Here is a 57,671-nt window from a genome sequence, read left to right as displayed (position 1 = left end):
TCGAGCACGAGCGGGCTGATCTTAGTACGTAAAAAGTGATCCGGGCAACTCGTTCCCATGGGCGCCAGCCGCCCGAGATCGTTTGAATTGATAAATTCAAGTACCCGGGCCTCATCGGTAAAATGCCCGATCATGGGCTGTGCCGATGAACAGAGGCCGCGCAACACAGGTGCCAGTGCAGCTGCCTGTTTGAGCCGGAGGTCTGATGGGAGGCTGTTGAGCTTTTGCCCCCCGAAAACCGGCCGGCGTTTACCCAGGCTGCCCTCTATATAGGCTGCACACGCCTCAATAACCTCAAGCGTATTCAGATAACTCTCGTATGCCGAGTCGCCCCAGGTGAAAAGGCCGTGCGAACCAAGCATAATGCCCCTGATGCCAGGGTTAGCGGCCAGGCAGGCCCGCAGCTGCAGGCCGAGGTCGAAGCCGGGTCGCTGCCAGGGCACCCAGCCAATGGTTCCCCCAAAAAGCTCTTTGGTCAGGCGTTCGCCATCTTCGGCTGCCGCAATGGCAATGGCCGCATCGGGATGAAGGTGGTCAATGTGCCTGAACGGTAGAAACGCGTGCAAAGGTGTATCGATAGAAGGCGCTTTTGAGTCGAGGTCAAAAATACAGTGGTTAAACAGTCCCACCATTTCGTCCTCCTGTTCAATGCCCCGGTAACGGCTTTCCAGGCTATGCAGCCTGTTCAGGTAGAGTGCTGCAAGTCCGCTTTTTTTCAGGGTACCAAGGTCTCCGCCCGATCCCTTCACCCACATGACCGGTGTCGGCTCGCCGGTCAGGGGATCGGGAGCTGTAACCTTGCATGATGTATTACCCCCGCCGTAATTGGTGAGTCGCAGGTCTGCGCCAAGCAGGTTGGACCGGTAAATCAGCAAACCGACCTCATCCCCCCCAAGCCGGGCAGCTTCCGCATCATCCCATAGATAACTTACATGTTTAAAGCGATTTAAATTTGGAGACATATTTTATCTGTTTATCTTATTTTATTGAATTTCCATAGCCAACCACAAGGACTGACAAAATGATGAGCGTAATGCCCGCGCTAACCGTGAGGTAGGTTTTGCGCGACACGCCGCGCCACTCGCGTAAAACAATGCCCCATAAGTTTGCGATCAGGATAATGAAGGCCATGTGTAAAATCCAGGAGCTGGCGCCATTGCCAAGTTTGCTTTCGCCCATACCGTAAAAGAAAAACTGCAGGAACCAGGTTGTACCGGCCAGTGCAGAGAACATATAGTTGCGCAGCAAGGGTGTTTTACGATTGCTGTAATCGCCAAATGTCTTGTTTCTGAAGTTGAGAATAAGGCACCACACCAGGTTGGTGGTCAGGCCTCCCCATAACACGATGACATAGGTGACATTGTTCTGGAACAGGAATTCGCCCGCACCCGGGTTTAAGCCTTTCCACCAGTTGTTTGCCTCATTGGCCATCTGTTTGCCGGCATCAATACCGAAGGCAAAACATGCACTGAGCAAACCGGAAATGATGGCAACAGTTAAGCCTAGTCCGATCTTAAACTCGGCGTTTTGGCTGCCGCCGGATGTGGCGAGCTCGCGGTCTTTCATGGCGCCCGCTTTGCCGCATACAATGATACCGAGCACACAGATGGCCAGCCCCGCCAGCACAAGCTGACCCCAGCTGCTGCTCAGCATGGCCGAGAAGCTGTCTTTGCCGGCCTGCGGGTAAAAATCGTAATAGATCGACGGAACCAGGGCGCCGAAAACCGAACAAAGACCGAGAATGATGGAACTGCCCAGTGCAACGCCCAGGTAACGAACGCCAAGGCCATAGGTTAGACCGCCTATGCCCCAAAGCAGGCCAAAAATATAGGTAGGCACCAGCACTGCCGCCGGCGTATGGCCTATGATCGCAGTAAAATCAGGAATGGTAAGCCAGGCAGCCAGGGGTGGGACGATGAGCCAGGAAAAAAGACCGCCAACGATCCAGTAACTTTCCCAGGCCCAGCCCTTAACCTTCTTATAGGGAATATAAAAACTCCCCGAGGCGAAACCACCGATAAAGTGAAAAACAACACCTAAAATAGCTTGCATAGGTTATATAAATGGTTAAAACGAATATAACCGCTTTACAACCTGCCGCCATCATGTACCGTCATGGGTTTTGTACGAATGCCTGGCTCAACGTTTTACGGTAGGCCCATCGACCACCAGCTTTCCTTTTTTATCAATACGCATTTTATCAATGAATACCAGGCGTTTATGACCGGTTTCAGGCGTGCGCCCATGGTATACACAATACATGGTGCGGCCGTCCGCCGCCCACGTAACGCTATTGTGACCAGTGCCGCTGACTTGTCCATTTTTTTGCAGTACCGGGTTGTCTGGCGATTTTTTAAATAAACCAAGCGGACTTTTTCCGGTTGCATAGCCCACAGCGTAGTTCTCGCCATCAAAATTGTTGGCCGAATACATCATGTAGTAAAGGTTCTTGTGTTTGAAAATGTAAGAACCCTCTGTCCAGCGGCGGTTTGCTTCGCGCGAAGTCACCGACCTGCTTTCCCAGGCGGTAGCGGGATCATTTTTTACCGGCGGCCTGAGCAGCAGCACGGGTTCGCCAATGGTGCCGCTAAAATCGGGCTTCAGCTCTACACCGTATACCCAGCTCTCTTCCACCTCATTGTACCAGCCTTTGGCTTTTGCCCAGGCTGCGACCTCGCTCTCTACCGGATGTTTGTAACAGCAGCGGGAATAGTACAGGTATACCCGCCCCTTGTCGAACAACACGTTTGCGTCAATTATCGGGTAGCCCGGATCAAACACGGGCCTATCATTCAGATCAGTAAAGGGACCGGTTGGTTTGTCTGAAACCGCCACCCCGATCCTGAAGTTTTCTTTTTCGTTGGTGGGATTATGTTTCCATTGGGCGCTGTAAAAAAGGTAGTATTTGTTCTCAACTTTATAGACCTCCGGCGCCCAGAATGCCCCGTTACCCCAGCCATTTTTATTATCATGAAAATACACCTGGCCTTCAGGTTTCCAATTCTTCAAGTCGCGGGAAGAATAAGCCGAAAAGCCCTGCTTCGCACCGCCCCCGGTTCCGTACATGTAATATGTACCGGAGCCGTCATGCAATACGTACGGGTCGCCAAAAGCAACTGGCAAAGGATTGTTACTGGATTGCGCCTGCACCGCCGGTATTGTCGTAGCAGACAAAGCAAACACGCAGAACGCCGTATAAATTATATGCTTAAAACTCTTCATATCAATTCTTAATGCGATTTATCTATTGAAAACCTGTAACTGGAACGGTGCGCATAGCGTTTACCCGGGTTCAGCACAGTCGTGGGGAAATCCGGGCGGTTTGGCGCGTCTGGAAAGTGCTGCGGCTCCAGTGCCAGTCCGCCGCGGTATACATCTCTCGCGCCCGAACGTAACTCCGTCCTGCCCTGAAAGAAATTACCGCTGTAAAACTGCATACCCGGCTGGTCTGTCCAGATCGACATCACCACCCCGCTTTTATCGCCGGTTAGCCGCAGCGCTGGCTGCGAGCCTGTCATGACTTTTTTGCTGAGTACAAAGTTATGGTCGTAGCCCTGGCCGTACCTGAGCTGTTCATTTTCTGCGTCGATATCAGTGCCTATGGTTTTTTCGGCCGTAAAATCGAAAGGCGTACCGGTCACGGTTGCAATGGGCCCGTCAGGAATTAGGTCCTTGTTAACCGGCGTGTAGGCTGCTGCGTTCATCCAGAGCTTATGTGCCATGGCATCACCTGAGCCATTCAGGTTGAAATAACTGTGGTTGGTCAGGTTCAGCACTGTGGCCTGGTCTGTAGTGGCATAATAAACGACATCAAGCCTGTTGTCATGGCCAACTTTGTAAACGATGGTCACGCGAAGCGTGCCCGGATAACCTTCTTCCCCATCAGGCGAAACATAACTGAGTTCGACCGTGCGGCTGTCGGTTTTTCGCGCTTGCCAATACACATCGCTAAAGCCTTTCCTGCCGCCATGCAACGAGTTGGGGCCATTGTTCCGGCTAAGCGTGTAAGTCCTACCGCCAAGGCTGAAAATGCCCTTGGCGATGCGGTTGCCAAAACGTCCCACCACCGGCCCGTAGTACTTGGCTTTTGGCTGCGTATATTCTTCAGGTGTATTAAACCCAAGTACCACGTCTACAGGCCTGCCATCTTTTCCCGGCACCACCAGGCTTGTGATGCGTGCGCCGAAATTGCAGATCGTGACAGACATGCCGCGCTTATTTCCGATCGTCAGGAAATAGGGTTTTTGAGCCGAAGAGCTGCTGCTACTAGCTTGTGCGCGTACGGCGGTGCCGACTGCCAGCAAGAAAACGAAAATGTAGAGCTGTTTCATGTTGTGTTATTTTTCGCCCGATGGCCTCGCGAGAGGCTGACCTGCGGGTACCGGCTGGCCAAACACCGGTTGGCCCGATTTGTCCCAGGTAAAGGGCTGCAGGCGCAGGTCCCGGTTCCAGTTGTGTCTTTCATCAAGTTTAGCATGGTAAAATATCCACCATTCTTTCCCGTCGGGAGATGTCGTGAAACTCGCATGCCCCGGGCCCGGCACCTGGGCAGTACCCCGGAATACCGGCCCCTTTTTGATCCAGTTGCTTTTATTCAGCGGCGAAAGGTTTTCATTTTTGAGCATCAGCTGGCCCAGTCGGTAATCTTTGGTCCAGGATTCGCGCGTGGAATAAATGATAAAGGTCTTCCCCTTGCGCTGCAGAAACTGAGGCCCTTCGTTGAGGTCAAGCGTCCCGCCTGTTTCCCACTCTTCTTCCGGACGTGATATTTCGACCCGCGGCGAGCTAATGGTCCAGGGATTGGTCATCGAGGCAATGTAAAGCCGCTGGCTCGTCTTATCTGTAGCTGCATTGCGTTCCCACCCAGACCATACTGCATAAAGTTTTCCTTTAATATTTGCAACGGTAAGATCTATAGCCCAGATCGTTTTGACGTAATCACGCTCATCAATTCCTGTACGCAATATACCTTTGTCTGTATAAGCGCCTTGCGGATCGTCGGTAACAGATTCAAGCACACCCGAACGCTGGTTGATGTAAGGAGGTCCCGATTTCCCGGCAGCATAATAGATGTACCAGCGGTTACCGATGCGGTGCAGTTCTGGTGCCCAGATGCAGTCACGGTTCCAGCCGCTTTCAGGAGCCTGCCAGACGGTGACCCTTTTGCCCGGCTCGGTCAGGCTGGCCGATTTGCTTACGGTAATTCCCGGCCGGCGGCCATTGCCCCCGCCGGTGGCCAGGCAAACATAATACTGGTTACCATCGCGAATTACCCAGGGGTCAGCCCCTTTGGCAATGGGATTTTTGAATGTGCTGCTGCCAGCCGCAGCGGCTGGCGGATTGTTCCTGGATGCACAGGATAAAAAGAGTGCTGCAAGCAGGAATAAAGGTAAAATTCTCATGGTCAGGTTAACGGTTGTTTGTGTGCTGCCGTAAATATAACATTTCTGTCATTGACGCAGCCGGTCTTCGGCAGTGACTTTGCGCCAGTCTGCCAGTTTCTTTTTCAGAATGGCCAGACGTCCTGGTTCGCGGGCGGCCAGGTTGTGCTGTTCTGACCGGTCTTTTGCCAGGTTATACAGCTCATCGTGCCGGTCGTCGTAAAACTCGATCAGCTTCCAGTCGCCCAGGCGAACACTGCCCGCAGACCGCCCGCCAAGGAAATGCGGCTTATCAAGCGGATAGTACCAGTAAAAAGGTCGCTCGGGCTGCTTCAGCGAAGGGTTGCGTAGCAGGCCGGCAACCGACATTCCGTCAAACTGCTGGTTATTCGGGCTTGCTGAAACCAGCTCCATCAGGGTCGGGTAAAAGTCAATCGTACTCACGGGCGCTGGGATAATCGAAGCTTTCGGAAACAGCTTAGGGTTCCAGATCAGGAAGGGTTCAGTGACGCCGCCTTCATACAACATGCTTTTGCCGCCGCGCAGCGGGCGGTTGCTGGTAATGGTGGTCTCGCCTCCGTTATCGCTGGTAAAAATAACGATGGTGTTTTTATCAATACCCAGCTTCTTCAGTTTCTCCATGATCATTCCGACGCCCTGATCGACCACATACAGCTGCGCGGCCAGGTGCGGATTGTTATGTTTTGCACGGGAGTCGGCAGGCCAGCGCCTGTAAACATCGCCTGTCGGGTTCTCTTTTGTAGCGGGAGCTGTGCCGGCACCTTTTTTATTTTTAAAATGCCTGACCAGCTCAGGTTTGCCATGAACCGTTGTATGAACCGCATAATGACTCAGATAAAGAAAGAAAGGCTGTTTCTGGTGGCGGTCAATGAAATCTAGCGCCTCCTGGTTCTGCCGGTCAGTAATGTATTCATGATCTCCGGGCAGGCGTTTCTGAATGTCCTTATTGAACAGGTACGGATGAAAATACCAGCCTTCTGCAATGCCTTCATTCTCGCTGACCAGTACTTCGTCAAAACCATGCTGGTCGGGGAGCGTCTCTTCGGGTGCTCCTGCCCGTACGTATCCTGAAAGATGCCATTTGCCCACAATGCCTGTTCGGTAACCATTTGCCCGGAACATTTCAGCGAGCGTGGTTTCGGCGGTATCAAGGTGTTTGCCCGCATTGGGCCGGAGGTAATCGGTTATATCAAGCCTGGCCGGGTGTTTCCCGGTCATCAAAGCAGCCCGATAGGGCGAACATACCGGAGCGGCGGCATAACAGTTGGTCAGGCGCAGGCCGGTCGCCGCCATCCTGTCCAGGTTAGGCGTTTCATTAAAGGTATTGCCGTAGCAGCCCAGTTCGGCGTAGCCAAGGTCATCGGCAAGTATATAGATCACGTTATACCGGGGTACAGCCAGGTGTCGCACCTGCTGCTGCCTGAATGCCTGCATGCTCAGCACTAATGCCGCACAAGAGACGAGGCCTGCAAAAAAAATAAAGCGTTTCGTTTTCATCGTTTCCAGGGTTTAATTGCTTTGCGGCTTGTCATTACTAAGGCTAAAACTGTACAGGCCATAGTCGAACGCAGAATCTGCCGTTACGTCTGTCAGGACTACCGCCAGCCGGTTTTTACCGGCACGGAGCAGGTGGCTGTAATCGCCCAGGTTCAGCTCGTCATAGTGCCGCTTGGTGAGTATGGTCTTGTCGCAAACTAACATTCCGTTCAGGAAAATCTTCAGGTGGCCCTGGGCATAGATCTTCATGGCGGGTCGCTGCCCGGGGCGGCTGTCAAAATCGGCAACCGACCAGATGCGCTGGCCCTTAAGCAGTTTTACCGGTGCCTGTTCTGCCCTGAAGAGGGATGCTTCAGTTCCGGCAGTCAGCCAGCCGGCGGCTGGTTGTTCGCGGCTCAAGCGCATCTGCGCGGGCGCTTCCTCCCCATCGCGAACCAGCCAGACCGGAGCGGCGTAAGATTTAAAAAGATCCGCATGCAGCGATGCGGCCAGGCCTGTATCTAATTTAAGCACCTTCCGGTCATAAGTAAGCAGGCCATTGACTTCAGCTTCCACATCGCTGGTCTGGGTATAGATTGCAGCCGAAAGACCCCTGGCTATCAACGGATAGACGTTTTTAATGACAGATGCATACGCTTTCGTGAAGTCTGCCTGACTGGCAAAATTGCGGTATCCCCAGTTTTTTTTCCGGGCGTCCCAGAGGTGCCCGGATAAAGGCCAGCCCAGCCCGCCGAACTCGCCGAGCACCAGCGCGCGTCCAGGATTCTGGCTCCCCGGTTCCATCGAGGGACCCGGATACTGGTGCGCATCGTACATATCACCAATGTTGCGGTCTGTCCAGCCGCTGGCCGCATTTACCAGCCTGGTGGAATCATAACTTTTTGTCCATCGTGCAATGCGCTCCGTATCGTATTGTCCCCAACCTTCATTGAACGGAACCCAGGCTACAATCGAAGAGAAAAAACGCAGGTTATCGATAATTGCCTTCCACTCAGCCTCGTATAAAGCGGCAGAAAGTGAAGGTCTTTCCCAGTCTTTGGCAGCATCGAATTTCACATGCTGTTCAGGATGATGCAAACCGAGAAAGCCACTGGGCATGTCCTGCCAGACCAATAAACCCATTTGATCTGCATGGTAGTAAAACCGGGAAGGCTCAACCTTGATGTGTTTCCTGATCAGGTTAAAACCGAGCGCTTTGATTACCTGCATATCGTACCGGAGGGCCTCATCACTGGGTGGCGTAAGCAGGCTCTCCGGCCACCAGCCCTGATCCAGCACCCCCCATTGAAAAATGGCCTGGTTGTTCAACAGGATCCGCACCTGCCCGGCCTGGTCGGGGCCAAGGCTGATCTTGCGCATGGCAAAATAAGAACGGAAGGTGTCCAGCACCCGCTCCCTGCGTTTTAACGTAGCCGTAACCTGGTACAGCGCCGGGTCAGCAGGGCGCCATAAATGTGCATTTTTCAGCGAAATGCTCAGCCTGGGTTGGTAAGCCACAGACCGGCTTTGAATCAATTTATCTTTAAAGTAAATCTTAATATCAAAAAATTCATTTCCCTGTAAATTAGCTACATGTGTATGGAATGAAATGACTGACCGGTCTATATCTGCCTCTGGCAGAAAGGCCGTAACATGCGTTTGCGACACGGGCTCGACCCAGACCGTTTGCCAGATCCCGGAAACGGCGGTGTACCAGAAGCCTTCGGGGCGCAGGCTTTGTTTACCACGCGGCTGTATGTCGCTGTCTGTGGGGTCTGAGACTTTCAGTATAATTTCCTGCTCGCCGGCGGTAAGCCATGGACTGATGTCGAAGGTGAATGGATCGGCGCTGCCGGTGTGCACACCCGCCTGGCTGCCGTTTATGTATACCGTACACTGATAGTCGACTGCACCAAAATGCAGCAGCAGCCGTTTACCTGCCCAGTCTTCGGGCAACCGCAGCCGGCGACGGTACCAGAGGTATTGGTTGGGCTGCAGTGCCGTGCCCACACCAGACAGACTTGATTCTATGGCATAAGGAACCAGGATGTTGCCCGACCATTGTTCCGGCTTAGATGCTCCCCTGCCGGTAATCGCGTAATCCCATAGCCCGTTCAGGTTCAGCCAGGAAGACCGTACCAGTTGCGGCCGGGGATATTCCCGCCAGGCGTTTTCCGGGCGCACGCCTGCTGCCCACCTGCTGGCAATCCGTTGGCCGGCCGGCTTCCACTGGGCACTGGCAGTAGCCGAGGCCAGCAGGAAAGACAATATAATGAAGGCTTTAAAAGCTTGCATAGGCGCGATCGGTTGCTTGGTTCCTGCAATACTATCACCCAACGCTGCTTTCAGGTTATCAAATTGGTGTCTATCGCTGGTATTTTTGTGTGGCTCGAATACAAACTTGTAAATCGCTGCCTGTTTTGCCGAGACACATTTCAAAAGTGTTTAAGTGATTTTTTCCCGGTGTTTTTCCAGGAACTCGCTGGGCGGCACCTTAAACTGGCTTACAAAACATTTTGAAAAGTAAGAATGTGAATTGAAGCCCACCAGGTAACTGATCTCCGAGATGTTGTAATCTTCAGACAAGATCAGTTCTGCGGCCTTTTTCAACCTGATCAGGCGTATAAATTCGTTAGGAACATAACCGGAAAGCGACTTCAGCTTCTTATGCAGACTGGAACGACTCATGGCCAGGTCTTTACTTAACTCCTCGACAGACAACTGCGGATCCATCATGCGCTCTTCGATAATCCCTGTAACCTTGTCAATGAACTTTTTATCGCGGCTATTGGTGGTCAGGCTGTTGGCCGGTGCAAAGGGCTGCCGGGCAAATTTCTCCCTTAGTTTGTTGCGCGACTCGACCAGGTTCTTCACTACCGCCAACACGTGTTTCCACTTAAAGGGTTTAATCAGGTAGGCATCAGCGCCTAATGTAATGCCTTCAATTTCAGATTCCGAATTGGCCCGCGCCGTGAGCAGGATGAACGGAATGTGGCTGTGGTCGATGTTCTCCTTTACCGCCTTCAGGAACTCCATCCCGTCGGTTACCGGCATCATAATATCTGAAATGATCAGATCTACCTGGTACTGGGCGAGCAATTCCTGCGCCTCAAAGCCGTTAAATGCTTTGATAACCCGGTAACCCGCTTCTGCAAGACCGTTGCCAATAAAATCATTCAGTGATTCGTCGTCTTCGGCCACCAGAATGGTCAGCAGTCCTTCTCCTTCGGGTTCTTTCACAGCGGCAACCGCTTTGCCGGCCACAGCTGCACCCGCGGGTTCGTATGGAACCAGCAGCTTGAAGACCGTGTTGACCTGCTCTTGGCTCCTGACCTCGAGCACGCCCTCGTGTTTTTCGACCAGCGACCTGGCCAGCGACAGCCCGATACCGGTCCCGCCAAGATTGCTGTACTGGTGCGCACCCGACGAGACCTTGAAAAACTTGCTGAAGATGTTATTGATCTGCGAGGGCGGGATACCGATACCGTCATCTTCGACACTGACACTGAAATAAGCACGCCCGTCCCTAGTTTCCGGTTCGTCGATGCTGATTTTCACCTTGCTGCGCGTAAACTTGAAAGCATTGATGAGCAGGTTGTTCATGATCTTGGTAAACGCTTCGGGATCAATCTGCACCTGCAGGCTGCTGATCTTCGTGCTCATGGTAAAACGAATGCCTTTCTGATAAGGGATGGATGAAAACCGAGAATAAATTGTGTGAATGAAAGATACGAGTTCAATTTCTTCCTGGTGAATGGCATAAACATCGCTTTCAATGCGCCTGAAGTCGAGCAGTTGGTTTACAAGGTTCAGCAAGCGGTTGGAATTTTCTTCCATGATGGCCAGCTGCGCCTGCTCATCTGTATTTTTGTTCCGGCTTTGCAGCAACTTTTCGAGGGGAGCAATGATGAGCGAAAGCGGTGTCCGGATTTCATGCGCCATTGCCGTAAAAAATTCGAGTTTCTGCGTATAAAACTCTTTTTCTTTCCGGCTTTTCAGCCGTTCAAGCCGAATTTGGTTTTTTCGGCGGGTTTCTTTGATGGTATAGTGTCTGAACAGCCAGAACGCACCAGCTAAGGCCAGTGCATAGAAGATATAAGCCCATACCGAGAGGTAAAACGGCGGGTTAACACGGATTTGCAGAGTCGTGACGTGGCTGTTCCAATTGCCGTCGTTGCCCATGGCCTTAACCTGAAAAACATAATTTCCTGCGGGCAGGTTGGTATAGGTCGCCTTGCGCTCGCTGCCAACGTAGTTCCAGCCTTTATCGAATCCCTGCATGCGGTAGGCGTATTGGACCTTGTTGGGCGCCAGGTAACTCAATGCGGCATACTCAAAACTAATGACCGATTGACTGTGCGAAAGTGTCAGTTTCTGGGTATAATCAATGGGCTTTTGGAGCGGGCTTCCTGCCACACCCGCACTTACCGGCCGGTTAAACAGCTGAAAATTCGTGATCACCACTTCTTGTCTGCCACTCAATTGCCGGACGCTGTCGGGAAAAAAGGCATTGAATCCTTTGATTCCGCCAAAATACAGCTTGCCTGAAGAAGATTTATAACTGGCGCCGTAATTAAACTGCAGGCTCTGCAGGTGATCCCAGTTGGTATAATGCCTGAAAACCTTTTTGCCGGGTAGGTAGGTGTACAAACCGTTGTTGGTAGACAACCAAAGGTTTCGCGAATCGTCCTGCAGCATACCATAGATCACATTCGCATCGAGACCCTGGCTTTCGTCAAAAACCTGGACTGTTTTATCCTGCATATTCAGCCGGTTCAGTCCGCCGCCATCAGTTCCGATCCAGAGGTTACCCGCATGGTCATCGAGTAGGGAGATGATCTTATCTGAACTGAGGGCATTCTTGCGCCCCGCGCGGTAGGCGCTCCATGTCTGGCTGCGTTTATTGAAAGCAACAAGTCCGGCATCGTAAGTAGCAAACCACACCGTTTTGGTGTTGTCTTCATAAATGTCGTAAATGACGTTCTTATCCATGTCCATTCCCCCCACCCTGAAAAAGCTGTCACTCGCAGGATCATAACGGTTCAGCCCTTTGGTCGTGCCGATCCATACCTGCTTGTCGCGGTCTTCATAGATGACGTAAATATTGTCATTACTCAGCGAGCGCGGATCTGATGCTTCATGCCGGTAGTTCCTGACGCTGCCGCTGGCCGGATCGTAGATATTGAGGCCGCCGGCAAAAGTCCCGATCCATATCCGCCCCCTGGCGTCCTTATACAGGCAATGAATGTTGTGATAAGAAAGTGCCTGCTGCCCGCTATGCCAGGGGTATTTTTTAAAGGACCGGGTCCGCTCGTCGAACAGGTTGAGTCCGCCGTCTTCAGTACCGATCCAGAATTTTCCTGGTGTATCTTCAAGGAAGGAACTTACTGCATTCCCGCTGAGGGAAGGCATGCCGTCGCGCTGGTAATAAAGTTCAAAGCCCAAGCCTTTTTCAGTAAAGTAGCTGATGCCCCCAAAATAGGTACCCACCCAGATCCCTCCTTCGCGGTCAGGATAAATCGCATAAATGGCGTTGTCACTGATGCTGTAAGGATCATTCGTTCTTTTGGTATAGGAGCGCGACTGCCCGGTGCTGAGATCCAGTATATTCAGACCTTTTTCGGTCCCTACGTACAGCTTACCGGGTGCGGGCTGGTAAATACTGCGCACAATATCATCGTTAATGCCACCCCGGGTACCGGCCCGAAATACACTGAAATTGCGGGTCGATTGCCTGTAGACGTTCAGGCCGCCGGCGAAAGTACCGACCCAGACATCGCCACTTAGGTCGGTATAAAGAGACAGCACCTGGTCGCTGCTCAGGGCGCTGTTTCTGCGGTTCAGGTTCTGCACCTGCCTGGTCGCAGGATCATATACGTCAATTCCTTTGCCGAAGGTACCTATCCAGATCCGCCCCGAGTGGTCGAAGGTAAGTTTTCTCACATGGTTTGAAGAAAGCCTTCCAGCTTTGCTGTTCTCATGAAAATGTAAAGGTTTTTTTCCGAACCGGTACACGCCGTTCGAGCGGGTCGCCACCCACATACTTCCCGATTTATCACGGACAATATCATACACCGATTGGTTTTTCAGCAAGGCAAGGGGGCTGAACCGCTCTTTTTCAAGGTCGAGCACATAAACGCCCATTTGCGTTCCGATCCAGAGGTGCCGCTCATCTGCCGCCGCAATGGCTGTGATGAAGTTATTGCCGAGCGACTGCGGGTTATTTTTATCGAAGCGGTACGATTTAAACTGATAGCCGTCAAAGCGGCTGAGGCCGTTTTTGGTGCCGAACCACATGTATCCCTTGTTGTCCTGGCCAACGCACCATACTGTATTAGAGACCAGTCCGTCGGTAACCGCATAACTCCTGAACAACGGCTGCTGGGCCTGAGCTGGCATGAACGACAAAAAAAACAGAAAAATCAGGATATTGCGCAGCGACATGCTTAAAGTTAAGGTTTCTTTTTTTCTTTCCGGGCCAGGTGCGGCGCCTCGGCATTGACCTCTTTCTTCCAGTCTTCAAGCAGTTTTTTCAGCCTGGCTGTTTCGGCCGGCCGGTCAGTTGCCAAGTTATGGCTTTCTGAGGGGTCATTTTGGAGGTCGTAGAGTTCCAGCCGCGGATTGTTGTAGAACTCAAGCAGTTTGTAGTTCCCTTCCCGTACGGCAGACGACATGCGGTTTACCCACTTGCCCGTTTCAGAGGGGTAGTGCCAGAAAAGGGGCCGCCCTGACGCACGGCCGCCGCGCAGCAGGGGCATAAGGTTGTGCCCGTCCAATCTCCCGCCGGTTGGTTTCCCTCCCGCCGCAGCCAGAAAGGTAGGGTAAAAATCAAGGCTCGTAACAGGATTGTCGTTCACTGTATTGCCTTTGATCTTACCGGGCCAGCTCACGATTAGCGGTTCCCGGATGCCTCCTTCATATAGCCAGGTCTTTCCTGCCCGAAGGTGTGCGTTGTTGCCCGCTTTTCCGGCACCGCCGTTATCTGAGAAAAATACAATGATCGTGTTTTCAGCCAGCCCGGTTTCACGGAGTGTTTTCATGATGCCGCCCACCCCGGTATCGATACTTTCAAGCATGGCAGCCAGCCAGGGATTGTCCCGCTGTGCAGACTCATGCCGAACGTTGTTTGCTCCAAAGAATTGCTCGGCTTTACCGGTCCCGTATTTCTGATCAAACTTCTGCTTGTATTTTTCTACGAGCTGAACAGGTGCTTCCAGCCTGGTGTGTACGCTGTACAGGCTCAAGTACAGGAAGAACGGTTTTTCACGGTTCCGGGTAATGAATGCGTTCGCCTCTGCGCATTGCCTGTCGGTCAGGTATTCGTTCGCTGTACCTTTATCGAATGATGCGATCTTGCTGTAGGGAAAAAAGTAGTCACCATCGGCAATATATTCAGATTCTGTACCGATCACTTCGTTGAACCCATGCGCTTTGGGCCCTCCTTTGTTAAGTTTGAAATCTGTATCCAGGTGCCACTTGCCCACAATGCCGGTGTGGTAACCGCTGGCAGACAAGGCTTCGTTCAGCGTTACGTACTTGGTTGGGTCCAGCCAGCGATCGGTTTTTTCGTCCTCGGGCAGGAAATCGGTAATGCCAACCCGTGCAGGGTATTGACCGGTCATGATGCTGGCGCGGGTGGGAGAACAGACCGGTGCAGCTGCATAAGCTTGCGTAAACCGCATGCCCTGAGCCGATAAACGGTCCAGATTGGGGGTTTCGTTAAACGTGTTTCCATAACTGCCAAGTTCGCCCCAGCCCAGGTCGTCGGCCATGATAAAAATAATATTCGGCTTGCGGCTGCCCTGCGCATGCAGGCCGGGTGCGCAAAACACAAAGACCAATGCGGCAAGGACAGTTCTAATGTGATTCTTTTTCATAAACGATATCAAGAGCGGCGCCTTTATCCTGCTGCTGGTCCATCCAGCCCTGCAGCGCTTTTTTGTACTTGGAAATAACTTGTTGTCTGGCAGGATCTGCTGCCAGGTTGTTGAGTTCATAGGGATCCTTTTTCAGGTCGTAGAATTCATATTCCGGCCGGTCGGTGACCCTGGTTACGAGCCGTTTTGCGGCGTCGTCGGTTGCTGCGATCTCCTTCCAGTGGTTCCAATAGCTGTCTTTATTGTTTGGATTCATCATGTACTTGATGTGGTTCTTTTTGCCCGGGCTCAGGTTCCAGATCAGCTTATAATTCGCCGTACGAACACTGCGCATGGGATAGGGCGGCCCTTCGGGGATGTTGTTATGAATACCAAAGGCGAACGGACGGGCGGCATCTGCCTGCCCCTTCAATACATTGGCGAAACTTTTCCCGTCCATACCGGCAACAGCTTTTCCGCCGGCCAGTTCAACGAGCGTTGGTGTAATGTCTTCGTATTGTACCAGGGCCTCCGTTTCGGTTTTGGGTTGGATGTTTCCGGGCCAGCGAACAATCATCGAGCTTTTCTGTCCGGCATCCCAGAGGTTCCATTTAGCACCTGGAAACTGTGCACCCTGTTCGCCCAGGAAGATGACGATCGTGTTTTTGTCCTGCCCGGTTTCTTTCAGCGTCTTCATGACCTCACCGACCTGCTGATCCAGGCGCCTTACTTCTGCCAGGTATTTTGCAAAAAGTTCGCGGATGTCTTTGGTATCCACCCAATGCGGAGGCAGCACGAGTTTAACGGGATCAAACTCTGAAGGGTCGCCGACCGTCCAGGGGGCATGCGGGTTGATACTCATCACAAACAGGCAGAAAGGTTTTTTCTGGCTCCTCACATACTGTTTCACGCCGTCAAGCGAATAGTCGTCGGTTTTCGCCACGCAGTTTGGCTCGAATCCGGTTACGAAACGAAACGGAAAAACCTGGGCCGGTTTGGTACTGTGGTCCTTCCCGGTCAGTGCAACATCGTAACCCAGATCGCCCAGGTAATGACAAATGCTTTTCAGATTGTTGTAAACCGGTTTATGGTTCTGGAAGGAACCATGCCTGACGGGGTAAAGCCCGGTAAACAGCGATGCCCGCGTGGGCACACACATGGCCTCTGAAGCGACAATCTGGTTGAATTTCATGCCCTGTGCGGCAAGTGCATCGATGTTCGGCGTACGCATATTCTTTCCGCCGTAGCAACTCAGCTGCCTGCTGTCAAGATCATCTGCCATGATCACCACGACGTTGGGCCTTGGGCGCTGCGCATGGGCCAAAGCGGCAAACATGAGCAAAAATAAAAAGAGCTGTTTTTTCATATCAGTGTTGTTTCAGGATTCCCGGAACGAGTTTACCATCGGGAGCGTTAAAAGGAATGCCCAGCAGTTGGGCAACCAGGGGTGCAATATCAGTGATGGAGAGCGCTTTGCGAAGTTCTGACCGGCCAATTCCACTTCCTGAAGCGATAAAACCGGTCTGGATCTCCTTAAAGTCAGGAAAATGGCCGTGTCCCGCCTTCCCGGCTTTCAGTTTTACCAGGCCGGGCTGGTTTTGTCCGCCAACGGCAATTACACCCTTTTTCATGGCAAGTGCCAGCGAAACTTCAGGATTGACGCCCGCACGGTCCAGTGCAGCGCGGTCCAGTACCCGAAAAGATGCCTGTACTGCCGGCGGCAGCGCGGCCAGAACTTGATGAACCCGCTGCAGGTCTGCCGGGCTTTTAAGATACAGGAAGGCTGCGCCGCCTGCCGGTTGAAAGCGCGCTTTCCAGTCATTTTTATCAAGCAGGCCCGCTTGCGCAAGCCAGGTATTCGGTGCAAGGCTGTATTCACTGTCGACCATTCCGTGGTCGCCGGTAACGATGACCGCTGTATTTTTGGCCATGCCTGCACCCTCAAGTGTGGCCATCAAGGTGCCCACCATGCTGTCTACCCTGGCCAGTGCCTCTTTAGAAGCGACCGCATCACGCCCGTGCGCATGCTGCTGGTGATCTACCGTAACGAAATGAACGGCCATGAGTCCGGGTTTATATTTTCCAATGATGTGTGCGGCCAGCTTTCCCATGGTTGCGTCGAGCGGTCCTGTATTGTCAAAATCGGCGCGCGACAGCTTTCCATGTGCGGCCTCAAAATCGCGGATCAGCGTGGCCGGCTGCAGGTAAGGTTGTGTAACGCTGAGCTGGTCACTTTCATCATCGTTATCGGCCCGCTTTACTGGAAAATTATAGTCTATCGGGGCACCGACCGTAACCGGCCACATCACCGCCCCGGTCCTGATGCCTGCTGAGCGCGCGGCATCCCAGAGCGTAGGCGTCCTGATATAAGAAGATTCCCAATACCAGCGTCCTTTTTCCGCATTGACCGGCGCGTTGTAGTACACGCCGTGCCTGCCGGGGAAAGCCCCGGTAACCAGCGAGGTATGGGCAGGATAGGTAACCGACGGAAAAACGCTGCTGATACCGGCCGACCAAACGCCCGAGGCCGCCAGCTTGCGTAAATTTGGCGCTTTCCAGGCCTGGTCAAGGTAAAAATCCGGCCGCAGGCCATCGATGCTGATCAGCAGCACATGGCGCTTCTGCTGCGCGTAGAGCGATGCCGGGAGCATAGCTGCGGCAAAAAATAGTATGTATATAATCGTTTTCATCCTTTAATTCTGAACGGACTCTAACCTGATGTTGTCTAACCAAAGTTCGGTACCCGCTGCAAGATCGCCAAAACAAACAGACAGGCGATAGGTATCGTCTGAGGGTAATTCGACAGACTGCCAACTGCCGCCAAGCTGCCCGTCACTGATGCGAATAGTCTGGTCAATGACCCTGGCCTGATTGCCGCTGGTGTTTTCAAGGCGGATGACCAGGTTGCCCGAACCCCTTCCGAGCCCCTGCAGGCCTATTTTGAAGCGCTCACCTTTCCGGGCCCTGAAAGGCCAGTTCATGGCAAAGGCGGCTGCCTGGCCTGCCCGGGTCCTGACAAACACATGGGCAGATTTTCCACTGTTCAACCGGTTCCTGTGATCTACGCGAACGTCGCCCAGACGGGCATCCCCGCGCAGGTTCCACCCGCCCAGGTTATCGCCAAAATCCCCGTTCATACGGCGCCGGTACGCCTGTATGCGTTCGTTATATTCACGCGTATCGAGCGGAAAAGCCCCAATGGCGCCCGCCCATTGTTTCCAGGCCGCATACATTGTCCTGGTGCGGTCAGTCTGTTTCGCGGCCAGGTTACGCAGCTCGGTGGGATCTGCCTGCAGGTCATACAAGGCAATCGCCTTTTCATTGAATCTTTTTCCCTCGTCGGTTTTCGCTACCATTTTCCAGCGACCTTCGCGAAGCGCTATATTGGCCTCGTGCTCCCAGAAAATACGGCCGCGGTTATTGTCCTTGCCTTTAAAATGCGGGCTAAGGCTCTTTCCTGCCGGTTCATGCAGTTGCTGGCCGTTGAAAACCAAAGGGTATTTCGTACCGGCCAGGTCGGTGCAGGTGGCCATGATATCGGTCAGGTGTCCGTATCCTGAAACCCAACTATTCTGCAGACTTTTATTGATTCCTGCCGGCCAGTGCACAATCAGCGGAGTCGCGATTCCGCCTTCGTAGGTATAATGCTTGTATTCTTTAAATGGTGTACTGCTTACATTGGCCCATTCCCTGCGGTAGCTTTCGAAGGTATCTTCCTGTCCGTTCACCGCTTTACTTTTACCCGAGCTGATGTATTCTGCACAGGCGCCGTTATCGCTCATAAAAAGAATCAGGGTGTTTTCAAATGCATTTTTTTCTTTCAGGCGGGTTATAATGCGCCCGATGCCCCGATCCATGGCTGCAATTTGCGCGGCGTAGATGGCCATCCGGTTGGCCATTTCTTCTTTTTTTTCAGGACTGAGGCGGTCCCATGCCTGGATTACCGTATCCCTCGGGGCCATCGCCGTGTTTGCGGCAAATAATCCGATCTTTTTCTGCTTGTCGAAACGGGCCTGGCGTACCCTGTCCCAGCCGGCCAGGTATTGTTTCCTATAGCGATCAATGTCTTCCTGGTAGGCATGAAGCGGCCAGTGCGGGGCCGTATAGGCTACATACATAAAGAAGGGATCGGCTGGCCGGTGAATCAGGTGATCGTCAATGAACCGGGTGGTAGAATCGCTGAGGGCGTCTGTCAGGTAAAAATTCCCGGGTGCTTTGTACCGGCGGTTATCGCTGTATACCTGAGGTGTAAAATAGTTTGAGCCTCCGGGAATGATGCCGAAATAACGGTCAAATCCCCTTTGCCTGGGCCAGCTGTCTGTAACCATCCCATCGATCTTGCGTTCGTTGGTCAGGTGCCACTTGCCGGTCATGTAGGTTCCGTAGCCCGCATTGCGAAGCACCTCGGCAATCGTAACGGACTGTTCGTTCAGGGTACCCTGGTACGCCGGCGTGCCCAGGTCTGCTGCAGCCATCCAGCCCATTCCAGCTTGGTGCGGATAAACACCCGTCATCAATGCAGCGCGACTAGGACAGCAGCGGGCACCGTTATAAAACTGCCGGTAGCGAAGACCTCCCCTGGCCAGTGCATCGATGTTCGGGGTACTGATCTCGCCGCCGTAGCAGCCGGCATCAGAAAAGCCCATGTCATCGGCCAGGATGACGATGATGTTGGGGCGTTGCTGCGCCTGCAAAACGGCAACTGACAACAGGAACATAAACGTTAAAAAATATCTTTTCAAAGCCTCAGTTTAATGTGTACAAAATCAGCAATATCATGCAGTCCGGCCGATGGTCACAGACAATTTACATCAGTGTGAGTCCGGTAAATCTACGGGCAACGGCTGCCGCCGGATAAAAATCATGTTTATAATCCTAACAAAATTGTCACCCGGAGGCGCCTGCATGCTTACCAGCCCGGATTCTGCGGACCGAAAGCCGGGTTCTGCAACAGCTCGACCGATGGAACGGGGAACAGCAGGTGCCTGACCGTTACTTTCAGGGCATCGGCGTACACCGCATCAGTGTTGCTCCATTTCCGCTGCGCGGCCATATAGGTGGGCAAAACCTTGGGTTTGGCGGGCAGAACCGTTAGAAACTGGTATTCAAACATGGTTTGTGCAGCATTCACAGGGCTTTGCATGCGTACCAGATCGAACCAGCGCTGTCCTTCACCGGTTAACTCCAGACCGCGTTCATCGAACACCTTCATCCTGAACTGGCTTTTGCTCAGGCCGGCTGCCAGGTTAGCCGGTATGGTGCGCGCGGTTCCGTTTGCTTTCCGCGCGCGGGTTCGCACCTGGTTAAAGGCGGTGTAGGCAGCCGTGGTTGGCCCGTTCAGTTCGTTCTCTGCTTCGGCCTTGATCAGGTAAACTTCGGCCAGGCGAATCACAAAAAAGTCGTTTTCGTTGTTTCGGGCGTCCTTTCCCTGCGGATCCTGGTATTTAGCCAGCACCGGCGTGGCAATGGTTCCGTCGGTTCCCGACGGAATGTTCGGGTAAGTAACAAAATATTTATTCTGCGGCACGTTCAGTCCCCTTGACACGAAGGTGCGTTCAATCCGGTAATCGCCTTTGTATTCGGGCGAATTGTTATAGTAATCAAAAAACCAGTGCATGGGACGCAGTGCGCCTGTATTGTCGCCGCCGCTGGTATTGGTAATCTGCGATACGCCGAACCTGCTGGCAAATTCTGAGCCTTTGGAGTTTTGGCCTGTACGTTGGTTATCGCGGCTAAACCGAACGCCGAAAATCACTTCCCGGTATGCGCCATTTTCCTTACCCACATCGAACAGGTCTGCATAATTGTCAAGGAGGCTATATGCCCCGCTGTTGATGACCGAGTCGGCGTAAAGGGAAGCCTGTTGATAGTGCGCCGTGCCGCTCCCTCCTTTCAGCGCCAGTTTGTTGCCATAAGTCAGGTACGCCTGGGCAAGAATGGCCTGGGCGGCGCCTTTGGTAGCGCGGCCTGTCTCGTCAACAGAAACCGCAGTTTGTAGCGGCAAGCGCTCTGCCGCGGCTTTGAAGTCTTTAAATATCTGCGCATATACTTCATCGACCGTGTTCCGGGGCAGGTAAAACTGGCTGTCGATCTGCAGGCTCTCTGTTCGCAGCGGTACACCGCCGTACAGGCGTACCAGGTAATAATATGCGAAGGCCCGTAAAAAATATGCTTCTCCGTAAACCCGGCGCTCAAACGCCGCATCCAGGTTTAGCCGGTCCATGGCATCGATCAGGTTATTGGCATTACCGATGGTAAAGAACAGCTGGTTCCAGAAAGGTGCGGTATTGTTTCCGTCATAAGTCCGGTTCGCATAAGCAGTAAAATCGCCGGCACCGGGCGAGTAAATGTCGTCGGCACAAAGGACCAGCATTGACATACCCTGAAATTTGAACGCCGGCGATGAGCTCAGGAACGAATACGAACCGGCTATAAGTGTTTTAACGTCACTTTCAGTGCGGATCTGTCCGGGGGTCGGCACATCGACCAGGTCTTCATGCAATGAACAGGAAGTGATTCCGGCAGCCAGGAAAAGGAACAGGTAATATTTGATTTTTTTCATTGTCCAGGTATATTAAAAGGTGAGTTCAAGACCGGCAGACACCGTTCTTGATTGCGGCAGGGTACCATAATCAATGCCGCTCATGAGGCCGAAATGGCCGAATGCATTGATGTTGGGATCGTATCCGCTGTAATTGGTCAGGGTAAGCAGATTGGTTCCCGACAGGTAGACCCGCAGGCCGTTTACTTTCATCGATTTTGGAAGTTTAAACCGGTAGCCGAGCGTAACATTCTGCAGGCGCAGGAAAGAGGCATCTTCAACCATCCAGTCGGGGAAACGCCTGCTTAGCCTTGCGGTTGCCGAAGTGGCCTTTGGATAAACGTTCGAGGTTCCTGGACCGGTCCACCGACCATAGTAGGTCTCCTGCAACTGGTTGTAATTGCCGTTCGAATTGTTTGCGCCAACCAGCCACCTGGTCAGGTTGATGATCTGGTTACCCTCGCTGCCGAGCAGGCTGAAGCTGAACGTGAAACGTCTGTATGACATATCTGCATTGAAACCGAAAGTATAGTCCGGGTTTGGCTTCCCGATCACAGTCTTATCTTCATCAGATATCTTGCCGTCGCCGTTAAAATCTACAAAACGGATGTCTCCGGGTTTTGCAGTGGTCGCTTCAGGGCCGGCGGCAACTTCTTCAGGTGTCTGGTAAATACCCTCAGTTTTGTAACCCCAGAATGAGGAGATCGGGTAGCCAGGCTTGGCAACCTGGAGGGCCTGGTTAAGCAGGATATCGCCGCCGTTGATGTAAACTCCGCCATATACGATATTGCTTTGCCCCATGTCAATCACCTTATTTTCCATGATCGAGAAGTTCGCACCGATATTTAATTTGAAGGGTCCGTTCAGCACATCAAAACTTCCTTCCACATCAAATCCCTTGTTCATCACTTCGCCTACATTTGTATAATAGTTGCCATATGTTGCCGATGTGGGCAGCGGCAGGTTGATCAGCAGGTCGGTTGTGCGCTTATAATAATAGTCTGCACTTAAATTGAGGCGGTTTTTGAACATAGCCAGGTCCACGCCGATATTATACTGCTCGGTTCGCTCCCACTTCAGGTTCGGATTCTCGAAGTCGGCAGTGATGTACCCGGGAATAATGTTCTGGCCAATAACGCCGTACCCGATTCCATATGTAGCCTGGGTGGCACCGACAGCAATATTTTCGTTTCCGGCTACACCGTAACTTCCCCTGATCTTAAGTTCGCTTACAGATTTGACGCGTTCTTTGAAAAAACGCTCATTTGAAATGTTCCAGCCCAGCCCTATTGATGGAAAGAGGTTCCACTTGTTGCCTTCGGCGAGGCGCGTGGCCCCGTCATACCGGCCGGTCAGTGTAAGGAGATAACGGCTTGCGTAGCTGTAATTAACCCGAGCCAGCAAAGATTGCAGCGCCCAGGCCTTGTTCAGCGTATTCATAACTCCGGGCGAGGCAGCACTGCCCAGATTGTTATAGCCCAGTGCGTCTGAAGGAAAATTTGCGCTGTTCTGGCTCGTTGCCCGGCGGCTCCATTGCTGGTAGGAATAACCACCAACGGCATTAATGGAGTGTTTGCCTGTAATTTTTTTATACGTCAGAATGTTGTCGACCAGGAAATTTGAATTGAGGTTGTCGGCCCGTACTGCCGAGCCCTGGTCGCGATTCCCGATAAACGTAGTTCGCGGATAATACACGTTGCGCACCGAATACAGATCATTGACCCCGCCGCTGGCTTTGAATGAGAGGTCTGGCGTAATCCGGTAGTTCAGGGAAACATTGGCAATGAATGTGCGAATGGATGTACGGTCTTTAACTTGCTCGGTGACAACCACGGGGTTGTTCCGCACGGTTTCATCGAGTTCACCATCATCTCCATAGGGGGTATTAAGGGGGTTGTAAGCAATTGCCCCCATCACGGCCGATGAGCCCAGGTTACCCTGGCTGTTGGACTGCGAGCCGTAATCGCGGTTGGCGAGCGATGCGTAACTGCGCACACTCAGCTGAAGTTTCGAGGTCAGGTTCCGGTCCAGATTCACCCGCAGTCCGCCACGGGCATAATCTGCGTTATTGAGTACACTGTTCTGCTGCGTAAAATTGCCGTTGATCAGGTAGTTTCCCTTGTTGTCACGTCCCGAAAGACTGAGCTGATGGTCTTGCGAAAGGGCATTCCGGTATACGAGGTCCTGCCAGTTTGTGTTGACTGAGTTGGCTATAGAATCAAGCTGAAAGTCGGTATAGACCGGCAGTTTACCGTCATTCACGGCAGCTTCATTTTTGAACTGCATGAATTCAAGCGAGCTGAGTACGCCCAATTTTTTAGGCAGGCTGCTTCGGTCAAGACGGGTGGTATACGAAATTTTGTCATTCCCGGTGGCGCCCGAACGTGTAGTAATAAGCACCACGCCGTTTGCCCCGCGCGAGCCATAAATAGCTGTAGAGGAGGCATCTTTCAGGACTTCGATCGAAGCGATGTCTGATGGATTGAGACTGGCCAGCGGGTCAGAAGGCGGTACCTGCGTTCCCCAGTCGTTGTTCATTCCCGCCGTTGCCGAGCCCACCGACGATTCGATCGGCTGCCCGTCTATCACGATCAGCGGCTGGTTGTTTCCCGACACTGATGTCAAGCCCCTGATGTTGAAGGTCATACCCGATCCCGGCTCGCCTGTATTGTTCAGGATGTTGACACCCGCTATCTTTCCCTGCAGGGATTCAGGTACCGAAATTACGCGCTTTTCATTGACATCTTCGAGTTTGACCGAACTGACTGCACCTGTTACATCGCTTTTTCGTACGGTTCCATAACCCATGACCACCACATCGTCTAAAGTGGCATTGGTCGGTTCAAGCTGTACATTGATGCGGCCGCGGTTGTTAACCGGAACCTCGCGGCGTTTGTAGCCTACATAGGTGAACACCAGCACGGCATTTCCGGGAACGTTCAGGGTATAGGCCCCTGTTTCGTTTGTATTGACCGTTTGCTGGCTGCCCTTCACAGCAACGTTGACGCCTGCAAGCACCTCATTTTCCATACCTGTCACCGTGCCCGTAACCGGGATGTTCTGGGCCCGCAGGCTCGCCGGCGCAGTCAGGAACACGAGCAGGAGCATCACGAGCCCCGTCGTACTCCGGGCAAGCCTGGCGCATTTTAGCTGAGTAATGTGTTTAATCATTATATATGGTTTTAGGTTTCTCAATACATTTATCAAAACTGCCGTTCACATGTAATTTGGTTGTTATTTCAGGATGATGTCTCGTCCTTATACCAGGCATAGGCCGGCGGCAGCAGCCTTGGCCGGCAGCCTCGGGGAACACGTTGTTTGTTGGTTAGTGGAAAGCTAAGGCCCGGGAAAGGGACCTGCGGCATCCTGAACAATGTTAGCCTGAAAACAGGCCGCACAGATATCAAATTTGTGCGCAATCATAATAAATATGTGGTACCAAGACCAGGTTCCGGACCAAAAAAAAATATCGTAACGCCCTGATTTTCAGAAAATAATAACACAGAAACAAATTAAATACATAAGAATTTAGATCGGGGTGATATAGCCGCTGGGCAAAATTTATAACTTGCAGCGGCAGGAGTTCCTGCCTACCTGAACCAACACACAACATGAGCGCTTTACGTTTGTCTATTGCGGCACTGGCAGCACTGCTGCTGCCGTTGTCCTCGCCGGCACAGAAAACATCCCGGCCCAACATCATTTTCATCCTAACCGACGACCTGGGCTACGGCGATCTGGGTGTGTTCTGGCAGAACAAGATTCGCGGCAAGCAGCCTGCAATGACTACGCCCGGCCTGGACAAGATGGCGGCAGAAGGCGCGATCCTGACACAATATTGTGCTGCTCCGGTTTGCGCGCCCTCACGCGCCTCGCTGCTTACCGGCCGCAGCCAGGGTCACTCAAATGTGCGCAACAATCAATTTGATAAAGCACTTGAAAATAACCACACGCTGGCAAGCGTATTGAAAGCTGCGGGTTACCATACCGCTGCGATTGGAAAATGGGGCCTGCAGGGTAAAGCGCAGGCGCCGAAATGGCCTGCACACCCTCTCAAACGTGGCTTTGACAGCTATTTCGGGTACATTGCACATGCAGACGGACATGAACATTACCCAAAAGAGGGACTCTATCGCGACCCGAAAAATGTTTGGGACAACTATACCGAAGTAAGCCAGCAGCTGGACAAATGTTATACCGGCGACCTGTTTACCGCCAGGGCTAAACAATACATAGGCGAGCAGGCTAAGCGTAATTCACCGTTCTTCCTGTACCTGGCATACGACACCCCGCATGCCACAATTGAACTGCCTACCGGCCCCTATCCCCAAGGCCGGGGCCTGAAAGGCGGGCTCAAATGGACCGGAAAGCCAGGAGAAATGATCAATACGGCAAATGGCACACCTGATTCATACGTTTACCCGGAATATGCAAACGCCACATACGATCATGACCAGGACGCCTCCACGGCCGAGATAGGCTGGCCTGAAACGTACAAGCGTTACGCCTCTGTAAATAAAAGGCTCGATGAGCAGATCGACGATTTGCTTCAGCTGCTCAAAGACCTTAAAATCGACAAAAACACGCTTGTCGTCTTCACTTCAGATAACGGACCTTCGGCAGAATCATATTTACCAAAAAACTACGACGAGTTTACGCCCCAGTTTTTCCAGAACTATGGTCCTTTCGGAGGCTTAAAAAGGGATATGCTGGAAGGCGGCATGATGACCCCGACAATAGCATGGTGGCCCGGCCATATACCTGCGGGGAAAAGGATCAGCAGTCCGAGCATTTCTTACGACTGGCTGCCCACGTTCTCTGAACTGGCGGGCATGCCTGCACCGGTTACAAGCGATGGTGTCTCGCTACTTCCCTCGTTAACCGGCAGCGGCAAACAACGGCCAGCGCTGATCTACTCAGAGTATTTTGTTGAAGGAAAGACCCCCGCCTACAAAAGTTTTACACCTGAGCACCGGAATAAGATACGAAGGGAAATGCAAATGCTGCGCCTGGGCAATATGGTCGGGCTCCGGTATAATGTCGGTTCAGCAAATGACGACTTCGAAATTTACGACATCATTAAGGATCCGCGCCAAATGCGTAATCTTGCCGCAACAAATGCCGCATTGCAACGCGAATTTAAGCGCATGGCGCTTTCGGCCAGAAGGCCCGACAGCGGTGCAGTCAGGCCGTATGATGATGCTGCCGTGCCGGCGGTAGCACCGCAAGGCCCCCTGGCTACCGGGTTAAAATGGACACGTTACCCCCTGACTACGGACTGGCTTGTACAGACAAATATGGTGAGTCCGGAAATTTCGGGCGTACTGCCACTAGGGAAAGTCGGCCGCCTGCAGCCGGTGCCCGGAAAAATGTATGTACTTACCGGTTACATCAGGATACCTGAAACCGGTACCTATACCCTGCAGATTCAGGGCTCCGGAAAGGTGTTTGCCAGGATTCACCAGGCGGCGCTGATTGATGGGAATTTTGGCGATGTCCAAGCTTACCGGCATGCCGGCAGTATCCGCCTGGAAAAGGGATATCACCCGGTTTCGATCAGTTTCGAGGCCGCAAAGGGTTTGCCCCAAATGGTTTTTCAGGGAGAGAACGGTCAGACACTGGCGGCAGAGAACATGGTACATGTTGGCCGGCAAAACGCATCGAGGTAAACGCTAAAAACAGCTCTTTCCCGCTTAACTACGGGCAAAACGGATCAGTTTGGGCAGGGTTCCTCCATCGGCCAGGCGCAGTGCTGCGATATACGTTTTACGCAGCTCGCCCGGGCTAACCAGCGAAACCCCACCCCAACTGAACACCTGTTGTTTGAACACGTGCTGGCTGATGATATCGGCCATTAACCGTGAGTGCCGCCCGTTTCCGTTCGGAAAACAATGAATGGACACAAGGCGGTGTTTAAAACGGATGGCCAGTTCATCGGGCGGGTAGACGCTGTTGCCGACCCAGAAACCAGCATCATCGATTAGCTCCCTTAGCGCCTGCCTTACCTGCAGGTAATGAATGCCAATGTTCTTATTCGTTTTTCTGAAATTTCCTGCCCAGCCCCATACTTGTCCGTACATGCGAACATGCAGTTGGCAGATAAAGTCTTCTGTAAAGATCCGGCTGGCATTTCCAGCGGCTACGCATTGACCACTCGACCGCCTGCTCAATGTTCCATTGCTCCACCTCGTCGAGTTCCTGCCGGGTCGTTATCGATGAAATGCGCAGACCCACCCGTTCCTCATCGTCAAGGGGGGCTGACCGTCATCATATCTCAGTACTGGTCCCAAATGAACCTGGGCATTTCGTCTATAAGCTGCGCGGTTTTTTCGCGGATGGCTGCTTCCAGTCGTTCCTGACGGTTTTCGTGGTCTTCAAGTTTCATCGATGCAGAGGTACGCATGACGATTTGGGTAGCCGTTTCCCTTGCTTTGCGTTCAATTAACTTTTGCATCGACTCCTCTTTTGGCACCAACGCATAAACCAGTTGCATATCCATTGCCTCTGCTAAATCTATAGACTTAAATTAGTCTTGGGAGTACATTGCCGCCATGCCTGTCGTTAACGCACGTCTGGTTTGATCTCAATCTTAAATTCCTTTGGCGGCCGGGCAGCCATCAGGTGGCTTACAAAATAGTCCCACCGGCGGCGCATCATGTACGTATTGTAAGCGCCAAAGCCATGAGCGCTATTTGGAAAAACGACCAGGTCAAAATCCTTATTGGCTTTCTGAAGCGCTTCGACAACGAGCAAGGTGTTATAAGGCGGGACATTATCGTCCATCATGCCATGCGCCAGCATGAGTTTTCCTTTCAGATTGGCGGCATATGTTTGGTTTGCCTGCCTGGCATATTCTTCGTCACTGATCGGGCCATTGTACCGGTCTCCCCAATCGTCTTCATAATTCCTGTTGTCGTGATTGCCCGACTCGGCGATTCCGACTTTGAAGAAATCAGGATACCTGAACATGGCGGCAGCGGTAGCAAAACCACCTCCTGAATGCCCCCAGATCCCAACCCGGTCCAGATCCATATAAGGATAACGCCTGGCCAGCTCTTTGATTCCGGCAACCTGGTCGGCCAGGGTATTTTCAGCCATGTTGCCATAACTCTGGTCATGAAAACTTTTAGACCGTAAGGGGTTGCTGGATCCCTCAAGCTCTACCACGATGAAGCCCAGCGAAGCAAGTGCCTGGTTATCGCGGCGGGCGGCCGCAAACGACCAATTTCCGCCAATGCTGCCTCCCTGCGGACCGGGGTAGATGTAATCAATAACGGGATATTTTTTCCCTGGCTCAAGATTAGCAGGTGTATACAGCAGCCCGTATAAGTCGGTTTTGCCATCGTTCGCTTTCACTGTAAAGGGCTGGGGTGCTTTCCAGCCGGCCGCAAGCAGTCTTGAAATGTCTGTAGCCGGAAGCCTGACCCGTATTTTACCATCCAGGTCGCGGATGGTGCTGCTCCCGGGCTGATCAGGACTGGACCAGCTGTCTGCAAAGTACTTACCCGACTCGCTGAACTCCACACGGTGATTGCCGGCTTCGGGCGTAAGTACTTTAAAATTTTTACCGTCCAGGCCGATCCGGCAGAGTTGCGCAAAATAAGGATTGGCCTCTTGCAGCCCGCGGGCTATGAAATACGCCTGGCGTTTCTCTTCATCTACCCTGAGGAGCTGAGTAACCACCCAGGACCCTGTTGTGATGCGGTTTTTTAGTTTTCCGCTCCGGCTGTCGTACAGGTACAGGTGACCCCAGTCATCACGTTCCGAAAACCAGATCAATTCGTTCGACTTATCCAGGAAACGCCAGTTGATGGTGCCCCATCCCGATTCATATTGAGTTTTCACTTTTTCCTCAAAAAGCTCAGTCACTTTTCCGGTGGCTGCATCAGCAAGGCGAACCCGCTCTTCATTGTGGTACCGGGAGGTCGACACGAAGGCCAGGCGGCTGGCATCGGCGTTCCACTGCACATCATCAAGGGTACCACTGCTTGAAATATCGTCGCTCAGGGTAGCCCGGTGCGGATCTGCAGGTGCCAGGATCGGGATAACCCGTGCTTGCGCCACATCGATAATTACGCGCTCAATCATCGCGACTTTCTGATCAGAAGGCAGTGCATATTTCCATTGCTTTAACCTGGGTGCGCCAACGTTGGTGCTGACCAGGTACATGTCGTTCAGGTGCCGCTGGTCCTGTTTGAAGGTGGCGACCTTTCTCGAATCGGGCGACCAGGCAACGATAGCCGCATCGCTCGACTTCCAGCCGGCATTGTCGGTGGCATACCCGTAGTCTTTTACGCCGTCTGTTGTCAATAGTGTTTCCTGTCCATTTTTCAGGTCCCGCAGCCAAAGATTATGGGAGCGGATGAAAACCGCCTTGCTGCCATCTGGCGAGCGGTTCGCCGGACCGTCGCCCTGCTTTCCTGTTGCAGACCGGCGCCGCGATGGCGGTTGACCGCCAGGCTGGGCCTGTAGCTGATACGTTTTCAGGTTGCAGGTGTAGAGCCTGCCGCCGAAAAAGAAACGCAGGTTCTGGCCGTCTGGGAGCAATTCCACCCCGCTAATGGGCAGGGCATTGGCACGCACGGGCCCTTGGCTTGCCGACAGCGCGGCTGCCAGTTTTTTATGGTCGAAGGCTGGTTGCAGTTTGCCTGCTTTGGCGTCTGCCAGCAGGTATTGAACCGTTCCGTTGCCTGCATCACGAAGCAGCAGGCGGTCGCCGGGAAGCCAGTCTGGCCGCGACACGGCATGGTCTACAAGCTGCTCGGCATTGGTGGAGAGGAAGCGCTGGGCCCGCTCATAATCGGCTGCTGTGAGCTGTCTGTCTTGCGCCTGAACGCTGCAGGCAAAAAACAAAGCCGCAGCGCCGAAGAAATATCTGTTCATTTTACAAGGTTTACAATCGAAGGCAATTTCATAAACTTTTCCGGCTTTCTCTCAAAAATTTTCTTGCGAGAGGCAGGCGAACTGACGCTGCAGAAATGCTGGCGTTTCCATGCCATGAAAGACAAGCCGGGAATGTAAAAAGCAGGCGAAGTTAAAGGTCACGAACATTTGAAGGAAACCTGTGTTTTTTAAAAAAAAGACATGATGAAAAAACAAAGCGCAAAGGGCAAATTAAAAATGCAAAAACCGGTCAAACTAGAAGAATGGAAGTCTGCTGCAGATGTTGAAGCCCCGCCGGCGCCTTCTCCTCTGTCTCCGGCCGACCGGGTGGGTTATGCCGTTGTTGGCCTGGGGCATTTGACCCTGGAAGAGATCTTGCCCGCTTTGGCCTCATCTGAGCAGTCGAAATTGGCGGCACTGGTTAGCGGAGATGAAGAAAAGATGCAGCAAGTGGCCGGGCAATATGGCGTGGACCCGCGAAATTGCTATACATACGAACAGTTCGATCGGCTGGCAGACAATCCTGACGTACAGGCTGTTTACATTGTCCTGCCCAATACCATGCACCTGGACTATACGGTCAGGGCTGCCAACGCAGGCAAACACGTGTTATGTGAAAAGCCGATGGCATCGACACCGGCCGAGTGTAAAAAAATGATCCGTACCTGTGAAAAAGCAGGAGTTCAACTCATGATTGCTTACCGGATGCAATTTGAACCGCATGTGCGCTATATGAAGTCGGCTTTAGCTGCATCATCGCTTGGCAAGCCTAAATTTATTGAGGCGGTAAACGGTCAAAGCAGCGCCAATGCTGACCAATGGCGGCTTAAAAAAGATGCAGCCGGCGGCGGTGCGCTACCTGATGTTGGCATTTATTGTTTCAATACCATCCGGTACATTCTGGGTGAGGAACCCGAAGAAATTTTCGCCTACACCTACTCGACCCCGGGAAATCCGCTTTTTAAGGAGGTTGAGGAAATGGTATCCTGGCAAATGCGTTTCCCGAGCGGCGTTATTGCCAATTGTATGACCCACTACAATATTCACGAGGCCCGCACCCTGAACATTCACTTTGAAAAGGGCCGCCTGATGCTCGACAAGGCCTTCAATTACAGCGGGCAGAGGCTGAAAATGGTGCATGCTGAAGAAATGCATCAATTGGAAACAGAGATCGGCATTCCGGATGTGAATCATTTCGCGACAGAAATGGATCATTTTTCAGAATGTATCCTCCGGGGCCGGAAGCCATTTACCCCTGGCGAGGAGGGACTTCAGGATCACCTGATCATCGACGCCATTTATGAGTCGGCAAAAACAGGGAAACCCGTGAAACTCAAATTGAAATCAGTATCGTCGCGTCGGGGCAGGCTTACGGACTAAACCGGCTCTTGACATGGCGGGAACGGCGGCCTGTAAATAACCGTGCTGTAAACCTGCGATTTAGGTTAAAATCTGGAATAATGAGCAATTAGCGCGTTCGCAAAACGTTTTAGGAATAATTTTTGTGCTCATTTACCTGCCCTATGAATAACTTATTGACCTTACAGTTACCCCTCCGGGAGCGGGAATCTGGTATCCATGACTTTGCGCCTATTGCCGACAAGTTTCCGGGAGTGACCACTTTCCTCGACGCTCAACAACAAACAGTTGTCTGGATATCTGAAAACGGCCACCGCAAACTTGTCAGCAACAATGGTATCCTCGGATTTACTTTTGAGCAACTAGAACAGCTCTTTCATCCGCCGGAGGCGAAGAAACTGGCCGGCAAGATCAAAAAACTGGTTGCCAGCAACAATGTAGAAGAAACCGCAAGCCATTTTATCCGGCTGAAAGAACAGGGAAATGATTCCTGGAACTGGTACATGGCCTGTGCCCGTATATTTAAATGGGATGACGCCAGGAATCCGGAACTGGTTTTATGCAACTTTTCCCCAATGGACACCATTCATTTCATTGGCAACAAAGCGATCCGCCTGCAGGAAGAAGTTGAATTCCGTTTCCAGCATGAAGAAGAATTTGAGCGGCTTACACCCCGGGAACTGGAAATCCTGAAATATTTCGCACTGTCAAAAAGCTCTGCAGAAATCGCAGAAACGCTTTTCATTTCTGAAATGACGGTTAAAACGCACCGAAAACACATAAAGAAAAAACTGAATATCGGCAGCTATTTCGACCTCGTGCAGTATGCGCGCGCATTCGATCTAATATAAACAAGTCTGCCAATCAGCTCAATCGAACAGTATACCATGTTCAGGGCCACACCGGAACATGGTTTATTGTTTTTCAACGGCAACAATCTGCAACTGGTTTCCATGCAGACGGTACGACAAAGACTTTCCTGCGAACTGCTGGTCAAGGATTGTTTTGACAGGCGTATCCTTGTATACTGCCGCTTTTGCCGTGAAAGACGACAGTTGCCGGGCACTGTAGCCGATGCGTGTGCCGAGATCAACTTCAACGCGGTTCAATACACTTTCGAGCGTTTCCAGCCTGTGAACTGTAAACGATAATTTACGACTAAGCAGGGATGATTTTTCGTTGTCTTGCGTTTGAAAATGCCAGAAGGCCGGCAGAAGCGTTAACGCGATTTTCCCGTAGAGGTTCATTCAGATTCCGATTAATCAAGTAAGTTTCCTCGGGATGATTTCGAAATTCTTTCAAAAGTATAGAATTAATTTCAGCACAACATTACCTGTAAAATAATTTACGGTTAATTCACAGCCAGGCTACCGACCTAAGCGGTTGCCCCCACAGCACGTGGTTGTTCCACGTAAGTTATAGGAGCTTGCGTCAGCGGCCCTTTCTCAATTAAGCATGTATAATCCATAAAAAAAGCAGCGCTTAGACGCTGCTTTTTCAGGCCCTATGCTGCCGGGACCCTGGGGCTGAAACAGCCGGGTTATTTCCTGCTTTTATCAAAAAGCATTTTCATGAAATAGCCGCCTACCACGCTTCGCGCCTGGAAACCAACCTGTTTACCGTTTGTTGTTTCATGCCAGTCAGACAGGGGAACACGGCTTGTTGTTTCGCGCATGTAACTGTGCACCGGTTTTACAAGGGCCTCGAATTGTTCTGGCGCGGGCGCGAATGTTGCGGTCCACAAGATCCAGTCAGATTTGGTGTAAGTCTTCCTGCTGTCGAGCGGCAATCCGTATTCGCGTTGCTTTTTAAGGTAATAAGCGGTTTCGGTATCAAAAACCTCTTGCGGAAAGATGCCCAGGTTGAGCACTTTGTCCCAAACCAGGTTGTACTTCTGGCTCCATGTTCTTTTATCGCTGAATGTCAGGCTGTAATGATCACCATCTTTTGCCATTTCCTGCCATTTGGCGGCCATATCCAGTGCAGTACGCCGGTAGGTTCGGGCCACATCGGTATAACCAAGTTGCTCTGCCAGCTGGGCGTAACACGCTATGCCCATGATCGCTTTGACCGATAAATTTGCATTCCGGGCTAAGTGTCCGGCAAAATCGTCTGTACACAACTGGTTTTTCGGATCAAAGCCTTCGCGGGTCAGGTATTTTGCCCAGCGGGTTAAAATATTCCAGTGTTTTTTAGCGTAGGCCGCATTGCCTTCCATTTTTGCAATCGCCGCGGTTAGTATGATCATATTGCCTGACTCTTCTACCGGCATGTCTTCGCCGTACGTCTGTCCGTTTGCAAAAGGATAAGTGCCCAGGTCATGCGCAGCGTAATCCTTATCGTATTTTCCGCTTTCGCTGTAATAAAAAATACCATTTAACATACCTTCCATCAGTTTCGGATTGTAGATCAGGAAGAGCGGTGCAGACGGATACGTCACATCAACGGTATTGATAAAACCGCCGCTGAAGTTTTCTTTCGAGAACCAAAGCAATTCACCACGCGGGCTCTCGACCAGTTGGTGGGCAGCAATGCTCTGCCGGTAAGCCAGGGCACAGAGGTCGGCGTATGGTGTACCCCCAGATTTGCGGGCGTCTGCATACAATTTCATGTCGAAATTATTGCAGGCCGTCTTTACTTTGGCATAGTCGCGAATGGCTGCAGCCAGCTCAGACTGCATGGTTTTATCGCCTTTGCGGTTCCACCAGGGCCGGAGGTTTTTTCCAAAATACTGGATCGACTGCACTTCATCATAACCAATAGCCAGGAAACGTGCAACAGGTTTGCTGCCCGTTTTACCGAACGAAAAGACAGTATTGAGTGCCAGCTTGGTTCCGGCAGAGGCCTGGGTTTTGAAGTTTTTATTGGCAAAAGAACTTAGAGCCTTTTTTTCTGTACTAACGTATTGCTGGGTGCCGGCGCCATTAGGAGCGGCAATGTAAAGATAACCCCAGTCAATGCGCATATCATCGCCCTTTTTGCCAAGCACCTTTTGTTCCTGGCTGCCGGCCTTTAAAGCAGAGAATGCGGCAGTTCGAACTGATGTGGCCTGTACAGGCTGCAGGGCTTTGTTGACGGTGATATCTGTAGATACACTGGTCAGTACTTTAACGTTATGCACCTTCCCATCGACCGCGCGTACCGCATAACTCACGTAACTGATTGGCCTGGAAAGCTGTGCAAGGTTATCGAGCAGCAACGGCGAGGTAAAGGTCAGGTCGAGCGCTACGCCGCCAGCCGTAAAGGTATACCGGGTCTGGGTGGCCGATACCTGCACGGACGTCTGTTTGGCTACCCGGTCAAAGGCCGTGTTTGCCGGCTCGCGTTCGGCGATACCAGCATCGGCGCGGGCGCCGCCGCCGGTATTAACCACATGGATGGCCAGGACATTCTCGCCTGTTTTCAGTTTACCCGGGTCAAAGGCGATCAAGCCATAATCGTTCGTCACGCCCTTTTTGCTGTAGATTTTCCTGCCGTTCAGCCAAAACTCCGCGTCGTCGTCGTGCGATATTTTCAGCAACGGGTCTTTAATGGTATTTAAATCCTCGATATGAAATGTTCGCCTGATCCAGATGTCCCGCGTTTTCCAGATGGTTTTATCGGTTCCGGTATTATCGCCAATGGGCGATTTTCCCGTTTTCCAGCCGGCAGCATCAAAGTCATTGTCTGTCCAGTTGTTCCTGGGTTCAGTTTCTGTGTAACTGACGGTATAGGATACCTCATCTGAAGCGGGCAGAATGGTCCGGAAGCGTTCAGGTTCCTTACCCAGAAAGCGGTAATTAGCGCCGTCTACCTGCAGCAGGCCGATCAGTGAATGCGGCGTACCGGTCCAGTGTTTGGTGGGCACCGCACTGAGTGTGTCTGAATTAGACCAGATACTCAGGTAAGGATTGTGTGTAATTAAAGGATAGGCCGGCGCTTTGGTGACCTGCGCAGCTGTACTCAGGCCATACAGCAGCAGCAGACAAACAAGTTGCAGCGTGTTGCGGTATAAGTTGGAAAGATTTGATGGTCCGGGCAACGGGGTAAGGGGTGTGCTCATATCTCTTAGGTTTATTGGTTATGTGTTTCAGTTTTCCCGCTCGGGGAAACTTGAATAAGCAAATTAATAATAATTCGATTTAGCACAACACTAAAATGATCTTTTACCCTAATTTTTATTTACCTGAAATTCCTTGCATTGGGAAAAACATCGTCATCTGGGGTATGCCGCACCTGGGTACGTTTGTTCGTTGCAGGATATGGGGAACGCTCGTCAGCCCTGGAAAGTGTAAGCACGGGCTGGTGGTCGGTTTCTATGGTCGTCATTTTACGCAGCAGCCTGGTCAGGTCAAAACATCGCCTTACAATGACATGGACCACCTCCCCTTCCCGTTGAAGTTTCCCTTCTACCATAAGCAGTTTAGCCTGAAGAATTTCTTTGCGGTATTTGGTGAACAGGCTTTCAAACACCACCAGGTTACTGAAACCGGTCTCATCTTCTATGGTAATGAAACAAACACCTCCTGCAGTGCCAGGCCGTTGCCTGACCAGCACCAGGCCTGCCACTTTAACCATCAGGCCGTCTTTGGTTTCATTGGTTTCGCGGGTAGACCTGATGTGCAGCATTTCCAGCTCCCCGCGCACAAAACTTACGGGGTGCGCCTTCAGGGAAAGTGATGTACTGGCATAATCCTGAACCACATGTTCTGAACTGCGCATCAGCGGTAATTCGATCTGCCCTTCTTGCGCACTCTCCGATTCCTGGCCTTCAAACAAGGCAATTGGACGGTCATGCAAGGCAGAGACTTCCCACAAAGCACGCCTGCGGTCCAGGCCAATGGAACGGAAGGCATCGGCATCAGCCAATTTTTCAAGAGTGGCCTGGCTCACACCCGCATCACGAAGCGCCGTTACCGCAGCGTACCCCCGGCCGCGGTTGTGCACCAGAATATCGGCATCTTCCTGCGGCATACCCTTGATCTGTCTGAATCCCAGCCTGATGGCCCGGCTCTTTCCGGTCAGTTCTTCGAGCGAGTTATCCCAGGCTGAGTGGTTTACATCTGCTGCGCGTACTTCAACACCATGCTTGCGTGCATCTATAACGATCTGTGCAGGTTGGTAAAAACCCATAGGCATGCTGTTCAGCAAAGCTGCAGCGAAAACATCCGGATAAAAACATTTAAGCCAGCAGGATACATACACAAGGAGTGCAAAACTGGCCGCATGGCTTTCCGGGAAACCATAGCTGCCAAAACCTTCCAGTTGCCTGAATATTTTCCTGGCAAAATCTTCTGAATACCCTTTATCCAGCATGCCCTTGACCAGCTTTTCTTCGAACTGGTTCACCAGGCCTTTAAATTTGAAGGTGGCCATACTTCGCCGCAGTTCATCGGCTTCTGCAGGTGTAAAACCAGCGCCCACAATGGCTATTTTCATGGCCTGTTCCTGGAACAGCGGAACGCCAAGCGTGCGGTGCAGGATTTCCTCCAGTTCAGCAGACGGATAAGTGACCTCTTCTTCCTTATTTCGGCGTCGCAGGTAAGGGTGTACCATATCTCCCTGGATAGGGCCTGGCCGTACAATGGCGACTTCAATGACCAGGTCATAAAACACTCTTGGCCGCAGCCGCGGCAGCATGGACTGCTGTGCCCTGCTTTCAATCTGGAATACACCAATGGTATCGGCCTTACAGATCATGTCATAAACCCGGTTATCTTGTTGAATATTGGCCAGGGTCAGATCGCGGCCGTAATGGACTTTGACCAGATCGAATGCCTTCCTGATACAGGTCAGCATGCCTAGTCCCAGCACATCTATCTTCAAAAACCCGAGCGCTTCGATATCATCCTTGTTCCATTCAATATTGGTCCTGTCTTCCATCCTGGCATTAATGATGGGGCAAAGGTCGCTGAGTTTACCTTCAGTAATGATGAATCCGCCTGTATGCTGACCCAGTTGCCTCGGAAAACCGATCATTTGACCAGTTAGTTGCAATACCTTGCGCAGATGCGGATCGGCCGGGTTCAGGCCCTGCTCTACCAGCCTTTCCTCTTCAAACCACTCATCAGTAAATTCCCAGATCGCGCCGCTCAGGCGGTTAACTGTATCGACAGAGAGGCCCATGGCCTTACCCACATCCCGGATAGCGCCTTTCTGGTGCAATTGTGTCACGGTTGCAACGATTGCAGCGCGGCCGCGCCCGTATTTATTGTAGATATACTGAATAACCTCTTCCCGGCGCTCATGCTCAAAATCAACATCAATATCGGGAGGCTCATTTCGTGCTGAGGAAACAAAACGTTCAAATAGAAGATCAAATTCATCAGGGTTTACAGAGGTGATACCCAGGCAGTAACAAACGGTAGAATTGGCGGCAGACCCTCTTCCCTGACAAAGAATTCCTTTTTCCCTTGCGAAACGCACAATATCATACACCGTCAGGAAATAAGATGCATAATTCATTTGTTCCATGAAATTCAGCTCATACCGAATGGCGCGATCAATTTTTTCCGGTATTTTTTTCCCGTATCTTTCTTCCGCACCTTTCCAGGCCAGGTGCACCAGTTCTTCCTGGGGTGTACGCCCTTTGCTGGTAATCTCACGCGGATAAACGTATTTAAGCTCATCAAGAGAGAAAGTACAGGCCGCTCCGAGGCGGACCGCTTTTTCAAGAGCCTTGGGATAGGCGGCAAAAAGGCGTTCCATCTCTGCAGGTAATTTCAGGTAACGTTCTGCATTGCTGTTTAACCTGAATCCTGCGGTATAAATGGTGCATTTTTCACGCACGCATGTCAGGATATCCTGTAACTCCCTCCTTTCGGGAACATGATACAACACATCATTACAGGCTACCAGCGGGATGCCAAGTTCATTGGCCAGTTGGTCCAGCCTGAATAATCGCTTTTGATCGTCGCCGGTATAACTGCGAATGGCCGCCAAAGAAAGCGCAGTGCCAAAGGCAGCCTTGTATTGCTTAAGATGTTCCTTAAAAGAGAGCTCAAAATCAAAAACGGTAGTCAGCGTATCGGGTGGCAAAGCCACCATTTCAATGCCGGCGGCATGGGCAAACACATCCTCCTTATACAAAAAGCAGGATCCTTTTTCGGCCCTGAGGTTTCCCAGCGTGAGTAAGGCAGAAAGCCGCTTATATGCTTCGAGGTTAGTGGGATATGCAAGCAAAGGAGGGCCATCCAGCAATTCGAGCCGGCAGGCCGGAATGATGCGTATATTTTTTCCCCTTGCGGCAACATGTGCCCGCACTACGCCGGCTAAAGTATTGCGGTCTGTTATGGCTATTTTTTCATAACCCAGCTCATCTGCCCTGGCAACCAGTTCTTCAGGATGTGAAGCTCCCCTTAAAAAACTGAAATTGGTCGTTACCTGCAACTCTGTATACCGCATTTGTTTGGTGTTAAGCAAAAAAACCATGAATAAACCATTGATTGCGGGAATCGCCTTTATAATGACCCGATCTGAACAGCCAGTACCTGCGCCCTTCCCGGTCTTCAACCTGGTAATAATCGCGGTGTTCACCATGATCCAGCCACCATTCCCGTTCTATTCTTTCCGGCCCGTCGGCTTTACAAATTTCATGGGTTTTGCCCTGGTAACGGAACAGCATGGGCGGATAGTCAGGTATGGGGGCCGTGACCTCAATTTTTTCAGGTACAGTAAGCAGTTGGGTAGGGCGAGGCCGGTGCAGAGGCCAGCTTAATTCTGGCTTTTCTGTCAAAGAAGCTGCCAACCTCAATGAGCGTTCGGGCCAGAAATGTTCATCTGGTACATAGCGGTGAATGCGGCCGGGCCCAACCCTGCAGGCAATGCGGTCTAAGAGCAATGTGATTTCAGCATCTTCTGCTGCTGTGCCACCCTTCCAGAGCGTTTCCAGGTGTATGGGCATTTTTTCTGTTCGCGTAGCTTCCAGGATGAACAGTTCGATACCCATGCCAGGTGCTATAGCCGGTATTTTCAGTTCAAATAATTTAAAAAGGTGTCCCTGGTGCTGAACGGGCTGGTTCGTACCAATGGTTGTGCGGATTGATTTCCCGTCAACCCGGAACATGGTCAGCAAGCCTTTTCGCAGTCCTGCACCTTCAGCTGCCAGCTGTGTACACAAACTTTCGAGCAAACGTTTTATTGCAATTTCAATTCCTGCGGCAGTGCGAATAGGCTCCAGGCAGGGCAATCTTTCCTGGAATGGTTCGGGTATAACGACCGGATCCAGATATTCTTGCTGTTGCCCCAATGCCTGGGCAAGGCGCTCGAGCAAACCTTCGCCAAACCTTCTGCGCAGCACACTTCGGGGCATATTAATAAAGCTCCCGATTTTTGCAAGGCCCAGTTTCGACAAACGTTCCAGCAGCGGTTTCTCCAACCTCAGGGCGGCAGCAGGCAATTCCACCAAAACCTTTGCCTGTGCCCCATTTTTAACAATATTATGATCTGGCGTACCAAACCGGGCCACAGCCCAGGCCGCACCGGGCGTATCTGCAATGGCACCATAAACGGTATAGCCCGGGGCCCGCAGCCGTTTCAGCAGGTCGTTCAGGTAAGCTGCCTCACCGCCCCATAAATGGCTGCAGCCTGAAATATCCAGGAACAGTCCATCAGCAGGATCGGTAGCCACCAGTGGTGAATAACGAATGCACCACCGGCCAAGGGCTTTCAATAATCTGGCCTCTCTGCCGGGCTGTTCGTCAAACACGCCCAGGTCCGGCACCAATGCCCTGGCATCGGCTACGGTCATCTTGGCAGCAATGCCCCGGTCTGCCGCCGCTGCACTGATCATGGTGACGATCTTCCTGCCGCGTATCAGGTTAGCAAATGCGAAAGCCGTACCGCGTAGATCAGGCCGGCGCATGCAATACCAGTCAGGCATTAAATAAGGGAACCAAAGAGAAAGATATCGTTTTTGCATGATCAGCCTGTTTTTTGCACATCATTTCTTACAGACACCAGTTTCCTGACCGTTTCGTCATGCGTATGGAACCGGCCTTCAGACCAGGTTACCTCCCAGCTTCCCGGTATTCCGTTACGTACTTTAAGCAGCTCCACCTGCCAGTGCGGAAAACCTACACCCGGCAGACCGGGTTCGCTGATGCTTGGTGCCGGGGCGATTTTCCAACGGGCTACAGCAGTGGTATTGGAAAGGTATACAGGATCTTTTCGCCAGATAAAGGCGGTAACATGACTTTTTTCTACGACGAGCTGTAAACGGCGCGACTGTGCAAAGGTTATGTTGTTCAGTTCGGTGACTACTGCAGCCAGCCCTTCGCATTTCAGCGCCTCTTCGGTAGCCCAAAGCACATCTTTTTCCCGCTGCAGGTCGGCAAAGATGATCCGGTGCGGCGAAGCGCCGAACAGTTCAAGTGCCGGTGGAAAGAGGCTACGGGAATTGCTGATCCAAAGGCAGATTCCTGCATCGGCCATCAGTGTTCCCAACAGGCCGCCAAGAAACCCCCCGCAGGCGGCAGCTCCTTCTGGCCCCTCGCTGATCATTTCATGCACGGCACCCAGCGGAAAAACCTGGTTCGGAAACGCTTGCTCTACCGGCATCAGCCCGGTAATACGTTTGTGCATGGCACCGGCAGGTTTAAACCCCTGCATCAGCAGGATCTTTTCCCTGAGCTTTGCAATCGTGTCCGCTTTGCTTTTACTGGTTGTATTCATATGCCGGAAATTGATAGATCTCCGCTTTATACCCGTCTAGGTTATAAAACGCCTGGCCCGGACAGGGATCATTCCGGCAGAATTACAACAAAAGTAATGCTAAAAATATTAGCAAAATAAAAAAAATAAGGTGAGTTTTTAACAATGTGATGAATGATCTACATCAGTTTACATTTTCCCTTGCAACATTGAAAAGATTAAACAGCCATTTCAGGACCACCTTGTTCCATTTTTACAGCAAGCATGCAAAAAAAATGTCCGGACCAGCCGGACATTCTATCAATGCTTACCTTTACCCTGGCCTTTTCCATGGCCCCCACCATGACCTTTGCCTCCCTTCATCTCTTTCACATGGTAAACATTTTTGGATTGCCCCCTCGGGGCGTAGTATTTTACTTTTCCTTTGTTCTTTATAACTGCCTGCCCCCGGTAGCCCTTGTATTTACTGTAGGCCATGCGGTGATCGCTGAAATACCGGTATGGCCTTGGGCTGTTCAGGACCACCTTATAACCGCTGTACAGATCATAGCCCCGGTAAGCAGGTGGTAAACCGGCGCTGAATATCCACCTGCCATTGCTCAGGTATACAAATTGCCTGCGTGGCACATCATAATAACTTTCAATATCTGGCAGGTAATAATATTCTGCATAATCATAACCTGCAGGACCCCAAACCGGCTGCGATCCTATATTGATGTTTACATTGACCTGTGCTTTCGTTCCTGCCACTGCGGCGACCGAAAACAATATGAACACAATAAATTTTTTCATGATCTCAAAAGTGTGTGTGTGTTAAAAAAATGCAGACCGCCGCAAACGGCGGCCTGCTCCCTCCTATTTGCGCAGGGTTACAGTTCCCAGATCTGTGTTTGAACCCAGTGCAACCCTTACGTTATTAATGGTACTTTCCCTGTAACCGTTGGCGGGAATCAACTTTACTGTATAATTACCTGCAGCGAGGCCCCCTATGGTAAATTGCCCCGTAACCGGGTCTGCCACCGTCCCTACCGTATCGGTTCCTGAAATGACGAGAACTTCCGGATCTGTGTCAAGCGGGATCACCGTACCAGACACCAGGCCTGTCGTGGCCTCCTGAACTCCCCGCACCACAGGTTTCAGCAGAAATTTTCCATTTCCTGTGGGCACGATCGACCGCGCCGCATCGAAATCAAGGAGCAGCGTATAGGCAACGCCAGGAACCAGGGTTGGTGCTTCAGTGAGTTTCACTTTCCAGCCTGAACTTTGTGCACTTGGCGTTTTAAGTTCCTGTTCCACCCCATCTACCACGATAGTATTGCCCGCATCATTCAGTACAAGCCTTATTTCTGTAATGTCGCCAGAAGGCATTTCGCCCGAAGCAACCAGGATATCAGGCCTTGTTGTCCCCATCCGGTAATCCAGGATATTAAATATGCCAGATTGCGCCGCGAAAGTATATGGTGTGGAACCCGATACGAGTACGATCTCTTTCACATTCAGGTTAATGGCGTCGAAATTCCCCGGCGCATCGGTCATTTTAATCGCTACCCGGGTGGTCCCGTTTACTTTCTGTTTTTCCTTGCTGCACGATACAAACAGGAAAAGACCTGCAACCAATGTAGTCAGGGTTAATCTGTAATTGATCTTTGTTTTCATAGCACGTAGATTTTGAGTTGAAGCAAATCTGGCCCCTGAAGATGAAAGCAACATGAATTTTTCTTTTTTTTTATTTCATCTCATTTTCACGTTTAATACAGACATTTGAACCGGCCAGCCCCTAGTAGCCGGTCATATACAGGCAAACGAATGAAAAGATCAGTCTCCATTTACGGTATACTTTTTCTATTGTTGCTTTACCAGGCATTACCCTTAGCTGCCATGCAGGCGCCTCAAAAACAAAAGAAAGGTGCACAGGGCACGCCGAAAAACACAACAAAGCCCGACCGGAACCGCCCGGAAATTAAACAAGTGCCCCAATCACGAAAACAGCCAAAACCCACTGTTGTAAAGCCAAAGATTAAAATCAAACCGATTAAAGTAAACAAACCGAAGATCAGAAAACCTTAATCAAACAAATGCGGCCTTATCTATTGTCCTTATTGTTTTTGTTCAGTCTATGTGCTGGCTATGCACAGAAGAAAGCAACAGCGCAACCCACACTTACCCTGGCAGGCCTGTTTAACAGCAACATCAGTTATTATGGGCAGGTAACTACCGAGAAATACCCTTATCTGCTGCTTAATGCAAATTACAAATTGAGTTCAGGCCTGTATTTTTCGGCCGGCGGATATAAACTGCTGCAAGGCGATTCGGGAATTTCAGAGACCGATCTGGGCCTGGGTTATGATCATAACTTTACTGAAAAACTGACTGCTGGGATCGCTTACAGGCATTCTTTCTTTAAAAAAGACAGTCCCCTGCTGCAGGCGGCCAATACAGACAATGTTTCGCTGAGCGTGGAAAATGATTGGGCTGTGTTCAAGACTTCCATTATGGCAGATTATGCTTTTGGCAGGCAGCAGGATTTTTTCCTTAGTCTGAGCAACAGCCGTGAATTCATATTCGGACAGCTTTTTGACAGCAAAGACCAGGTATCGCTGGAACCTGCTATCGAACTTGTGGGCGGCACGTATCGTTTTTTCGATACCTATGTAGAGAAAATCAACAACGGAAAAGGCAAGGGCGCGGGAAACGGAAAAACCCGGATCGTTGAAGTCCCGGATAGCGGCTTCTCACCGCTCTCTTATAATTTGCGCCTTCCTTTGAATTACTACCGCGGAAACTACCTGGCCGAAGCCAGTTACCAGGTATCTGTGCTGGGAAAAAAACCGGAAGAAATAAAACCCGTGCAATCTTTTTTCGGACTTGCTTTTTATTACCAGTTTTAGACGATGAAAGTACTGATCGTTGAAGACGAAAAAGGCCTGGCTACAGAAATTGCCAGCTTTTTAACCAAAGCAAATTATGTCTGTGAGCATGCAAACAGCGTCGCGCTCGCCAAAGACCAGATCGAAGCAAGTACGTTCGATTACATTCTGATCGATATCGGGCTTCCTGACGGAAACGGACTGGACCTTCTTCCCTACGCCCGTAAACACAACCCCGAGGCGGCCTATATTGTCCTTACTGCCCGCGGCAACCCTGAAGATCGTGTAAACGGGCTTGACCAGGGTGCCGATGATTACCTTGCCAAACCTTTTTTTTTACCGGAACTGCAATCCCGCATGCTGGCCATTGCACGGCGTAAATTTAAAATAGCCGAAACGCTGCTGCCCCTTGGCAGCTTCAGTGTTGAATTACAAAAACGCGAGGTCTGGCAGGACGCGAACCGGGTCGAACTGTCAAAAAAGGAATTCGACCTGTTGAGCTATCTTTTTTTACATAAAAACCGGGTGCTGACACGGCTGCAATTGAGCGAGCACATTTGGGGCACCTTTGCAGATGATGATTACGATTCGAATTATATTGATGCACACATCAAAAATATTCGCAAAAAACTGGGGCAATATGGCGATACGTCCTGGCTTGAAACAGTTCGCGGTGTGGGTTATAGAATCAGGCTGTCATGAAATTAAGTGCTAAACTTACCCTTTTCCTTGGCGGATCAAAACTCCTCATTGCGCTGCTTTTTATTTTTTCACTGCCATTTCTCGTAGGAAAAATCGCATCTGCCTACACCAACGCCCAGTTGCGTGCACAGAAAGCGGAAGTACTGAAAAGCATTGGCAAAAACGGAATTGTTTATTATTTACAGGGCGAAACAGCATACGGCAGCTACACCATGCTGAAAGAGGAGTACATTTCGCTCGAAGAGACCAACCGCAGCACCGGACAGGATACGATTAAAGATTCGCAGCGGCTTGTTGAGCAGGATACGCTGAATTACCGGGTGCTTAGTTTTGTTTTTCGCCATGGCGGAAAAAACTACTTGGCCGAAATTGGCAAAACGAACAAAAGTATAGTAGCATACAACCGTCCGCTACAGCGGTTTGCTCTCTACCTGTTTTGCGGGCTGATCTTGCTGAGCATGCTGGTCGACCTGGCGGTTATTCGCCGTTTGCTGGCGCCGCTCGGACACATTATCAGGAAACGGCTGGGCAAGGCTGAATTGCCCTTCCAGACAGGCGCGCCATCGGAAACAACCGGAACCTCAGATTTCCGTTTCCTGGAACAGGCCATACTCAAATTGCAGCGCCAGGTAAACGAAGCTTTTCTGAAAGAGCGGGAATTTACAGCAAATGCCTCTCATGAGTTCATGACACCAATCAGCATTTTACAAAGCAAAATGGAAAACCTGCTTAATGATGAGGCATTGAGTGAGAGCCTACAGCCCCGCCTGGCAGAAATGATGCAAAGCCTGGAAAGGTTAAAAAAGATGTGTACCTCGCTGCTGCTGATATCCAGGATTGATAACGAACAGTTTTCACGCACAGACAGCGTCGCCCCCGCCCTAGTGTTAACGGAGGTACTGGAAGATATCAGTCACCGGATCGAGCAGAAAGAAATGACCTTGGTTACAGCAATTGATCCAGCCCGGCAGATTACCCGTATGAACAAGGACCTGTTGTTTCACCTGCTTTATAATTTGATCAATAACGCTGTCAAATTTTCGCACCGGCATGGTACCCTGCATATTTATGATGAACTGCAGAGGGGAAAGTATCTCCTGCATATTGCCGATGCAGGGAATGGTATTCCTGCTGAAGAGCAGGAACAGATTTTTGAACGTTTCCGGAAAGGAAGCAACAACAGTCAGCCGGGAAGCGGCCTGGGCCTGGCCCTTGTCAAAAGCATTGCCAACAGTATGGACATTGGGATCAGTGTACGCTCTGAAACAGGAAAAGGTGCTACTTTCTCGCTTTCTTTTCCTGTCTGAACACTCAAAGCACAAGTTCCATCCCGTCTTCAGCATACTTTACGCCCGGCAGTTGCCTGTTCAGCATTTCCTACCCCAGGTGTGTCAGCAACAGCTGCTTGCCGGTAAACTGCTGCAGTTTGCGCTCAGGGTGATAAAATCTAGATGACCCGCAACAGCTGTATCGTAAAAATTGCATTCTCAAAGGAAAAGATTTGCATCCCTGCTTATTTCCCACAGGGTATCGGTCCAGGAAGTATCGCCAGAATAACTGATCACCTTATTGGAGATTTCAAGGCGCAGTCCATGCGGCTGGCTTTCGGGCGGGTGCAGAACCGGCCAGGCCCGGACCGTAGAGAAACCGAACGCCTGAACCGCCCCTGGGCAGTATGCTGAAAACGTAACCTGAAGTTTGGCAAGCGGATCAGAACCAGGGTAAAGCAACCGCAGCAGGGTTTTTATTTTCTCTTCTCCGCCGGGTGGCGTGATGATCTGCAGTGGCCGGGAATGGGCGGTGTATGCAGCATCCATCAGTAGGAAAGGGATACCCGCGTAATGATCGCCATGAAAATGGCTGATCACGATAGCGTCTGTATCGGCCCTGCCAAGGCCGTGTTTCTTCAGGCCAGGAAGGGTACTCGCGCCACAATCAACCAGGAGGTTCCGGCCGCCGTTCTGAATAAGAAAGCTGGTATTTAACCGGCCACCGCTTCCGAAAGCATCGCCGCATCCAATAATTTTAAATTTAGAACATCCATATGAGCATGAACAACAGGCAGTCAAAAATGATTGAGCTTCCTTCGCCCTGCTTTTCTTTTTGCCGGTGCAACGTTTTAGCCGGAACACTTGTCCTATGAAAGAAAACAAACGAAATCCTCGAAAACCGAACCAAACATGCTTAAAAAATCCTTCCTGCTTTTTGCCCTGATGCTTTATTTCATGCCGCTAGTACATGCACAGAATGCGCAGATCCTGAGCGGCACCCTCATTGACTCGGTTACCAAAAAACCGGTGGCTTTCGCTACGGTCAATTTCCAGAAAGAAAAAACCACCATTAAAACTGTGCTGACAGACAGCCTTGGCCGATTTGTTCAGAACGGGCTACCAGATGGCTCTTACCTTGTTAACCTGGCAACCATTGGCTATGCCCCTAAACAGCTACCGGCCGTATTGAATGGAAAAAATCTGGATCTGGGCACGATCAGACTGCAGCCTGCCACCGCCAACCTCGGAGAGGTAGCTGTAACGGGCAACCGTCCTGTGATCAGGCAGGAGGCCGACCGCATTGCATACGATGTGCAGGCAGACGCAGAAAGCAAAACCCTGACCGTGCTGGATATGATGCGCAAAGTGCCCCTTCTGGCTGTCGATGCAGATGATAACATCAAGCTCAAAGGAAGTGGCAACTTCAAGATCCTGATCAACAACCGCCCATCTGGAATGGTTACACGGGATCCGAAAGAGGTTTTGCGCAGCATGCCGGCTTCGAGCATCCAGAAAATCGAGGTCATCACCACCCCACCGTCCAGGTTTGATGCTGAAGGGTTGTCGGGCATCATCAATATCATTACCGCTAAAAAGGTAGACAATGGTTACAACGGGTCACTAAGCCTGCGAAACCAATGGCCGGGCGGGCCGGGTGCCAACCTGAACCTGACCTGGAAACAGGGCCGCTTCGGCGTCGATCTGAGCGGTGGTACAGGTATATGGAAGGTCTCAGACATCAGGGTCCGGGAAATAAGGACCAATACCGGCACCAATCCTTCCACCCTGATCGCTGCCGGGAACAACAGCATAGACAACAAGTGGTTATGGGGTACGGCAGCGCTCAGTTATGAACTTGACACGCTCAACCTTTTTACGCTCGAGATCAATCCATATGGTGGTTACAACCGGCAGATCACTGACCAGCGTTTCGACCTGAACGCACAGGCGCCAAGTTCGTACCGGGCAGAAAACAACCGCTTATTTGAATGGCGGGGCACCGATTATACGGCAAACTACCAGCGGGGCTTTAAAAACAACCGCGAGCACCTGCTTACTTTTTCTTTTAAGTATTTCAGGACGCATGAGCCCAACAACAGTACCCTGGCCTACATGGATAAACAGAACTTTACGCTGCCAGACCTCAGACAGGAGAACAAAAGTTTCTTCTCTGAGCAAACTGCCCAGGCAGATTATGTATCGCCGCTGGGCAAAGTTACACTGGAAGCAGGGCTGAAAGCCATCTTACGCAAAGGCGATACAGACTTTGAATCGTTCGCTTTTAACCCCGCCTCGCAGATCTACGAACTGCAGATAGCCCAAAGCAACGGATATACCAATACCCAGGATGTGTTTGGCGCCTACACCAGCGCGGCACTGGCCCTGAAGAAGTGGACCGTAAAAGCAGGCGCCCGCATCGAATACACAGATATAAAGGGCGTATTTATGTCTGGCAGCGAACAGGTAAAACAGAACTATTTTAACGTGATCCCAACCGTGTCGCTGAACCGCAAACTGACCGAGGGCAACAGCATCAGCCTGGGCTTTACCCAGCGCATCGAGCGGCCCGCCATTTATTTCCTCAACCCTTTTGTAGACCGCTCCCGGCCTAATTTCGAACAATCGGGTAATCCCGGTCTGCGGCCGGTACTGAGCAACAATTTCGACCTGAACTATTCGCATTCAAAAAAGGGCTCGGTTAACCTTGGCCTGAGTTATAATTTTGCCAACAATACACAGCAAACAGTTGTGAGGTACGATGCAGAACGCCAGGTTACGCGTATTACCTATCAGAATATTGGCCGGGAACGCAGGCTTGGCAGTAACCTCAACATCAATTACCCCCTTACCAGTAAATGGAGCATCAGTGCGAACGGAACGCTCAATTATATCTGGCTCGAGGGAATGATAGAAGGTCTGCTTACCCGCAATTCGGGACTGACCGGTTATGCTTCTGCAAACTCTGCCTATAAATTCGAGAAAACCTGGAAAGCGACTTTATCATTTAACTATGGTGCACCCGATGTATTGCTGCAAGGTGCTTCTAACAATTATTACTTTCTGGGCATGAGCGGCAGTAAGGACCTGATCAAGGACAAGCTGACGTTATCGGCCATGGTAGCCAATCCCTTCAAAAAATACCGGCCTTATACCAACTTTGTTCAGGGGAGCAATTTCACGAATGAATATTCCAGGGAAAACTATTTCAGGCGGTTTAATGCGACCCTGGTCTGGAAATTTGGCAAACTACAGGGCTCGATCAAAAAGAACCAGCGCAGCATCAGGAATGACGATGTAAAAAGCCAATCTTCAGGTTAGGCCGCAGGTTATCCTTTTGTTGCCGACATGTTACGAATGGAAATGCAGCGGGTCATCGCCTTCTTTGTATCTTCGCTCAGGCCGCTGCTATCGTTTGCATGGAGCATGGCGATCCAGCAATGGCGGTAAAAAACAACGAAAACCGGTGTAACAACACGCCGGTTTTCGTTGTTAACCAGATGAATAATCGACGTAACATGTATAAACAATTATCCAGGCGCTCTATCGGCTTGCTGATCTGCGCATTATTTTTTGCCTTGCCGATAACGGCTTCGGCAGCGAAAGCAGGTCTTTATCAATTAAAAATTTACCACCTTAAAGACAGCATCCAGCAGCAGGCTGTAGAAAATTACCTGGAACAGGCTTACCTGCCGGCACTGCACCGGGCAGGAATAACCCGGGTAGGCGTTTTCAAACCTTTTGGCCCGGTCGAAGCCGGCGGCCGCAAACTCTATGTGTTCATTCCGCTTCAGTCTTTCGACCAGTTAAGCAAACTTCAGTCTAAACTTGACGCCGATGCGCGTTACCAGTCGGCCGGAACGGCTTACCTGCGTGCACCGCACAATGCCCCGGTATACGAGCGCATCGAAACCATTCTGATGACTCCTTTTGTCAAGGCCCCGGAAGCGGTCGTGCCTGCGCTTAAGAATCCAAAGCCCGGACGGGTGTATGAGCTGCGCAGTTACGAAGGACCCACCGAAATGATATCAAAAAATAAAATCGACATGTTTAACGCCGGCGACGAGGTTGGCCTTTTCAAACGTCTAGGTTTTAATGCCGTGTTTTATGGAGCGGTCGTAGCTGGCGCAACGATGCCAAACCTGATGTACATGACGGCTTTCGAAGACAAGGCAGACCGGGATCTGCACTGGAAAAACTTTGGAGCCGACAGCCAGTGGAAACAGCTTTCAGCCCGGCCCGAATACCAGAAAAACGTCTCCAAAATTGTCAGCCTGCTGCTCAGCCCGGCCGCTTATTCAGATTTTTAGTAAAACAAAACGGCCCGTCAATAAAATTGACGGGCCGTTTTGTTGCTTGCTGCATGCCTATGAAGGCATACCTTTGGCCGGGTTCGTTTTGTATTCGTTCCAAAGGGTGTCGAGGTCTGCTCCCGCCAGTTCTTTCCAGATAGCCGGGGTATAGGTTTTTTCGCGGGCTGCTTTGTTTAACCGGTCAACGATATCTTTACGTTTATTCTTTTCAAGCCAAACCAGGAAACGTGCGGCAATGCGGTATGAATTGGTATAGCTGTGTTTTTCGTTGAAGGGTGTCAATGACCATTTAGACGGCCCGTTGTTAATGCCAAAAGCAAAGCGGGCATAGTCGGCTATTCCTTCTGTTAGCCATACAGGTGCCGACTCATACGCATAGCCCTGGGCAACATGCATCAGTTCATGCGTGAGCAGGTCAATGTCTTCAGGGTTCTTTGCCAGCCAGCTGGGATCAATCTTAATGACACCATTCCAGGCAGCAGCAACACCTTTGTATTCGCTCGTAACAGCTACGGTTACTTCTCTCCTGCCCTTTTTGTTAAAACGCTTAAGTTCCTGCGGATAAACTTTCCAGAACAGATCCTGCAGACGTTTGCCGGTAGCCGGGTTAAAGTCGCGGTCTGTGTTAATAAAAACCAGTGTATAACCCTTTTTTTTCTGAATGTCTTTCTGGTAATAACCAGTGCTGTCAATGTCTTCCCAGCGTTTGCGGTTTTGCCCGTAGAGGGATGCTGACACGATCAGGAATACGAAAGCCGTGAGCGTATATTTTTTCATGCTGTTTTTTAGGCTAAAATAAGGCAGCTAAATCAATTTACCATTTTTATACAGGAATGTATCGACAATGTTAAACTAAACAGCAGAGGCCGGCGGCCGGTCATGATTGCTAAATGTCTGCAAACAGGTCGCTGCTCAGGTACCGGTCGCCACGATCGCAGGCAATGAATACGATGACACCCTCGTCCAGTTCTGCGGCGAGTTCCAGAGCACAATGCAAGGCGCCCCCGCTGCTCATACCCGCAAAAATCCCCTCCTCACGCGCCAGGCGTCTGGCCATCGACACGGCATGCTGCTGCGAAACGTCCATAACCCGGTCAACCCGGCTTGCGTCGTAGATTTTCGGCAAATAAGCCTCGGGCCAGCGCCTGATGCCTGGTATGGATGATTCTTCGGTAGGCTGACAGCCGACAATCTGGATGCCGGCACGCTGTTCTTTTAGAAACATGGAATTGCCCATAATGCTGCCCGTTGTGCCCATGCTGCTTACGAAATGGGTAATTTGCTGGTTCGTATCCCGCCAGATCTCAGGACCGGTGGTTTTGTAGTGTGCCAGGAAGTTATCAGGGTTGGCAAACTGGTTCAGCAGGAAATACCCCGGTTTGCTTCCCCGCTCTTCCGCATAGTCCCGGCATACTTCGATCGAGTCGAGCAGGGTAACCGTTGCGCCATAGGCTTCCATAGTCAGGGTGCGTTCCCTCGTGGAGCTGGCAGGCATGACCAACTCGATCTCAAGACCATATATCGCGGCAATCATGGCCAGGGCAATCCCCGTGTTGCCGCTTGTTGCTTCGATCAGCTTGACGTTTTTGTTCACTTCACCGCGTTCCATGGCGCTGCGAATCATGTTGAGGGCCGCACGGTCTTTTACACTGCCACCCGGGTTGTTCCCTTCCAGTTTGGCCAGTATGCTGACACGCGGATTTGGATTTATTCTCCTGATTTCGACCAGGGGCGTATTGCCAATACAATCAATGATGTTATTCATGGCCCGTTTTTTTGGTTTCAGTAATTTTAACGACAGACTGGTGGTAAACCACCGAACCTGCAGGTACACTTTTGGTAAGCCAGACGTTACCCCCGATGATGCAGTTGTCGCCGACCACGGTGTCGCCACCCAGAATGGTAGCGCCTGAGTAAATGATCACATGGTCGCCGATGGTGGGGTGGCGTTTCGTATTGGCCATGTATTTTTCCACACTTAATGCGCCGAGCGTAACGCCCTGATACAACTTAACATGGTTGCCAATGACCGTAGTTTCGCCAATGACCAGGCCGGTACCATGGTCAATGTAGAGGTACTCGCCGATTGAGGCACCCGGGTGAATGTCTATGCCTGTAACTGAATGTGCATACTCTGTTAAAATGCGGGGAAGAATGGGAACCGCTGCAACCAGCAGTTCATGGGCGATGCGGTACAAGGCAATAGCCAGAAAACCCGGGTAACACCTGATTACCTCGAACTCGCTGGTTGCCGCCGGATCGCCCGACAGGATGGCCCTGATGTCGGTGTTCATTTGACGGTACAATTCAGGCAGGGCGTCAAAGAAAGCCGCCGCCACCTGTTCGTTGTTGCAATCGCTGCAAGCCTTCGTGGCATTGAGCATGGCCAGCAGCTGCTGCCTGCGGTTGTCAAACCCCGCTTCGATGGCCGTGGCACCTGGTTCTTGCCGACAACCCCGCTCCGGATACAAGAGGTTGAGTAATCCCAATGCCCAATCGGCAATTGCCTGATTGGCCGGTACAGCCTCTACCCGGGCCTGTCTGTTCAGTATCTCCTGATAAAATGTATTGTTCAAAATGCGTGATTGCTCGATCAGCTCCAAATTTATCAGAAAATCAAATAGGCTGCTGCCCATAACTGACATAAATGACGTTTTTACGAAAATGTAAATTTTGAACAGGATAAGCCGATGACCGTGATAGCGTTTGAAGCTGGCTCCCTTCTGCATACCCTCGGGGGTAACCAGTACCCGGCGCAAAGGCGGCCTTGAAGCCCGTCTCAAAAATCAGTGACAAGCCTGGATCAGAAATTTTAGGTCCGCCCTTGTGACCTGTAAATAGATATTTTCGCATAATGATTTGCTAAAATCATATATTTATCAGTATTTAAGCCGCCATAAGGGTCATATGGACGATATCAAACCAAATCAATACGCTGCCCAGACACCGATGCTCGTTTCGATCGACTGCATCGTTTTTGGATTTGACGGCGAGAACCTGCGGATTTTGCTTACAAAACGGGGTCTTGAACCTGGTAAAGGGCGCTGGAGCCTGACAGGTGGGTTTGTAGGGCAAAAAGAAGACCTCGAGCGCGCTGCAGCGCGGGTCTTGCACGAACTGACAGGACTAAAAAACGTTTATCTTGAACAATTGAAAACCTATGGCGAGCCGCTGCGCGATCCCTTTGCCCGGACCATCTGCGTAGCCTACTTTGCACTGATTGATATCAGGAAATACCAGGACCAGCCAAATCATGAAGGCCGGGCAAAATGGTTCAGCATTGATGAAGCACCGCCGCTGATCTTTGATCAAAACGAAATGGTGAACGAAGCGTGCAGGCGCGTACGTTATAAAGCTGCCCTGCACCCCCTGCTCTTTGAATTGCTGCCGCAAAAATTCACCATTCCGCAACTTCAAAACCTGTACGAGCAGGTCTATGGCACGCCAATAGATAATCGCAATTTTATCCGCAAGGTTTCTTCTACCGGGCTGCTGGTCAAACTGCAGGAAAAAGACAAATCAGGCTCCAGGCGCGGCGCTTTTTATTTCCGGCTTGACCGGAAAAAATACAGGGCAAAGTTTCAGTCCTTTCTCAACTTCATCCCCAATCCTGACCACCTGCTTGGCTGAAGTGATGCTGTTCGGGCCAAAACTTTTCAACAAGAGCTTGTCGCCAGCCTGCATTAATTACCTTTGCCGCATGTCGCAAGCCGAACTGGAAGCTTATTTTGAAACCGCCACCCTGCCGGCCGGCCCGATTCGCCTGAACGAGGCAACGGTCATCCAGGACCCTGAACTTTTTGTCAGGGTGCATCTGCATAGCCTTAAATTTAATCCGCCCAATAAGATCGCTGAGCCCTTGCTTTACCGCCTGGAACAATTGTACCACATCATCGAAGCTGAATCAGCTTCCTAGAAAAACCGCAACTAACTGTTAACCTGATCCTTGCCTGTCGATTCCGGATGACGGGCCCTGTGTGCACTTTGACTAAATTATTTTTCTCAGCTATGTTTATTTGGACTTGATCTAAATAACGCTATCTTTGGGACATAAAAAATGCCACACGGTTCGCACCCGTGTGGCGACCGGGCAAGCCCGGCATACCTTTAATCTGAGTTAAAAGCCATGCAAATTAAGCATTTTTTGCTACTGGGACTGCTTTGTGCCCAGTCTATTTTCTCTTACGCTCAAAACCAACCGGCTTCGGTTAGCGGATTGGTTCGCACTGAGGCCGGCAAGGCGCTTCCCGCCGCGAGCATTACACTTGGACAGACAACATTCGGGGCCGTTTCTGATGCCAGCGGCCGCTACCACATTGGCCAGGTTCCAGCCGGCAACTACCTGTTAATCATTACGTCAGTAGGTTATGCGCCGCATAGCAAAAAGATCAGCCTGAAACCGGGTCAGCAGCTCGTTGCCGACTTCAAACTGGAAGGCAGGGTTCAGGAAATGGAAACGGTGAACATACTGGGCCGGACGGCCAGCCAGGAAGTGAACCGGCAGGCCTTTAATGTGACAGCTATAGATGCCTCCGGGCTGTACAACACCACGCTTGACATATCAGGCGCGCTGGACCGCGTGGCCGGCATCCGGGTGCGGGAGTCGGGCGGCGTAGGTTCCAGCTTCAACCTCTCCTTGAATGGTTTTTCAGGGAACCATGTCAGGTACTTCATTGACGGCATTCCGATGGACAATTTTGGCTCCTCTTTTCAGATCAACAACATTCCCATCAACATTGCTGACCGTGTAGAAGTGTACAAAGGCGTGGTGCCGATGTGGCTGGGCTCTGATGCGCTGGGCGGCGCTATCAATATCGTTACCGGCAACAAATTCCGCAATTTTATCGATGCATCTTATTCTTACGGGTCGTTCAACACCCACCGCAGCGTGGTCAATGCAGCCTTTACCGGCAAAAAGGGATTTACGGTCCAATTGAATGCTTTCCAGAATTACTCAGATAACAATTACAAAGTCCGCATTGAAGCGGCTGATATCTACACCGGCGCTTATGCTCCAGCGGCCCTGCTGCCCAGGTTTCACGATACCTACCACAACGAAACCGTGGTTGCAAGCGTCGGTGTAGTGGGTAAAAAGTATGCCGACCGGCTGCTGATTGGCCTGACAGCAGGCCGCAATTACAAGGAAATTCAGACCGGCGCGCGCATGGTCTCGGTGTTTGGCGGCTGGCACCGCCGCGGCAACATCCTCATGCCGACACTGAAATACAAAAAAGAAAATCTGCTAAAGGGCCTGGACGTCACTGTAAACGCAAATTACAATCTGGGTGAGGAGCAAAACATTGACACCATGAATGTGCGTTACGACTGGTACGGCAACAGCAAGCCAAGCGGCGCGAACGGCGAGCGGTCAAGAAGCCTTTACAAATACAAAAACAACAATGGCCTGGCCACGACCATGCTGAATTACCGCATTGACGCGAAGCAGTCCCTTGCCTTAAGCAATGCGTTCAGCACCTTTAACCGTACCGGCAGCGATGCGCTGAACCCGACTATCGCAGAATACGAGCAGCCGAAAAAAACCAATAAGAACATGCTCGGACTGGGCTACAGCGTTGACATCCGAAATCGCTGGAGCGCCACAGTTTTTGGCAAATACATCAGCCAGTTTAACGTAAATGGCAACAATGGCGGTGCGGGCAGAAATAGCATGGAGCGGCTAGGTTATGGCCTGGCAGCGACTTATTTCGTGCGTCCTGACCTGCAGCTGAAAGCTTCTTACGAGCTAACCAACCGCATGCCCGAAGCCCAGGAAATTTTCGGCGATGTAGAAAATCAGGAGGCTAATCCGGGACTAAAACCCGAAAAGAGCGACAATTTCAACCTGGGCTTCGGCTACAATTTCCGCCTGAACGAAAGCCATACTTTCGCGCTGAATGCCAATGCCATTTACCGGAACGCTTCGAATTTTATCTACAACCGGCTCAATAACAATCAGTCTAAACTTGTGGCCGACAACCGGGAGGGTGTTCGCACCCTGGGGGGCGATGCAGAACTCAGGTATGGTTACGGAAGCTGGCTCACGGCGGGTGTAACCGCAACCTATCAGTACCTGCAGAACATGCAGCGATACGAACCCGGATTTACAGGCGTCAGCGTGGTGTATAAAGACCAGATGCCCAATATCCCCTACCTGTATGGCAATGGCGATATCTCCGTCTCGCTTCGCAACGTAGGGCGAAAAGGCAACAACCTCACCATTGGTTACAACCTGCTGTATGTACATGCTTTCTGGCTTTACTGGCCAAGCCGCGGCGGGCAGTCGGTAAACGACGACAAAAAGGTTATTCCCCGCCAGGTAAACCATGATCTGAACGTTGTGTACAGCCTGCATGGCGGCCGTTACAACATCGGCCTGGAGGCCAGGAACCTCGGCAACGCTGACCTTTTCGACAACTTCAGCCTCCAGAAGCCTGGCCGGGCATTTTACCTGAACCTCAGGTATTTTATCAGTTCAAATTAATCAATCTAAAATAAGTTAACATGAAACTAAAGTTTACCAAAGCGATCATACTGGCCATGGTTGCGTCAGTCAGCCTGTCGTGCAAAAAAGACAATGGCAACAGCAGGGAAACACGCGGGCCATATGTCCTGGCCGTGACACCGGTTGCCGCTACAGCGGTAGCAGATTACCTGGTCAATGCGTCCAGCCTGGACGAAGGAAGTATCACCACCGAAAACAATGGCCTGGAACAGGACGGAAGTTACCGCTATTACGTAACCCACAACAACAAGTTTTTCAGCATGCTGTACGGTCAGTCGAACCCGGGTGCGGTAACCACCTATAACCTGCTCGATGGCAAATTGAATAAAGTATCAAACTTCCAGACAGAGACCGTACAGGCTTTCGCTCCTGTTAACAGCGACATCCTGCTCATGAAGATCCCGAGAGCCATTACCAATCCATTGGCCAACTGGTACCGCGTTAACACAAATAGCCTGCTCATTAGCGGCGAGGGTACTGTGAACGTGCAGGACCTGAGCAAAAACGGCGAATCAGCCTTTTTCAGCTGGATCAAACAGGTAGGCAACAAAGTGTATGCGCCCTACTTTTCAATCAAAGCCTGTTGTGGCGCCGCTTTCGATACCAATTTCCCGGACAATGCCTGGATCGCGGTTTACTCTTATCCCGAAATGCAACTAGAGAAAGTGATCCAGGACGACCGCACCAGTTTCATTGGCCGTTATTTCACCGACGGATTGGGTCTGACAGAAAATGGAGACGTTTATGCTTTTTCTTCGTCGGTTGCTACCAACAACAAAGTGCTGACCTCAACCAAACCTTCTGCCATTACCCGCATCAAAGCCGGCACGACAGAATTTGACCAGGGTTATTTTCTGAACTTTGAAACGGCA

At 51.2% G+C, this 57,671-nt stretch carries 40 protein-coding genes (2 of these 40 running past the window's edge); 12 read left to right on the top strand and 28 right to left on the bottom strand.

The annotated features are described in order from the left end of the window. The 14 genes from C7T94_RS09600 to C7T94_RS09535 all read right to left on the bottom strand — a co-directional run. On the bottom strand, window positions 1-962 hold the start of the coding sequence (locus C7T94_RS09600; RefSeq protein WP_107215135.1) for a bifunctional aldolase/short-chain dehydrogenase. It extends 1,156 nt beyond the left edge of the window; the window shows 962 of its 2,118 coding nt (coding positions 1-962); it begins with the start codon at window positions 960-962; its stop codon lies off the left edge, out of view. A 16-nt stretch (window positions 963-978) separates the two neighbouring features. Further along, window positions 979-2,052, bottom strand: a complete 1,074-nt coding sequence (gene rhaT, locus C7T94_RS09595) for an L-rhamnose/proton symporter RhaT (protein ID WP_107215134.1) — start codon at window positions 2,050-2,052, stop codon at window positions 979-981. Between the two features lie 87 nt (window positions 2,053-2,139). Then, window positions 2,140-3,222 carry a glycoside hydrolase family 43 protein gene (locus tag C7T94_RS09590; RefSeq protein WP_107215133.1) on the bottom strand — a complete coding sequence of 361 codons (1,083 nt, stop codon included), beginning with the start codon at window positions 3,220-3,222 and terminating at the stop codon, window positions 2,140-2,142. A gap of 8 nt (window positions 3,223-3,230) precedes the next feature. Continuing rightward, a complete protein-coding gene (locus tag C7T94_RS09585) occupies window positions 3,231-4,331 on the bottom strand; it encodes an aldose epimerase family protein (RefSeq protein WP_107215132.1) in 1,101 nt (366 codons plus the stop codon). Window positions 4,332-4,337: 6 nt separating this feature from the next. Then, the gene (locus tag C7T94_RS09580) at window positions 4,338-5,402 is read right to left on the bottom strand and encodes a glycoside hydrolase family 43 protein (RefSeq protein ID WP_107215131.1); all 1,065 of its coding nucleotides are present in this window, start codon (window positions 5,400-5,402) and stop codon (window positions 4,338-4,340) included. Between the two features lie 48 nt (window positions 5,403-5,450). Then, the gene (locus C7T94_RS09575) at window positions 5,451-6,899 is read right to left on the bottom strand and encodes a sulfatase (protein WP_107215130.1); all 1,449 of its coding nucleotides are present in this window, start codon (window positions 6,897-6,899) and stop codon (window positions 5,451-5,453) included. A 12-nt stretch (window positions 6,900-6,911) separates the two neighbouring features. After that, a complete protein-coding gene (locus C7T94_RS09570; protein WP_162618640.1) occupies window positions 6,912-9,173 on the bottom strand; it encodes a glycoside hydrolase family 2 protein in 2,262 nt (753 codons plus the stop codon). A gap of 150 nt (window positions 9,174-9,323) precedes the next feature. Then, window positions 9,324-13,322 carry a hybrid sensor histidine kinase/response regulator transcription factor gene (locus C7T94_RS09565; protein WP_107215128.1) on the bottom strand — a complete coding sequence of 1,333 codons (3,999 nt, stop codon included), beginning with the start codon at window positions 13,320-13,322 and terminating at the stop codon, window positions 9,324-9,326. 8 nt (window positions 13,323-13,330) lie between these two features. Continuing rightward, the gene (locus tag C7T94_RS09560) at window positions 13,331-14,755 is read right to left on the bottom strand and encodes a sulfatase (RefSeq protein WP_107215127.1); all 1,425 of its coding nucleotides are present in this window, start codon (window positions 14,753-14,755) and stop codon (window positions 13,331-13,333) included. Next, window positions 14,736-16,100, bottom strand: a complete 1,365-nt coding sequence (locus C7T94_RS09555; protein ID WP_107215126.1) for a sulfatase family protein — start codon at window positions 16,098-16,100, stop codon at window positions 14,736-14,738. Before C7T94_RS09555 ends, C7T94_RS09560 begins: the two co-directional genes overlap by 20 nt. A 1-nt stretch (window position 16,101) precedes the next feature. Then, the gene (locus tag C7T94_RS09550) at window positions 16,102-17,424 is read right to left on the bottom strand and encodes an alkaline phosphatase family protein (protein ID WP_107215125.1); all 1,323 of its coding nucleotides are present in this window, start codon (window positions 17,422-17,424) and stop codon (window positions 16,102-16,104) included. 3 nt (window positions 17,425-17,427) lie between these two features. Beyond that, window positions 17,428-19,476, bottom strand: coding sequence for an arylsulfatase (locus C7T94_RS09545; protein ID WP_239494975.1), 2,049 nt, complete (start codon window positions 19,474-19,476; stop codon window positions 17,428-17,430). 167 nt (window positions 19,477-19,643) lie between these two features. Further along, entirely contained in the window at window positions 19,644-21,296 is a 1,653-nt protein-coding gene (locus C7T94_RS09540; RefSeq protein ID WP_107215123.1) for a RagB/SusD family nutrient uptake outer membrane protein, read from the bottom strand. 12 nt (window positions 21,297-21,308) lie between these two features. Beyond that, window positions 21,309-24,446 (bottom strand): SusC/RagA family TonB-linked outer membrane protein, encoded by a 3,138-nt coding sequence (locus C7T94_RS09535; RefSeq protein ID WP_107215122.1) that lies wholly within the window; start codon window positions 24,444-24,446, stop codon window positions 21,309-21,311. A 440-nt stretch (window positions 24,447-24,886) separates the two neighbouring features. On the opposite strand from C7T94_RS09535, the gene C7T94_RS09530 reads away from it, so the two are divergent. Next, entirely contained in the window at window positions 24,887-26,944 is a 2,058-nt protein-coding gene (locus tag C7T94_RS09530) for a sulfatase-like hydrolase/transferase (RefSeq protein ID WP_107215121.1), read from the top strand. A gap of 24 nt (window positions 26,945-26,968) precedes the next feature. On the opposite strand, the gene C7T94_RS09525 is transcribed toward C7T94_RS09530, so the two are convergent. The 3 genes from C7T94_RS09525 to C7T94_RS09515 all read right to left on the bottom strand — a co-directional run bounded on the left by C7T94_RS09525 (window position 26,969) and on the right by C7T94_RS09515 (window position 30,158). Beyond that, window positions 26,969-27,445, bottom strand: a complete 477-nt coding sequence (locus tag C7T94_RS09525) for a mobile mystery protein B (RefSeq protein WP_204353257.1) — start codon at window positions 27,443-27,445, stop codon at window positions 26,969-26,971. Between the two features lie 104 nt (window positions 27,446-27,549). Next, window positions 27,550-27,729, bottom strand: coding sequence for a hypothetical protein (locus tag C7T94_RS09520; protein WP_162618639.1), 180 nt, complete (start codon window positions 27,727-27,729; stop codon window positions 27,550-27,552). A gap of 107 nt (window positions 27,730-27,836) precedes the next feature. Further along, a complete protein-coding gene (locus C7T94_RS09515; RefSeq protein WP_107215119.1) occupies window positions 27,837-30,158 on the bottom strand; it encodes a S9 family peptidase in 2,322 nt (773 codons plus the stop codon). A 201-nt stretch (window positions 30,159-30,359) separates the two neighbouring features. On the opposite strand from C7T94_RS09515, the gene C7T94_RS09510 reads away from it, so the two are divergent. Further along, complete coding sequence (locus C7T94_RS09510; RefSeq protein ID WP_107215118.1) at window positions 30,360-31,538, top strand: Gfo/Idh/MocA family protein; 1,179 nt, start codon at window positions 30,360-30,362, stop codon at window positions 31,536-31,538. A 143-nt stretch (window positions 31,539-31,681) separates the two neighbouring features. After that, complete coding sequence (locus C7T94_RS19495) at window positions 31,682-32,368, top strand: response regulator transcription factor (RefSeq protein ID WP_204353256.1); 687 nt, start codon at window positions 31,682-31,684, stop codon at window positions 32,366-32,368. A 63-nt stretch (window positions 32,369-32,431) separates the two neighbouring features. Here the strand turns inward: C7T94_RS19495 and C7T94_RS09500 are convergent, their stop codons facing one another. From C7T94_RS09500 to C7T94_RS09470, 7 genes are all read right to left on the bottom strand, one after another. Then, a complete protein-coding gene (locus tag C7T94_RS09500) occupies window positions 32,432-32,764 on the bottom strand; it encodes a hypothetical protein (RefSeq protein WP_107215117.1) in 333 nt (110 codons plus the stop codon). Window positions 32,765-33,057: 293 nt separating this feature from the next. After that, window positions 33,058-35,559: a glutaminase family protein gene (locus C7T94_RS09495; protein ID WP_107215116.1), complete on the bottom strand. Its 2,502-nt coding sequence runs from the start codon at window positions 35,557-35,559 to the stop codon at window positions 33,058-33,060. Between the two features lie 119 nt (window positions 35,560-35,678). Then, window positions 35,679-38,900 carry an error-prone DNA polymerase gene (locus C7T94_RS09490; RefSeq protein ID WP_107216044.1) on the bottom strand — a complete coding sequence of 1,074 codons (3,222 nt, stop codon included), beginning with the start codon at window positions 38,898-38,900 and terminating at the stop codon, window positions 35,679-35,681. Window positions 38,901-38,910: 10 nt separating this feature from the next. Continuing rightward, entirely contained in the window at window positions 38,911-40,416 is a 1,506-nt protein-coding gene (locus C7T94_RS09485; RefSeq protein WP_107215115.1) for a Y-family DNA polymerase, read from the bottom strand. A gap of 2 nt (window positions 40,417-40,418) precedes the next feature. Beyond that, on the bottom strand, window positions 40,419-41,168 hold the full coding sequence (locus tag C7T94_RS09480) for an ImuA family protein (RefSeq protein WP_107215114.1): 750 nt from the start codon (window positions 41,166-41,168) through the stop codon (window positions 40,419-40,421). Between the two features lie 279 nt (window positions 41,169-41,447). Then, a complete protein-coding gene (locus tag C7T94_RS09475; RefSeq protein ID WP_107215113.1) occupies window positions 41,448-41,939 on the bottom strand; it encodes a hypothetical protein in 492 nt (163 codons plus the stop codon). A gap of 63 nt (window positions 41,940-42,002) precedes the next feature. Continuing rightward, entirely contained in the window at window positions 42,003-42,803 is an 801-nt protein-coding gene (locus tag C7T94_RS09470) for a DUF4382 domain-containing protein (RefSeq protein ID WP_107215112.1), read from the bottom strand. A 449-nt stretch (window positions 42,804-43,252) separates the two neighbouring features. Here C7T94_RS09470 and C7T94_RS09460 point away from each other — a divergent pair, with 449 nt between their 5' ends. Genes C7T94_RS09460 through C7T94_RS09450 form a run of 3 tightly spaced genes read left to right on the top strand, consistent with a single transcriptional unit; the run spans window position 43,253 to window position 46,023 of the window. Next, a complete protein-coding gene (locus C7T94_RS09460) occupies window positions 43,253-44,035 on the top strand; it encodes a hypothetical protein (protein ID WP_107215110.1) in 783 nt (260 codons plus the stop codon). A gap of 3 nt (window positions 44,036-44,038) precedes the next feature. Continuing rightward, window positions 44,039-44,716 carry a response regulator transcription factor gene (locus C7T94_RS09455; RefSeq protein WP_107215109.1) on the top strand — a complete coding sequence of 226 codons (678 nt, stop codon included), beginning with the start codon at window positions 44,039-44,041 and terminating at the stop codon, window positions 44,714-44,716. Continuing rightward, window positions 44,713-46,023, top strand: coding sequence for a sensor histidine kinase (locus C7T94_RS09450; protein ID WP_107215108.1), 1,311 nt, complete (start codon window positions 44,713-44,715; stop codon window positions 46,021-46,023). Before C7T94_RS09455 ends, C7T94_RS09450 begins: the two co-directional genes overlap by 4 nt. Window positions 46,024-46,203: 180 nt before the next feature. On the opposite strand, the gene C7T94_RS09445 is transcribed toward C7T94_RS09450, so the two are convergent. Beyond that, entirely contained in the window at window positions 46,204-46,848 is a 645-nt protein-coding gene (locus C7T94_RS09445; protein ID WP_239494973.1) for an MBL fold metallo-hydrolase, read from the bottom strand. A gap of 48 nt (window positions 46,849-46,896) precedes the next feature. Between C7T94_RS09445 and C7T94_RS09440 the strand changes: the two genes are divergently transcribed. Next, window positions 46,897-49,305 (top strand): TonB-dependent receptor, encoded by a 2,409-nt coding sequence (locus C7T94_RS09440; RefSeq protein WP_162618637.1) that lies wholly within the window; start codon window positions 46,897-46,899, stop codon window positions 49,303-49,305. Window positions 49,306-49,502: 197 nt separating this feature from the next. Then, window positions 49,503-50,294 carry an NIPSNAP family protein gene (locus C7T94_RS09435; protein WP_107216043.1) on the top strand — a complete coding sequence of 264 codons (792 nt, stop codon included), beginning with the start codon at window positions 49,503-49,505 and terminating at the stop codon, window positions 50,292-50,294. Window positions 50,295-50,351: 57 nt separating this feature from the next. Here C7T94_RS09435 and C7T94_RS09430 read toward each other — a convergent pair whose 3' ends face one another. The 3 genes from C7T94_RS09430 to epsC all read right to left on the bottom strand — a co-directional run bounded on the left by C7T94_RS09430 (window position 50,352) and on the right by epsC (window position 52,873). After that, the gene (locus C7T94_RS09430; protein WP_107215105.1) at window positions 50,352-51,074 is read right to left on the bottom strand and encodes a basic secretory protein-like protein; all 723 of its coding nucleotides are present in this window, start codon (window positions 51,072-51,074) and stop codon (window positions 50,352-50,354) included. A 109-nt stretch (window positions 51,075-51,183) separates the two neighbouring features. Continuing rightward, a complete protein-coding gene (gene cysM, locus C7T94_RS09425; protein ID WP_107215104.1) occupies window positions 51,184-52,062 on the bottom strand; it encodes a cysteine synthase CysM in 879 nt (292 codons plus the stop codon). Then, window positions 52,055-52,873 carry a serine O-acetyltransferase EpsC gene (gene epsC / locus C7T94_RS09420; RefSeq protein WP_239494972.1) on the bottom strand — a complete coding sequence of 273 codons (819 nt, stop codon included), beginning with the start codon at window positions 52,871-52,873 and terminating at the stop codon, window positions 52,055-52,057. Before epsC ends, cysM begins: the two co-directional genes overlap by 8 nt. Before the next feature lie 331 nt (window positions 52,874-53,204). Here epsC and C7T94_RS09415 point away from each other — a divergent pair, with 331 nt between their 5' ends. The 4 genes from C7T94_RS09415 to C7T94_RS09400 form a co-directional block, all read left to right on the top strand. Further along, entirely contained in the window at window positions 53,205-53,927 is a 723-nt protein-coding gene (locus C7T94_RS09415) for an NUDIX hydrolase (protein WP_107215103.1), read from the top strand. 70 nt (window positions 53,928-53,997) lie between these two features. Continuing rightward, complete coding sequence (locus C7T94_RS09410) at window positions 53,998-54,213, top strand: DUF6965 family protein (protein WP_162618636.1); 216 nt, start codon at window positions 53,998-54,000, stop codon at window positions 54,211-54,213. A gap of 210 nt (window positions 54,214-54,423) precedes the next feature. Beyond that, window positions 54,424-56,778, top strand: a complete 2,355-nt coding sequence (locus C7T94_RS09405) for a TonB-dependent receptor (RefSeq protein WP_107215101.1) — start codon at window positions 54,424-54,426, stop codon at window positions 56,776-56,778. 20 nt (window positions 56,779-56,798) lie between these two features. Then, window positions 56,799-57,671 carry the 5' portion of a DUF4374 domain-containing protein gene (locus C7T94_RS09400; RefSeq protein ID WP_107215100.1) on the top strand. It continues 348 nt past the right edge of the window, so only the first 873 of its 1,221 coding nucleotides appear in the window; its start codon is at window positions 56,799-56,801; the stop codon falls past the right edge of the window.

The organism is Pedobacter yulinensis, from assembly GCF_003029735.1.
In the GTDB taxonomy this organism is placed as follows: domain Bacteria; phylum Bacteroidota; class Bacteroidia; order Sphingobacteriales; family Sphingobacteriaceae; genus Pedobacter; species Pedobacter yulinensis.
This window is presented reverse-complemented; position numbering and strand designations above follow the sequence as displayed.

Coding starts and splice junctions, on each gene's coding strand:
- C7T94_RS09480 (WP_107215114.1), bottom strand. CDS start 41,168: ATGAATACAACCAGTAAAAGCAAAGCGGACACGATTGCAAAGCTCAGG.
- C7T94_RS09440 (WP_162618637.1), top strand. CDS start 46,897: ATGCTTAAAAAATCCTTCCTGCTTTTTGCCCTGATGCTTTATTTCATG.
- C7T94_RS09430 (WP_107215105.1), bottom strand. CDS start 51,074: ATGAAAAAATATACGCTCACGGCTTTCGTATTCCTGATCGTGTCAGCA.
- C7T94_RS09540 (WP_107215123.1), bottom strand. CDS start 21,296: ATGAAAAAAATCAAATATTACCTGTTCCTTTTCCTGGCTGCCGGAATC.
- C7T94_RS09535 (WP_107215122.1), bottom strand. CDS start 24,446: ATGATTAAACACATTACTCAGCTAAAATGCGCCAGGCTTGCCCGGAGT.
- C7T94_RS09550 (WP_107215125.1), bottom strand. CDS start 17,424: ATGAAAACGATTATATACATACTATTTTTTGCCGCAGCTATGCTCCCG.
- C7T94_RS09575 (WP_107215130.1), bottom strand. CDS start 6,899: ATGAAAACGAAACGCTTTATTTTTTTTGCAGGCCTCGTCTCTTGTGCG.
- C7T94_RS09405 (WP_107215101.1), top strand. CDS start 54,424: ATGCAAATTAAGCATTTTTTGCTACTGGGACTGCTTTGTGCCCAGTCT.
- C7T94_RS09555 (WP_107215126.1), bottom strand. CDS start 16,100: ATGAAAAAACAGCTCTTTTTATTTTTGCTCATGTTTGCCGCTTTGGCC.
- cysM (WP_107215104.1), bottom strand. CDS start 52,062: ATGAATAACATCATTGATTGTATTGGCAATACGCCCCTGGTCGAAATC.
- C7T94_RS09560 (WP_107215127.1), bottom strand. CDS start 14,755: ATGAAAAAGAATCACATTAGAACTGTCCTTGCCGCATTGGTCTTTGTG.
- C7T94_RS09435 (WP_107216043.1), top strand. CDS start 49,503: ATGTATAAACAATTATCCAGGCGCTCTATCGGCTTGCTGATCTGCGCA.
- C7T94_RS09590 (WP_107215133.1), bottom strand. CDS start 3,222: ATGAAGAGTTTTAAGCATATAATTTATACGGCGTTCTGCGTGTTTGCT.
- C7T94_RS09510 (WP_107215118.1), top strand. CDS start 30,360: ATGATGAAAAAACAAAGCGCAAAGGGCAAATTAAAAATGCAAAAACCG.
- C7T94_RS09415 (WP_107215103.1), top strand. CDS start 53,205: ATGGACGATATCAAACCAAATCAATACGCTGCCCAGACACCGATGCTC.
- C7T94_RS19495 (WP_204353256.1), top strand. CDS start 31,682: ATGAATAACTTATTGACCTTACAGTTACCCCTCCGGGAGCGGGAATCT.
- C7T94_RS09585 (WP_107215132.1), bottom strand. CDS start 4,331: ATGAAACAGCTCTACATTTTCGTTTTCTTGCTGGCAGTCGGCACCGCC.
- C7T94_RS09475 (WP_107215113.1), bottom strand. CDS start 41,939: ATGAAAAAATTTATTGTGTTCATATTGTTTTCGGTCGCCGCAGTGGCA.
- C7T94_RS09520 (WP_162618639.1), bottom strand. CDS start 27,729: ATGCAAAAGTTAATTGAACGCAAAGCAAGGGAAACGGCTACCCAAATC.
- C7T94_RS09450 (WP_107215108.1), top strand. CDS start 44,713: ATGAAATTAAGTGCTAAACTTACCCTTTTCCTTGGCGGATCAAAACTC.
- C7T94_RS09500 (WP_107215117.1), bottom strand. CDS start 32,764: ATGAACCTCTACGGGAAAATCGCGTTAACGCTTCTGCCGGCCTTCTGG.
- C7T94_RS09470 (WP_107215112.1), bottom strand. CDS start 42,803: ATGAAAACAAAGATCAATTACAGATTAACCCTGACTACATTGGTTGCA.
- rhaT (WP_107215134.1), bottom strand. CDS start 2,052: ATGCAAGCTATTTTAGGTGTTGTTTTTCACTTTATCGGTGGTTTCGCC.
- C7T94_RS09455 (WP_107215109.1), top strand. CDS start 44,039: ATGAAAGTACTGATCGTTGAAGACGAAAAAGGCCTGGCTACAGAAATT.
- C7T94_RS09495 (WP_107215116.1), bottom strand. CDS start 35,559: ATGAGCACACCCCTTACCCCGTTGCCCGGACCATCAAATCTTTCCAAC.
- C7T94_RS09410 (WP_162618636.1), top strand. CDS start 53,998: ATGTCGCAAGCCGAACTGGAAGCTTATTTTGAAACCGCCACCCTGCCG.
- C7T94_RS09485 (WP_107215115.1), bottom strand. CDS start 40,416: ATGCAAAAACGATATCTTTCTCTTTGGTTCCCTTATTTAATGCCTGAC.
- C7T94_RS09580 (WP_107215131.1), bottom strand. CDS start 5,402: ATGAGAATTTTACCTTTATTCCTGCTTGCAGCACTCTTTTTATCCTGT.
- C7T94_RS09565 (WP_107215128.1), bottom strand. CDS start 13,322: ATGTCGCTGCGCAATATCCTGATTTTTCTGTTTTTTTTGTCGTTCATG.
- C7T94_RS09515 (WP_107215119.1), bottom strand. CDS start 30,158: ATGAACAGATATTTCTTCGGCGCTGCGGCTTTGTTTTTTGCCTGCAGC.
- C7T94_RS09490 (WP_107216044.1), bottom strand. CDS start 38,900: ATGCGGTATACAGAGTTGCAGGTAACGACCAATTTCAGTTTTTTAAGG.
- C7T94_RS09530 (WP_107215121.1), top strand. CDS start 24,887: ATGAGCGCTTTACGTTTGTCTATTGCGGCACTGGCAGCACTGCTGCTG.
- C7T94_RS09570 (WP_162618640.1), bottom strand. CDS start 9,173: ATGCAAGCTTTTAAAGCCTTCATTATATTGTCTTTCCTGCTGGCCTCG.